60 protein-coding genes and 1 riboswitch (1 of these 61 running past the window's edge) are annotated in these 57,216 nt (G+C 38.3%); of the genes, 31 read left to right on the top strand and 29 right to left on the bottom strand.

Translation table 11 applies throughout. The features are described from left to right. The 8 genes from B4Z47_RS01050 to B4Z47_RS01015 all read left to right on the top strand — a co-directional run. Nucleotides 1-876 carry the 3' portion of a dihydroorotase gene (locus B4Z47_RS01050; protein WP_115050705.1) on the top strand. Its footprint begins 393 nt before the window's first position, so 876 of the gene's 1,269 nt are visible here — the last part of the coding sequence; the start codon falls outside the window, past its left edge; it ends in the stop codon at nt 874-876. A gap of 4 nt (nt 877-880) precedes the next feature. Continuing rightward, complete coding sequence (locus B4Z47_RS01045) at nt 881-1,555, top strand: hypothetical protein (protein ID WP_070567700.1); 675 nt, start codon at nt 881-883, stop codon at nt 1,553-1,555. 5 nt (nt 1,556-1,560) lie between these two features. Next, on the top strand, nt 1,561-2,163 hold the full coding sequence (locus tag B4Z47_RS01040; RefSeq protein WP_070567698.1) for a DUF4199 domain-containing protein: 603 nt from the start codon (nt 1,561-1,563) through the stop codon (nt 2,161-2,163). Between the two features lie 98 nt (nt 2,164-2,261). Next, entirely contained in the window at nt 2,262-3,212 is a 951-nt protein-coding gene (locus tag B4Z47_RS01035) for a glycosyltransferase family 2 protein (RefSeq protein ID WP_046674669.1), read from the top strand. 6 nt (nt 3,213-3,218) lie between these two features. Next, nucleotides 3,219-4,346, top strand: a complete 1,128-nt coding sequence (locus tag B4Z47_RS01030) for a glycosyltransferase (RefSeq protein WP_070567696.1) — start codon at nt 3,219-3,221, stop codon at nt 4,344-4,346. Between the two features lie 86 nt (nt 4,347-4,432). After that, on the top strand, nt 4,433-4,705 hold the full coding sequence (locus B4Z47_RS01025) for a hypothetical protein (RefSeq protein ID WP_070567695.1): 273 nt from the start codon (nt 4,433-4,435) through the stop codon (nt 4,703-4,705). Beyond that, nucleotides 4,702-5,469, top strand: coding sequence for an MBL fold metallo-hydrolase (locus tag B4Z47_RS01020; protein WP_070567693.1), 768 nt, complete (start codon nt 4,702-4,704; stop codon nt 5,467-5,469). Before B4Z47_RS01025 ends, B4Z47_RS01020 begins: the two co-directional genes overlap by 4 nt. Before the next feature lie 77 nt (nt 5,470-5,546). Then, nucleotides 5,547-5,702: a lmo0937 family membrane protein gene (locus B4Z47_RS01015; protein ID WP_104382583.1), complete on the top strand. Its 156-nt coding sequence runs from the start codon at nt 5,547-5,549 to the stop codon at nt 5,700-5,702. A 4-nt stretch (nt 5,703-5,706) separates the two neighbouring features. On the opposite strand, the gene B4Z47_RS01010 is transcribed toward B4Z47_RS01015, so the two are convergent. Continuing rightward, nucleotides 5,707-6,390, bottom strand: a complete 684-nt coding sequence (locus B4Z47_RS01010) for a 2-C-methyl-D-erythritol 4-phosphate cytidylyltransferase (protein WP_115050707.1) — start codon at nt 6,388-6,390, stop codon at nt 5,707-5,709. 84 nt (nt 6,391-6,474) lie between these two features. After that, complete coding sequence (gene queA / locus B4Z47_RS01005) at nt 6,475-7,524, bottom strand: tRNA preQ1(34) S-adenosylmethionine ribosyltransferase-isomerase QueA (protein WP_070567689.1); 1,050 nt, start codon at nt 7,522-7,524, stop codon at nt 6,475-6,477. Between the two features lie 185 nt (nt 7,525-7,709). Here queA and B4Z47_RS01000 point away from each other — a divergent pair, with 185 nt between their 5' ends. The 3 genes from B4Z47_RS01000 to B4Z47_RS00990 all read left to right on the top strand — a co-directional run bounded on the left by B4Z47_RS01000 (nt 7,710) and on the right by B4Z47_RS00990 (nt 10,514). Continuing rightward, a complete protein-coding gene (locus tag B4Z47_RS01000; RefSeq protein WP_175442026.1) occupies nt 7,710-8,954 on the top strand; it encodes an ABC transporter permease in 1,245 nt (414 codons plus the stop codon). A 79-nt stretch (nt 8,955-9,033) separates the two neighbouring features. After that, nucleotides 9,034-9,603 carry a DUF2306 domain-containing protein gene (locus tag B4Z47_RS00995; protein WP_236560230.1) on the top strand — a complete coding sequence of 190 codons (570 nt, stop codon included), beginning with the start codon at nt 9,034-9,036 and terminating at the stop codon, nt 9,601-9,603. Further along, complete coding sequence (locus B4Z47_RS00990) at nt 9,600-10,514, top strand: YARHG domain-containing protein (RefSeq protein ID WP_070567683.1); 915 nt, start codon at nt 9,600-9,602, stop codon at nt 10,512-10,514. The genes B4Z47_RS00995 and B4Z47_RS00990 overlap by 4 nt, the downstream gene beginning before the upstream one ends. 93 nt (nt 10,515-10,607) lie before the next feature. Here the strand turns inward: B4Z47_RS00990 and hisD are convergent, their stop codons facing one another. After that, the gene (gene hisD / locus B4Z47_RS00985) at nt 10,608-11,897 is read right to left on the bottom strand and encodes a histidinol dehydrogenase (protein WP_115050709.1); all 1,290 of its coding nucleotides are present in this window, start codon (nt 11,895-11,897) and stop codon (nt 10,608-10,610) included. A 22-nt stretch (nt 11,898-11,919) separates the two neighbouring features. Next, nucleotides 11,920-12,771: an ATP phosphoribosyltransferase gene (gene hisG, locus B4Z47_RS00980; RefSeq protein ID WP_046674456.1), complete on the bottom strand. Its 852-nt coding sequence runs from the start codon at nt 12,769-12,771 to the stop codon at nt 11,920-11,922. Between the two features lie 579 nt (nt 12,772-13,350). On the opposite strand from hisG, the gene B4Z47_RS00975 reads away from it, so the two are divergent. The 3 genes from B4Z47_RS00975 (at nt 13,351) to B4Z47_RS00965 (ending at nt 16,419) form a co-directional block, all read left to right on the top strand. Then, nucleotides 13,351-13,941, top strand: a complete 591-nt coding sequence (locus B4Z47_RS00975) for a phosphatase PAP2 family protein (protein WP_070567677.1) — start codon at nt 13,351-13,353, stop codon at nt 13,939-13,941. Between the two features lie 18 nt (nt 13,942-13,959). Beyond that, nucleotides 13,960-15,036, top strand: a complete 1,077-nt coding sequence (locus B4Z47_RS00970; protein WP_115050711.1) for a Gfo/Idh/MocA family protein — start codon at nt 13,960-13,962, stop codon at nt 15,034-15,036. 135 nt (nt 15,037-15,171) lie between these two features. Next, nucleotides 15,172-16,419, top strand: coding sequence for a hypothetical protein (locus tag B4Z47_RS00965; RefSeq protein WP_115050713.1), 1,248 nt, complete (start codon nt 15,172-15,174; stop codon nt 16,417-16,419). Nucleotides 16,420-16,511: 92 nt separating this feature from the next. Here the strand turns inward: B4Z47_RS00965 and B4Z47_RS00960 are convergent, their stop codons facing one another. After that, complete coding sequence (locus B4Z47_RS00960) at nt 16,512-17,135, bottom strand: 7-carboxy-7-deazaguanine synthase QueE (protein WP_046674459.1); 624 nt, start codon at nt 17,133-17,135, stop codon at nt 16,512-16,514. 662 nt (nt 17,136-17,797) lie between these two features. Between B4Z47_RS00960 and thrS the strand changes: the two genes are divergently transcribed. The 5 genes from thrS to B4Z47_RS00935 all read left to right on the top strand — a co-directional run bounded on the left by thrS (nt 17,798) and on the right by B4Z47_RS00935 (nt 21,678). Continuing rightward, nucleotides 17,798-19,723, top strand: a complete 1,926-nt coding sequence (thrS, locus tag B4Z47_RS00955; RefSeq protein ID WP_115050715.1) for a threonine--tRNA ligase — start codon at nt 17,798-17,800, stop codon at nt 19,721-19,723. An 11-nt stretch (nt 19,724-19,734) separates the two neighbouring features. Then, nucleotides 19,735-20,295, top strand: a complete 561-nt coding sequence (gene infC / locus B4Z47_RS00950; protein ID WP_083295912.1) for a translation initiation factor IF-3 — start codon at nt 19,735-19,737, stop codon at nt 20,293-20,295. Nucleotides 20,296-20,334: 39 nt separating this feature from the next. Continuing rightward, nucleotides 20,335-20,535, top strand: coding sequence for a 50S ribosomal protein L35 (rpmI, locus tag B4Z47_RS00945; RefSeq protein ID WP_002993964.1), 201 nt, complete (start codon nt 20,335-20,337; stop codon nt 20,533-20,535). Between the two features lie 98 nt (nt 20,536-20,633). Further along, nucleotides 20,634-20,978: a 50S ribosomal protein L20 gene (gene rplT / locus B4Z47_RS00940; RefSeq protein ID WP_046674462.1), complete on the top strand. Its 345-nt coding sequence runs from the start codon at nt 20,634-20,636 to the stop codon at nt 20,976-20,978. A 250-nt stretch (nt 20,979-21,228) separates the two neighbouring features. Next, nucleotides 21,229-21,678 (top strand): DUF3060 domain-containing protein, encoded by a 450-nt coding sequence (locus B4Z47_RS00935; protein WP_115050717.1) that lies wholly within the window; start codon nt 21,229-21,231, stop codon nt 21,676-21,678. A gap of 70 nt (nt 21,679-21,748) precedes the next feature. Here B4Z47_RS00935 and B4Z47_RS00930 read toward each other — a convergent pair whose 3' ends face one another. From B4Z47_RS00930 to B4Z47_RS00910, 5 genes are all read right to left on the bottom strand, one after another. Then, entirely contained in the window at nt 21,749-24,490 is a 2,742-nt protein-coding gene (locus B4Z47_RS00930) for a DUF3857 domain-containing protein (RefSeq protein ID WP_115050719.1), read from the bottom strand. A gap of 159 nt (nt 24,491-24,649) precedes the next feature. Then, nucleotides 24,650-25,585 carry a 30S ribosomal protein S6--L-glutamate ligase gene (gene rimK, locus B4Z47_RS00925; RefSeq protein WP_070565651.1) on the bottom strand — a complete coding sequence of 312 codons (936 nt, stop codon included), beginning with the start codon at nt 25,583-25,585 and terminating at the stop codon, nt 24,650-24,652. 57 nt (nt 25,586-25,642) lie between these two features. Next, on the bottom strand, nt 25,643-26,080 hold the full coding sequence (locus tag B4Z47_RS00920; RefSeq protein WP_070565649.1) for an ATP-dependent zinc protease: 438 nt from the start codon (nt 26,078-26,080) through the stop codon (nt 25,643-25,645). Nucleotides 26,081-26,143: 63 nt separating this feature from the next. Further along, entirely contained in the window at nt 26,144-27,322 is a 1,179-nt protein-coding gene (locus tag B4Z47_RS00915) for an AIR synthase related protein (protein ID WP_115050721.1), read from the bottom strand. Between the two features lie 53 nt (nt 27,323-27,375). Beyond that, nucleotides 27,376-27,858: a DNA-deoxyinosine glycosylase gene (locus B4Z47_RS00910; RefSeq protein WP_070565645.1), complete on the bottom strand. Its 483-nt coding sequence runs from the start codon at nt 27,856-27,858 to the stop codon at nt 27,376-27,378. 96 nt (nt 27,859-27,954) lie between these two features. Between B4Z47_RS00910 and B4Z47_RS00905 the strand changes: the two genes are divergently transcribed. The 4 genes from B4Z47_RS00905 (at nt 27,955) to mgtE (ending at nt 31,291) form a co-directional block, all read left to right on the top strand. Then, complete coding sequence (locus tag B4Z47_RS00905) at nt 27,955-28,818, top strand: SPFH domain-containing protein (protein WP_046674469.1); 864 nt, start codon at nt 27,955-27,957, stop codon at nt 28,816-28,818. Between the two features lie 10 nt (nt 28,819-28,828). Further along, nucleotides 28,829-29,005: a ribbon-helix-helix domain-containing protein gene (locus B4Z47_RS00900; RefSeq protein ID WP_070565641.1), complete on the top strand. Its 177-nt coding sequence runs from the start codon at nt 28,829-28,831 to the stop codon at nt 29,003-29,005. An 87-nt stretch (nt 29,006-29,092) separates the two neighbouring features. After that, nucleotides 29,093-29,803, top strand: coding sequence for a dipeptidase PepE (gene pepE, locus B4Z47_RS00895; RefSeq protein ID WP_070565639.1), 711 nt, complete (start codon nt 29,093-29,095; stop codon nt 29,801-29,803). A gap of 171 nt (nt 29,804-29,974) precedes the next feature. Continuing rightward, nucleotides 29,975-31,291 carry a magnesium transporter gene (mgtE, locus tag B4Z47_RS00890; protein ID WP_070565637.1) on the top strand — a complete coding sequence of 439 codons (1,317 nt, stop codon included), beginning with the start codon at nt 29,975-29,977 and terminating at the stop codon, nt 31,289-31,291. Between the two features lie 138 nt (nt 31,292-31,429). Here the strand turns inward: mgtE and B4Z47_RS00885 are convergent, their stop codons facing one another. From B4Z47_RS00885 to ubiE, 6 genes are all read right to left on the bottom strand, one after another. Next, nucleotides 31,430-32,668, bottom strand: coding sequence for a voltage-gated chloride channel family protein (locus B4Z47_RS00885; RefSeq protein WP_115050723.1), 1,239 nt, complete (start codon nt 32,666-32,668; stop codon nt 31,430-31,432). A 36-nt stretch (nt 32,669-32,704) separates the two neighbouring features. Continuing rightward, a riboswitch (Fluoride riboswitch) is annotated at nt 32,705-32,767 on the bottom strand. A 6-nt stretch (nt 32,768-32,773) separates the two neighbouring features. Then, complete coding sequence (locus B4Z47_RS00880; RefSeq protein ID WP_115050725.1) at nt 32,774-33,148, bottom strand: DUF423 domain-containing protein; 375 nt, start codon at nt 33,146-33,148, stop codon at nt 32,774-32,776. Between the two features lie 11 nt (nt 33,149-33,159). Next, nucleotides 33,160-33,663, bottom strand: coding sequence for a GNAT family N-acetyltransferase (locus B4Z47_RS00875; protein WP_236560229.1), 504 nt, complete (start codon nt 33,661-33,663; stop codon nt 33,160-33,162). 36 nt (nt 33,664-33,699) lie between these two features. Beyond that, nucleotides 33,700-34,149 (bottom strand): GatB/YqeY domain-containing protein, encoded by a 450-nt coding sequence (locus B4Z47_RS00870; protein ID WP_070565629.1) that lies wholly within the window; start codon nt 34,147-34,149, stop codon nt 33,700-33,702. Between the two features lie 10 nt (nt 34,150-34,159). Further along, nucleotides 34,160-34,921: an SDR family oxidoreductase gene (locus tag B4Z47_RS00865; RefSeq protein WP_115050727.1), complete on the bottom strand. Its 762-nt coding sequence runs from the start codon at nt 34,919-34,921 to the stop codon at nt 34,160-34,162. Between the two features lie 66 nt (nt 34,922-34,987). Then, nucleotides 34,988-35,728, bottom strand: coding sequence for a bifunctional demethylmenaquinone methyltransferase/2-methoxy-6-polyprenyl-1,4-benzoquinol methylase UbiE (gene ubiE, locus B4Z47_RS00860; RefSeq protein ID WP_112376154.1), 741 nt, complete (start codon nt 35,726-35,728; stop codon nt 34,988-34,990). A 384-nt stretch (nt 35,729-36,112) separates the two neighbouring features. Here ubiE and dnaB point away from each other — a divergent pair, with 384 nt between their 5' ends. The 3 genes from dnaB (at nt 36,113) to B4Z47_RS00845 (ending at nt 38,783) form a co-directional block, all read left to right on the top strand. Then, a complete protein-coding gene (gene dnaB / locus B4Z47_RS00855; RefSeq protein WP_370445164.1) occupies nt 36,113-37,723 on the top strand; it encodes a replicative DNA helicase in 1,611 nt (536 codons plus the stop codon). A gap of 413 nt (nt 37,724-38,136) precedes the next feature. Further along, the gene (gene rlmH / locus B4Z47_RS00850; protein ID WP_070565601.1) at nt 38,137-38,610 is read left to right on the top strand and encodes a 23S rRNA (pseudouridine(1915)-N(3))-methyltransferase RlmH; all 474 of its coding nucleotides are present in this window, start codon (nt 38,137-38,139) and stop codon (nt 38,608-38,610) included. Between the two features lie 26 nt (nt 38,611-38,636). Further along, on the top strand, nt 38,637-38,783 hold the full coding sequence (locus tag B4Z47_RS00845) for a hypothetical protein (protein ID WP_172462499.1): 147 nt from the start codon (nt 38,637-38,639) through the stop codon (nt 38,781-38,783). 432 nt (nt 38,784-39,215) lie between these two features. Here B4Z47_RS00845 and B4Z47_RS00840 read toward each other — a convergent pair whose 3' ends face one another. From B4Z47_RS00840 to B4Z47_RS00825, 4 genes are all read right to left on the bottom strand, one after another. Next, nucleotides 39,216-40,469: a PQQ-dependent sugar dehydrogenase gene (locus tag B4Z47_RS00840; RefSeq protein WP_115050729.1), complete on the bottom strand. Its 1,254-nt coding sequence runs from the start codon at nt 40,467-40,469 to the stop codon at nt 39,216-39,218. A 154-nt stretch (nt 40,470-40,623) separates the two neighbouring features. Then, nucleotides 40,624-40,869 carry a hypothetical protein gene (locus tag B4Z47_RS00835; protein ID WP_115050731.1) on the bottom strand — a complete coding sequence of 82 codons (246 nt, stop codon included), beginning with the start codon at nt 40,867-40,869 and terminating at the stop codon, nt 40,624-40,626. A gap of 71 nt (nt 40,870-40,940) precedes the next feature. Beyond that, on the bottom strand, nt 40,941-41,765 hold the full coding sequence (murI, locus tag B4Z47_RS00830; RefSeq protein ID WP_070565597.1) for a glutamate racemase: 825 nt from the start codon (nt 41,763-41,765) through the stop codon (nt 40,941-40,943). A 53-nt stretch (nt 41,766-41,818) separates the two neighbouring features. Beyond that, nucleotides 41,819-43,234: a glycoside hydrolase family 125 protein gene (locus B4Z47_RS00825; protein WP_070565595.1), complete on the bottom strand. Its 1,416-nt coding sequence runs from the start codon at nt 43,232-43,234 to the stop codon at nt 41,819-41,821. A 195-nt stretch (nt 43,235-43,429) separates the two neighbouring features. On the opposite strand from B4Z47_RS00825, the gene B4Z47_RS00820 reads away from it, so the two are divergent. Beyond that, entirely contained in the window at nt 43,430-45,103 is a 1,674-nt protein-coding gene (locus B4Z47_RS00820) for a gliding motility protein RemB (protein WP_236560228.1), read from the top strand. Between the two features lie 266 nt (nt 45,104-45,369). Then, the gene (gene aroQ / locus B4Z47_RS00815; RefSeq protein ID WP_070565703.1) at nt 45,370-45,789 is read left to right on the top strand and encodes a type II 3-dehydroquinate dehydratase; all 420 of its coding nucleotides are present in this window, start codon (nt 45,370-45,372) and stop codon (nt 45,787-45,789) included. Between the two features lie 89 nt (nt 45,790-45,878). On the opposite strand, the gene B4Z47_RS00810 is transcribed toward aroQ, so the two are convergent. From B4Z47_RS00810 to B4Z47_RS00790, 5 genes are read right to left on the bottom strand one after another with little or no spacing between them, the layout of a single operon-like run. Continuing rightward, entirely contained in the window at nt 45,879-46,853 is a 975-nt protein-coding gene (locus B4Z47_RS00810; RefSeq protein ID WP_070565590.1) for a bifunctional riboflavin kinase/FAD synthetase, read from the bottom strand. Between the two features lie 55 nt (nt 46,854-46,908). Next, entirely contained in the window at nt 46,909-47,631 is a 723-nt protein-coding gene (gene truB / locus B4Z47_RS00805) for a tRNA pseudouridine(55) synthase TruB (protein ID WP_286726573.1), read from the bottom strand. 9 nt (nt 47,632-47,640) lie between these two features. Beyond that, nucleotides 47,641-48,435 (bottom strand): undecaprenyl-diphosphate phosphatase, encoded by a 795-nt coding sequence (locus B4Z47_RS00800; protein ID WP_070565586.1) that lies wholly within the window; start codon nt 48,433-48,435, stop codon nt 47,641-47,643. Between the two features lie 22 nt (nt 48,436-48,457). Beyond that, nucleotides 48,458-48,697: a DUF3098 domain-containing protein gene (locus B4Z47_RS00795; RefSeq protein WP_046674488.1), complete on the bottom strand. Its 240-nt coding sequence runs from the start codon at nt 48,695-48,697 to the stop codon at nt 48,458-48,460. Nucleotides 48,698-48,699: 2 nt separating this feature from the next. Then, a complete protein-coding gene (locus B4Z47_RS00790; RefSeq protein WP_115050733.1) occupies nt 48,700-49,578 on the bottom strand; it encodes a cell division protein FtsX in 879 nt (292 codons plus the stop codon). A 217-nt stretch (nt 49,579-49,795) separates the two neighbouring features. Here B4Z47_RS00790 and leuS point away from each other — a divergent pair, with 217 nt between their 5' ends. Continuing rightward, nucleotides 49,796-52,579, top strand: a complete 2,784-nt coding sequence (gene leuS, locus B4Z47_RS00785; protein WP_286726571.1) for a leucine--tRNA ligase — start codon at nt 49,796-49,798, stop codon at nt 52,577-52,579. Between the two features lie 53 nt (nt 52,580-52,632). Here leuS and B4Z47_RS00780 read toward each other — a convergent pair whose 3' ends face one another. Continuing rightward, entirely contained in the window at nt 52,633-52,914 is a 282-nt protein-coding gene (locus B4Z47_RS00780) for a GNAT family N-acetyltransferase (RefSeq protein WP_070565582.1), read from the bottom strand. Nucleotides 52,915-53,318: 404 nt separating this feature from the next. On the opposite strand from B4Z47_RS00780, the gene B4Z47_RS00775 reads away from it, so the two are divergent. Beyond that, nucleotides 53,319-53,744 (top strand): cold-shock protein, encoded by a 426-nt coding sequence (locus B4Z47_RS00775; protein WP_070565580.1) that lies wholly within the window; start codon nt 53,319-53,321, stop codon nt 53,742-53,744. A 305-nt stretch (nt 53,745-54,049) separates the two neighbouring features. On the opposite strand, the gene B4Z47_RS00770 is transcribed toward B4Z47_RS00775, so the two are convergent. After that, nucleotides 54,050-54,913 carry a metallophosphoesterase gene (locus B4Z47_RS00770; protein ID WP_070565579.1) on the bottom strand — a complete coding sequence of 288 codons (864 nt, stop codon included), beginning with the start codon at nt 54,911-54,913 and terminating at the stop codon, nt 54,050-54,052. Next, nucleotides 54,910-55,422, bottom strand: a complete 513-nt coding sequence (locus tag B4Z47_RS00765; protein WP_070565577.1) for a GNAT family N-acetyltransferase — start codon at nt 55,420-55,422, stop codon at nt 54,910-54,912. Before B4Z47_RS00765 ends, B4Z47_RS00770 begins: the two co-directional genes overlap by 4 nt. A 119-nt stretch (nt 55,423-55,541) precedes the next feature. Between B4Z47_RS00765 and B4Z47_RS00760 the strand changes: the two genes are divergently transcribed. Beyond that, nucleotides 55,542-56,021: an SRPBCC family protein gene (locus tag B4Z47_RS00760; RefSeq protein WP_070565575.1), complete on the top strand. Its 480-nt coding sequence runs from the start codon at nt 55,542-55,544 to the stop codon at nt 56,019-56,021. Nucleotides 56,022-56,237: 216 nt separating this feature from the next. Here the strand turns inward: B4Z47_RS00760 and B4Z47_RS00755 are convergent, their stop codons facing one another. Beyond that, nucleotides 56,238-56,855 carry a hypothetical protein gene (locus B4Z47_RS00755; RefSeq protein WP_115050734.1) on the bottom strand — a complete coding sequence of 206 codons (618 nt, stop codon included), beginning with the start codon at nt 56,853-56,855 and terminating at the stop codon, nt 56,238-56,240. Nucleotides 56,856-57,216 lie beyond the last annotated feature (361 nt).

The following is a 57,216-nucleotide window of genomic DNA, read 5'->3' as shown; positions in this document are numbered from 1 at the left end:
AAGAGAGAAGGGAAAGAACTGGCCGAGCTATTTGATATGAAGCAAACGGGTGCTGTCGCTTTTAGTGATGGAAACAGGAGTGTACAGCAGGCGGGATTAATGAGCAGAGCGTTGTTATACGCTAAAGGATTCGATGGATTGATTTTTTCACATGCTGAAGATGAGTCTATGGCAGGTGGAAACAAAATGAATGAAGGTGAGATGAGTACTTATTTGGGAATGAAAGGTATTCCTAACCTGGCCGAATCGTTAATGGTTTCTCGTGATCTGTATTTAGCGGAATATACTGGAGCTCCAATTCATTTTGCATCCATCAGCACTCCAGAAGCTGTCGATCTGATAAAAAAAGCGAAAGCAAAAGGTCTTCCAGTAACATGTGATGTTGCTGCACATCAATTGGTGTTTACTGACGATGATATTGTCGGTTTTGATAGTAATTATAAGGTAAGCCCCCCATTACGCACAAAGGCAGATCTGAAGGTATTACTTAAAGGCGTTAAGGACGGTACTATCGATGCTGTCGTTTCGCAACACACACCGCATGAAATAGAATTTAAGAATGTTGAATTCCATATTGCAAAAAATGGAATTATTGGACTGCAGACCGTATTACCACTCTTGGTTCGTGCTGGATTAAATGAAGAACAAATTGTCAATAGTCTTTCAGTTAGACCCCGGCAGATTCTAGGACTTGAAGTTCCTCTTATTGAGGAGGGAGCAATAGCCAATCTTGTCGTATTTGACCCTGTGAAGACTTGGAACTTCGATGAAACAACAAATAGATCTAAATCTAAAAATTCTCCATTATTTGGACAGACTTTAAAAGGTGCTGTCGAATTGATCATCAATAATAATCAAATCATAAAAAACGATTAAAACCATGGAAGCAAATATTAAAGCAGCCGTTGAGGCAGGTATATTAAATTATGGCAAGGTTGATGGGATCTCGACTGCCCCGGAATTTCTTGAAAAGATTATTGCCGTATTCAATACGGAAGCAAGTTATTTAGAGAAATTAGAACTGTTGGATCAATCTTTTGATGATTATCCACTTTTTGATGAGTTGCGTGAGGTTTATGTAGACCTTTTACTCATGAACTTTTTCTCCAATGATGTTTTAAAGCTTGAAGATGACTATTTGGATTCCGAGGAATGGGAGGCTATAGAAGATGAAACTATAGATAGGGGAACAGAATTGTTGAATATTTTTCTTTATTTAGGGGAATGCAAGGACGATGAGATTGAACCTGAATTGGATGATTTCTTAAAGGAATTTTTATTAGTTGATGAAGATGAATTTCAGGATGAGCATGAAATTTATGAAGATATCATTGCCAATCAAATTGTAGTAGATAGCCCGTATGCTGAAATTGCAAAAGTAGGAAAAGGATTAAATCCGAGAAGTGAAGTCTACGAACTTTTTTATCCTATCATGAGCTTCTTTAGTGAGTTGAAACCATCTGAAAAACAATTTGAAGAGTATGCAGAAGCGTCTTCCAATAAGGCATTTGATATTGCACTTTACCAAATAATTAGTACTTACTATAACAAATAATTTTTATGGCAGATTCAATCAACCAAAGTAATGTAGGATTTGATGCGGTAATTGACAAAAAGAAAAGTATTATTTACGGTGTTATCCTGGGAATAATTTCTTTCATTCTCGGATTAGTCGTCTTGTTTGTTGTCAAAGACTTAAATTCCTTTTGGGGGGTAATGTCGATGTCATTTATTGTTAATACTGGTCTTTTTGTTATTATTTCTGCGCTTTTCGCTTTCTCTCTTAGGAAAGCAAATGGCGGATACTGGAATTTTTCTATAGCATTAAAATCCATATTTATGATGCTTGCTATTTCCACTATTATTTCAACAATTGGGACACAGGCGTATGTTAATTTCATTAATCCAACTTTACAAGAAAAGGTGGAGACACATACAATTAATGTTACAATTGAGTATATGGAAAAGAACAATGTGCCGGATGAGGTTATCGATTCAAAAATCGCGGAACTTGAAAAGCAAGTTGATGCTATTGGAAAGATAACGTTAGGGCAGGTGCTCAAAGGGTTGGCTATCACGCTGATGTTTCAATTTGTTTTTGCATTACTATTATCAGCCTTGACAAAACGAGAAAAATTGGTGATCAAACAAGAGACCAATTAGTGTTTAATAAAATAAAATTGACCCTATAAGGTATTACTGAAAAAGTAATACCTTTGTTGGTATTATAATACTACATTTTTAGCATGATTAACATTCACATGGATATTTCTGTTGTTGTTCCTTTATTTAATGAAGAAGAATCCTTACCCGAATTGACAGCTTGGATCGACCGCGTTATGGCGGCCAATCATTTTTCCTATGAAATTATTTTAGTTGATGATGGGAGTAAAGATAATTCTTGGAAAGTTATCGAAGAGTTGAAGTTAAAGAACACGAATATTTCTGCGATAAAGTTCCGACGCAATTACGGAAAATCTGCGGCTTTAAATGTAGGCTTTGCTGCTGCACAGGGCGATGTGGTTATTACAATGGATGCAGATCTACAGGATAGTCCAGATGAGATTCCTGAACTGTATGATCGGATCGTGAATAAGGGAGCGGATTTAGTATCGGGTTGGAAGCAAAAACGCTATGACCCATTGACCAAAACAATCCCAACCAAATTATTCAATGGGGTGACAAGATCGATGTCTGGAATTTATAACCTGCATGATTTTAATTGTGGTCTTAAAGCTTATAAGAAAGATGTTGTCAAAAACATCGAAGTTTATGGCGAGATGCATCGTTACATCCCTGTTATTGCAAAATGGGCAGGATTTACCAATATACAGGAACAGGTAGTACAGCATTACCCACGTAAATATGGTACCACCAAATTTGGCCCGGGTCGTTTTGTGAAAGGTTTCTTAGATTTATTATCCATATTTTTTGTCGGGAAATTTTCGAAAAGACCGATGCACTTTTTTGGTGTTATGGGCGTGATTAGTTTTCTTGCAGGTTTATTTATCTCCATTTATTTAATTTGCCACAAATTGATGAGTATCGCCAGCGGCACACCATTTAGAGATATAACAGATCAACCTTTATTTTTCTTTGCGCTGACAGCGATTATTTTGGGAACACAATTATTTCTGACTGGTTTTTTGGCTGAATTAGTGTCTAGAAGCAGCTCCGATCGGAATGATTATCAAATTGAGAAAGTCATTTAATTAATTATGCGAATTGTGATTTTAGGGTCCGCTTATCCGTTAAGGGGCGGTGGGATAGCATCTTTTAATGAACGATTGGCATTTCACTTTCAGGAAGCAGGGCATGAAGTGGACATCTATTCTTTCAGCTTACAGTATCCTAATTTCCTTTTTCCCGGAAAGTCTCAATATTCGGATGAGCCAGCACCAACTGGCCTTCATATTAAGACCACGGTCAATTCCATTAATCCATTTAATTGGATTAAGGTAGGTAAAGAACTAAAAAAGGCAAATTATGATTTGCTTATTGTACGATTTTGGATGCCGTTTTTTGGACCTTGTTTGGGAACAATTCAACGACAAGTTCGAAAAAATAAACATACTAAGATTGTATGCATCGCTGATAATATCATTCCTCATGAACAACGGATAGGGGATAGCTTATTGATTCGTTATTTTTTAAAGTCTGTTGATGCTTGTCTCACCATGAGTAAAAGTGTGCTGGCAGATCTGAAAATGTTAAGCCCGAAAATGCCAGCGGTATATACGCCGCATCCACTCTATGATAACTATGGTGTACATCAGAGTAAAAAGGAAGCACGTCGATTACTTAAGATTGCCGAGGGGGATAAAGTCGTATTGTTTTTTGGTTTTATTCGTCAATACAAGGGTTTGGATATCCTCCTGGAGGCATTGGCTGATCCCAGAATACGTACCCTTGGGGTGAAATTGCTGCTCGCAGGCGAATTTTATGGTGACCCTGCTCCTTATTTGAACCTTATAAAAAAGTATAAACTGGAAGAGTTTATTTTTATGCATACTGATTTTATTCCTAATCAGGAGGTCGGAAGGTATTTTTCAGCGGCAGATTGTGTGGTCTTGCCCTATCGGAGTGCTACACAGAGTGGAATTACGCAGGTTGCTTATCATTTTGATTTACCGATGATTGTCAGTAACGTTGGGGGATTGCCTGAATTAGTTCAGCATGAGTATGTTGGTTATGTCGTGGAACCTGATGCCCGTCAAATGGCCGACGGTATTTTTTCATTTTACCACTACAATAAAGAAGAGCAATTTAGAACAAATATTATTGACGAGAAAAAGAAATATAGCTGGGATACTTTTGGCAATGAACTCCTTAAGTTGGTCGATTGATTGACATTCGTGATTTTATTTGTATATAAAATCAAATTTATCTAAGTTTGGGAGACTGAGGTAGAAATTTAAAAGGAGGAGAGATTTTGTTACCGTTTACACAAAGCAGTTTAACGAAAATAGAGGAGTTTTTCAAAGAGCAGGGGTATAAAGTGAGGTACGAGAAAGGTTCCTTTCGTACCGGTGCCTGTATGTTGCAGACGACAAAAGTGGTCGTAGTCAATAAGTTTTCGAATCTTGAAATAAAAATCCAGTCACTGTGGAATATATTACTGGATATTGATATTGATTCGGAGGTTATTTCTGAAAAATTTCTTCCACTATATGAAGATGTGTTGAAATCAAAAATTGTAGCTTGAGAATAACATTTTTAGGAACCGGAACATCACAAGGGGTGCCAGTAATAGCATGCCAATGTCAGGTCTGTCAATCTGAAGACAAACGTGATAAGAGATTACGTTCTTCTATTCTTATTGAATACAATCAGCATACATTGGTTGTCGATACCGGTCCTGATTTTAGATACCAGATGCTGCGCGAGAAAGTTATGCATTTGGACGCCGTATTAATGACGCACTCACATAAAGATCATATTGCGGGACTGGACGATGTTAGAGCGTTTAATTATCAGCAGCATAGTTCTATTTCAATTTACGGCACCGAAGCACTTCATGAAGCACTAAAGCGTGAATTTTATTATGCATTTACGGAAATTAAATACCCAGGAGCGCCTAGACTGGATTTGGAAGAGATAAAGGCTGGTGTGCCATTGTCTTTATTCGGAAAGGAAATTATGCCTATCGAAGTCCTGCATTATAAAATGCCTGTGTTGGGCTTTAGAATTGGAGATTTCGCCTATATTACTGATGCGAAGTTCATTTCTGACGAATCAAGAAAATTATTGGAAGGAGTAAAGATTCTTGTCGTAAATGCTTTACAGAAGGAATCTCATATTTCACATTTAACGTTGGAAGAGGCGATTGAATTTGCCGATGATATTCATGCCGACAAAACCTATTTTACACATATTGGGCATCGAATGGGATTGCATGAAGTTGTTTCAGGAGAATTGCCCGAAAATATGTTTCTAGCCTATGACAGATTACAGTTGGATATAACCTAATCTATTTAATATAAAACTATAGTCCTTTTTCGTTGTTATACCTATAAAAAATAAATTAGGTATTAAATTATAAGGAAATGGGAAATTTACTGTACATCATCGCCGTTATTTTAGTTATCATTTGGGCGATAAGCTTTTTTGGAGGTTATGCGGCTGGAAATAATATCATCCACATTCTTTTGGTGATTGCAATTATCGTTGTATTACTACGTGTTATTCGTGGCAATGCTTAACCATTTAAATTAGTTTTAAATAAAGTTGGGCAATTTGTAAGTCTTGGGGATAGGTGATTTTTATATTCTTAGAATCACCTTCAACAATATAAATACTTTTGCCCGTTTTTTCGACCACTGAAGCATCATCTGTAAAAAGTGGATCTTCATCTTGTTGGTAGGATTTTAACAACAATGCTCCGAGGAAGACTTGTGGAGTTTGTATCAGCCAAATCTGATTTCTATCTGTGGCGGTATTTGTGGATATATTTCCTAAACGCACCGATTCAACACTCTTTTGTGCCAATACAATTGCTTGGTGTTCGTAAGCTCCCTGAAAAGCCTTTCTAATTAAATCGTCCGAAATAATCGGACGAGCTCCATCGTGTACGGCGATGTAATCTTTAGGACCAATGTCGAAGTTTTGTTTAATGTAGTCTATACCGTTCTTTACGCTTTCGAAACGAGTTTTTCCGCCAAATGCAATATGTATTGGTCTGTCAAACTGATACTTTACACATAACTGGTTCCAATAGCTTTCCATTGCTTCACTGATTACCAAGATAACTTCTGAAATGGTGTTGGATTGATAGAAGCGATCAATAGTATGCATCACGATCGGCAGCCCATCCAAGTTAAGAAACTGCTTTGGAAGATCGCTTTTCATCCTGTTTCCGATTCCTGCAGCAACGATTATGGCAAAATTCATGGTATTATTGAAGGGTTTTTATTTAAAAAAAACGTGGATAGTTAGGAAGCCATCCACGTTTTCTGTTTTTGTTATATCAAATCATTAGATAATTAACATGGCATCACCATAGCTATAGAATCTGTATTTTTCTTTTACTGCAACTTCGTATGCATTCATGACGTTTTCGTAACCAGCGAAAGCAGCAATCATCACCAAAAGTGTAGATTCTGGCGTGTGGAAGTTTGTAATCATCGAGTTTGCAATACTGAAATCGTAAGGAGGGTAGATGAACTTACTGGTCCAGTCAGAAGCCGCTTTTAAGTGATGGTCTGCAGAAACAGAAGATTCTATTGCACGCATAGAAGTCGTTCCTACAGCACACACACGACGTTTGTTATCGATAGCTTTATTAACAACGCGCGCAGCCTCATCAGTGATGATAAACTGTTCGGAATCCATCTTATGTTTGGTTAAATCTTCGACTTCAACGGTACGGAAAGTTCCAAGCCCAACGTGAAGAGTAACTTCTGCAAAATCAACGCCTTTTAGTTCCAAGCGTTTCATTAACTCTCTGGAGAAGTGAAGTCCCGCTGTAGGTGCAGCGACAGCCCCTTCATTTTTTGCATAGATTGTTTGATAACGGAATTTATCTTCCGGTGTAGCTTTACGCTTGATATATTTAGGAAGCGGAGTTTCACCTAAGATTTCGATATTACGGCGGAACTCTTCATCGGTACCGTCAAATAAAAATCTAATTGTACGACCACGAGAAGTTGTATTGTCAACCACTTCGGCAACCAATAAATCATCATCACCGAAATATAATTTGTTGCCTACACGGATTTTACGCGCAGGGTCTACCAATACATCCCAAAGACGAAGTTCATTGTTCAATTCACGCAACAAGAAAACTTCAATCGTCGCTCCAGTTTTTTCTTTATTACCGTAAAGGCGCGCTGGAAAAACTTTAGTATTGTTTAAGATCATGACATCCTTGTCATCGAAATAATCCAATACATCTTTGAAAATTTTGTGTTCAATTTTACCAGTATCTCTATGTAGGACCATCAAGCGTGATTCGTCACGATTTTCAGAAGGTTCAGAAGCAAGTAATGATTCTGGTAAGTTGAATTTAAATTGAGATAACTTCATCTTTAATAATAGTATATATTAATATCTGCCTTTCAGTGCATTACAGTGCACCAAATACCAGGCTGCCAAAAGCATACAAAGTTATAACTTTTTCGGGTATGGAAGAGCCATATTTCTAATTAATGTATATATTTTTGGGGATTTTGACATTAAATCAAAACTATATTGTATTTTAGAATACAATTATGCTATTTTTTAGATTGATATTGGAGAGTTGTCAGTTTGCTTTTTCGGCATTGAAAGACAATCGTACTCGCACCTTACTTTCGCTGCTGGGTGTGACCATCGGTATTTTTACGATTATTGGTGTATTTTCTGCAGTAGATACCCTACGGAATAATATAGAGGAATCAGTCAAGAAGATTGGCAGCAAAACACTGTATATCGAAAAATGGCCCTGGGATGGCGGCCCAAATTTCCCTTGGTGGAAATACTTGAATAGACCCGAACCCACATACAATAATTACCTGGATTTAAAAAGCCGGATGACGACGGCTGAGTATATGGCGTATATGATCAATATCGGCAATACGACTATTAAATATAAAAATAATTCGGCCCAAGGCTCATCGGTTAATGCTGCGACTTACGAAAATCTTTACATTCAAAATTTGAATATTATAGATGGTCGTTACTTTGCTGAAAGTGAGTCGAGGGGTGGAGCTCTTGTAACTGTGTTGGGCGCAAATATTGCAGAGGGGCTTTTTCCTAATGAGGAACCAGTTGGCAAATATATCAATATGTTAGGCCGAAAAATTCAGGTTATTGGTGTATTAAAGAAAGAAGGAAATGGTGTATTGATTAATACCTCTCCGGATGATACAGCCTTTATTCCGTTTGAGCTGGCTAGAAATTTGGTCAACTATGATAATTTCTCACCGAGTATAGCGATGGTTATTAAATCGAACTACACGCTTGGCGAGGCTGAGAGCGAAGCGAAAACACTTATGCGGTCGATTCGTCGTATATCACCACAACGGGAGGAGAATTTTTCCATTAACCAGACAACAATGATCACAGGTGCATTGGATCAGCTTTTTGGTATCATTAATCTGGCGGGTTTTTCAATTGGTATTTTTTCAATTTTAGTCGGCGGTTTTGGCATTGCCAATATTATGTTTGTAAGTGTCAAAGAACGTACACATATCATCGGAATTCAGAAAGCGCTAGGAGCTAAAAATTTCTTTATTCTTTCACAATTTTTAGTAGAGTCTATTGTACTTTGTTTGTTGGGTGGAGGGATTGGTCTCGTTGTCGTCTATTTTTTGGCTTTTGTGGTACAAGCTGCGACTGGCGTTGCTATTGTGGTCAGTTTGAAAATGGTAATGCTTACTGTTTCACTTTCTACTTTTATTGGGTTAATATCGGGCATTGTTCCAGCTTTAATGGCTTCTCGACTGGATCCGGTAGAAGCGATTCGGAGTAAATAAAAAAGGTATGTTTAAAAGGGCTCAATTTTCGATATTACATGGATTTTGGCTTTTAATCTTTGCTTACAGCTGCCTGTTGATGGCTGAAATTACTTTTCGCTATCGCGGCTTCTCTCTCGATGCTAATTTCTTGATGATTAAGCAGACCGAAATAGAATCACTTTGGTGGTATCGCTACGTGTTTTATATCCATGTTTGCACGGCTATCTTTGCCTTGCCTGCCGGCTTTACGCAGTTTAATACTTATCTATTGAATAAATATCCGCGAGTCCATCGAAGTATCGGGTATTTATATGTATTCGCCATTTTGGTTTTTGCCGCTCCTTCAGGTTTGCTTATTGGATCCGTGGCGAATGGCGGGTTAACCGCTATTATTGCCTTTGAATTATTGGGGCTTGGATGGTGCTATTTTACATGGCGGGCAGTTCGTTTGGCGAGTCAGCGAAAATTTGATAAACACCGTGATTTTATGATCCGTAGTTTTGCATTAACCTGCTCGGCATTGACCCTACGTTTTTGGAAGGTTGCTTTAGTATACTTCTTTCAGCCCAATCCCATGGATGTTTATCAAATTATTACATGGCTGGGATGGATACCTAATTTGTTGCTGGCGGAATTTATTATTTATCAAAAAAATCATAAATTATGAAGAAAAACCTTTGTTTACTGTTATTGCTTGGAGCAGTCCTTGGTTGTAAGGATGGGAAAAGTAAAAAGAATGAAACTGCCGAAATAAAAGATACTGTTGCCGTCGAGCGTGAGGCCCATCAGGAACTTTACGGTAATTGGGTTGGCGACTTTGTCGTTGATGAAAGAACACTTGGAGAAGATGAGGGTTTGCCAACAACGGATTACGCTCCGAAGATAAATCTGACGATAAAGAAAATTACCGATAAAGGAGGTGTTTATGGACAGAATGTTGTAAAGGGGAATCTGCGCTCTTTTGTGGGGAAGTTGGAAGAAAACGGTGCTGATATTCGCTTATTATTGGATGAACCTGGAGACAGAAAATCCGACGGGCGTTTTGAAATTAAGCTTAATCATGACACGCTAATTGGTAACTGGTCTGCGTATGACCAGGGTGTAAAGATCAAAAAGCGAAACTTTAAATTGTTGAAAAAACAATTTGCCTATAATCCAAATCTGATGCTTAAAAATCAGGATGGAGAGGAGGGGACGTTGGTTGACTGGATTAATGAAAAAAGAAAAGAGGAAACTGACGTGGATGGTGACTCAACGTATACATACATTATACAATATTATAGATCTGCATCTCCCGCAGTCTTTACTGTAAATGCGTCTAAGCAAAAGTTGACAGAGAAAGATCTGAAAAACCTCAAGAAATTAGATTTGGAAATTATTCGGAATACCATTTTCGCCCGACATGGCTATGCGTTTACTAAACCCAGCATTCGCCAATTTTTTGAGCCTGTAGATTGGTATGTACCTATTTCAAAAGATGTGAGTGCAGACTTAAGTCAACTGGAAAAAGATAATATAGCCTTGCTGACTAGGTTTGAAAGATATGCAACAGATAATTATGACACCTTTGGAAGATAATTCAGTTGGCATTACGAGACAATATTTATGCGATCAATCACACAAAAAAGGCTTTACATTGTAAAGCCTTTTTTGTGTTTTCAATAGGGATTTTTATCCATTCTTCCGAATGGAAATCGCATTTTTATGCGCCTGTAGTCCCTCGAGTTCAGCGAGTATTTCAACCACTGATCCGATTTGTTGAAGCCCGGTTTCGTTTATATGTTGAAAGGTAACTTTTTTAACAAAAGAATCTACCGATACGCCTGAATAGGAGCGTGCATAACCTGATGTCGGTAGTGTGTGATTTGTACCTGAGGCATAATCTCCTGCGCTTTCAGGTGTTAAGTGTCCTAAAAAAACAGAACCAGCATTGCTGATATAGCGTGTTAAGGATTCCCATTGGTCCGTCTCCAAAATAAGGTGTTCTGGTGCATAATCGTTTGAAAACTGTATGGCCTCCTGAAGCGTCTCAACAGTTACTGCATAGGAATTTTCAATCGCTTTTGAAGCGAGTTCCTTGCGTGGCAAAACCGCTAACTGGGCTACAAGGGCTGTGTTGACTGCATCAACTAGCGCATTGGATGTTGCAACCAGGACTGCTTGACTGTCGGCTCCATGTTCAGCCTGTGCCAAAAGATCTGCTGCCACAAATGCTGGGCTTGCCGATTCATCCGCGACGATCAGCACTTCGGATGGTCCTGCAGGCATATCAATACTGACATTTGCTAGCCCCTGTATGATGGATTTTGCTTTTGTGACAAACTGATTGCCCGGGCCAAAGATCTTATCCACTTTTGGTATGGTCTCCGTTCCAAAACCCATCGCTGCAACAGCCTGAGCACCTCCAACTAAGTATATTCTGTTTATCTTAAGTAATTTTAAACAAAAAGCGATAAAGCCATTGATTTTTCCATTGGATTGAGGTGGAGAACAAACGACGATCTCTTTGCATCCAGCTATCCTTGCCGGGACACCAAGCATTAAAAGCGTGCTTGGTAAAACTGCTGACCCGCCAGGGATGTAAAGTCCAACTTTTTCAATAGGACGGACTTCTCGCCAGCATTTTACACCGGGCATCGTTTCAACCGTACGCTCTCTTTTTAGCTGTGTACTATGGAATTTATGGATATTTTGAAAAGCGATTTCAAGTGCTCTCTGTTGATCACGGCCTATGGTAGACGCCAAAGCGTCGATATCTTCCTCGTCTAAATATAATCTGTCAAGTTCAACTTTATCAAATTTGGCGGCATATTCGCGCAGAACCACATCACCTTGTTGACGTACTTGTTGAATAATCTCCTGAACAACATCCTGAATTGCATTGTTGGGGTCCATATTTCGGGCAACCAATTGTTGTATTTCCTCTTTCCCTAGGGTCTTGTAATCATATTTTTTTAACATAGTCGTACCTCGCGTGTCAAGTTTAAAGGATGATTTTTTCAATTGGCATTACAACGATACCTTGGGCACCTTCAGCTTTTAACTTATTGATCTTATCCCAAAAGTCATCTTCCGTGATAACAGTGTGTACAGCAACCCAACCTTCTTCTGCCAGTGGAACAACCGTAGGACTCTTAACACCGTGTAATAAAGAAGTAATAGCCGGCAAATTTTTCTTTTCGACATTCAATACCACATATTTAGTTTCTTTTGCTAAAAGAACAGATTCGATACGTTGCACTAATTCCGCCAAAACTTCATTGCCTTCCAATCCCTTTCTTCCGACCAATATGGCTTCTGAATTTTTAACATCAGCAAAAGGCTTCAAACCATTACTTTTTAGTGTTCCACCGGTCGATACGATATCACAGATCGCATCACTAAGACCCAAACCGGGGGAAATTTCAACTGAGCCAGATATTAAACGGATATCTGCATTGATCTTATACTCGTCTAGAAAATTCTTTAGGATATTTGGATAAGAGGTTGCGATTGCTTTGCCGTTAAGGTCTTTAATGTCTTGGATGGTGCTATCTTTGGGAATAGCAAGTTTCAATGTACATTTTCCAAAACCAAGCCTCTTGATGTATTCTACTTTAGATTCGGTCTCATCAATAATGTTCTCACCGACGATGCCCAGGTCGGCTATACCTTGTTCCACATATCCCGGAATATCATCATCTCTCAGAAATAATATTTCGAGTGGGAAATTCCCAACCGTGGTGATTAAAGAGCTTTTGTAGTTCTCGAAGTCTAAACCACAATTTTTCAGTAATTGAACAGATTTTTCGTTTAACCTACCCGATTTTTGGATAGCAATTTTAAGATTTTTCAACGCTTTATAAATGTTAGCAGTAAATTATTAATAATAAGAAATCAAACAAGAGGGAAGGTATTCTACGTAAGAACACATTAAATTAACATATCGCCACAATGGCGATGATGAAAATGAAAATGATGTACGCAAGTATAGACCATGTTTGTATTAATAACTGCAGGCAAATGTATAGTAAATTAATGGGAAATGCAAGACTATCATTTTAAAATTCTTATCCTAATGGACTTGTTGTTGAAATGAATTCAATTTTCTTGAAAAAATTGTAAAAACTAGGTCATTGATTGGGGAATACACTATAATTTAGACAAAAGACAATGCTGATTTCCTATCCTATAGTAGGCTGTTTGAATTACTCCAATAGTGAGCTGTGAAATTTTGTTCAACCGAAATGTTTCTTGGTAGGGTGACAACTCTCATAAATTTCCTTATTTTTAAGGATTGGGGGATGACTTATTAAGTTAATAGCGGATAAGAGTGACAATAGTGGGGGGAGAAGTTGTTGTTTAATAAATTGGAGTAGTGTGTTTAGTGGTACCTAATTCAAGGGAATGGTAAATTAGATCAATTATTTGTTAGATGAAAAGATTAGCTTTTATTTTTATTTGTTGGGTTAACTGTCTTTATGGCCCTGTTCTAGGACAAGAAAGTCCAGCGTCTACGTTAGATATCCGGATATTGGAGTCCATAGCTGAGACTCGGACAGCGCCACAAACACAAACATTTAAAGTGCTTTCTGATATCAATAACTATGTTCAGATAGCCGTTCCTGTTGGTTTACTGGTTGCCGGTGCGGTCAACGATGATAAGGCAATGCGTCAGAATGCCCTGTATGTTGCCAGTAGTACGGCTGTAACAGCGCTAGTGAATGTTGGTTTAAAACATATCTTTAAGCGAAGTAGGCCATTTAAAAAATATCCTAATTTCATATCGGTTCGTACAGCCGGTGGGTATTCCTTTCCCTCTGGTCATACGTCATCTGCTTTTGCTACGGCTTCTGCTTTGTCTCGAGCCTACTCGAAGTGGTACGTCGTTGCGCCATCCCTTTTATGGGCGAGTAGCGTGGGATATTCAAGGATGTATTTGGGCGTACATTTTCCCTCCGATGTATTAGCAGGAGCTGTACTAGGAACGGGAGCGGCCTTTGCTTTGGATGGATTAAAGAAATAATATAGCAATAGAAAAAAAATGATACAAGAGGTTATTAAAATATTGGTTGTTGGATGTGGAAATATGGGCGCATCTCATGCGAAGGCATATCACGATTTAGATGGCTTTCAAATTGTGGGACTAGTAGCTCGCGGGGAGAGCAAAAGTAAACTGAATGAGCAATTGGGAGGTAACTATAAACTGTTTGAATCTTATGAGGATGCACTTCAGGAAACGAAACCGGATGCCGTTTGTATTGCGACCTATCCAGATACACATAAAGAGTATGCTATAAAAGCCTTTCAGGCTGGCGCTCATGTTTTTATTGAAAAGCCTTTAGCTGAAGACGTGATTTCGGCGCAGGAAGTCGTCGATGCAGCGCTGCAATACGATAAAAAATTGGTTGTTGGATATATTTTGAGGTATCATCCCTCCTGGATCAAATTTATTGAAATATCCAAAACAATGGGAAAGCCACTTGTTATGCGTATGAACCTGAATCAGCAGAGCCATGGGTATATGTGGGATGTGCATAAAAATCTGATGTCTAGTTTAAGTCCCATTGTTGACTGCGGAGTTCATTATATTGATGTCATGTGTCAAATGGTGGGGGCGAAGCCATTGTATGTATCTGCAATAGGTGCACGGTTAACCGATGAGATTCCTGCCTGGAACTACAACTACGGACAATTGCAGCTGCATTTTGAAGATGGGTCCGTAGGATGGTATGAAGCCGGATGGGGACCAATGGTCAGTCAAAACGCTTTTTTTGTAAAGGACGTTTTTGGACCTAAGGGCGCCGTTTCCATTATCGCAAACAAAGCAAGCGATGAAGGTAAATCGGATTCGGTAGCATCCCATACACAAACAGAAAGCCTTCGCGTACATTACGCCGATTTAGATTCGGCAAACGAATTTACGAAGGTCGATGAGTGGGTCAACTTATCTGATGAGCCTGATCATCAAGAATTATGTAATCGGGAGCAATTATTCTTTCTGCAGGCGATTGTAGATAATTTGGACCTTTCTGATTCGATGGAAGATGCTGTTAATAGTCTACGGATTGCTTTGGCATGTGACGAAGCGGTGAAAACAAAACAGATGATAAAATTGTAGTTCATTTTGCTTAGCGATCACGTTTTTACATTTTATGGAAATATGAAGAGAAAAAAGTAAATAAATAAAAAAATAGCGTAAAAGATAGGCTTTTTGGTCTGTCTTTTGTTATTTAGCTACATATTTATCATTCTTATGAATAATTTACTCAACGTTGCACTATTATTTGGATTATCAATTTCGACAACCTATGCACAAGATAAGCAATGGCAGATGGAGTTGGTGTTTAAAGGTGAAGTTTCCCCTGAAAAATTTGAAAATGAAGTTCCGGAATTTGCAAAAGAGTTTTATGAGCCATTTTTGAAAGGAAAAATGGCTTATCGGAATGTGGAGATTTTGGCTGATGCCGATTATTCTTCCACTGTAGTGAATCAAAAAGCACATGCTATTTTAAATCGAAAATTAGCAAAAACATATTCGTATTCGGTTGGAGATGATGTTGTTACTGCCGAAGCATACAGTCCATCCTATAAGATTGTCAGTACGAAGTTAGGGGAGTCGGAAGGGCCTTATGTGCAGCTGCAAGATATGGGCGAGATCGAATCGATAGCGGGAATTACCTGTAAGAAAGCAAAGTTATTTATAAAAAACCATGCCGATTCCGCGGTAGCAACGGTATGGTATTCGGAAGCAGTGCCCACTTATTATCTGACAGCATTTTCATTTATCAATGATTTGCCTGGAGGTGTGCTCAAATTGTCTTTGGGTGAAAACAATGACCTTGGTTTTGAAACAACAAAAGTGATCAATGTATCGTCTGTGACAGATTTTGCACTTCCTAAAAATGCAAAGGTGATTGATATCTCAGGGGGAGGGAATACGAGTGAAGGGGAAGATGTGAGTTTATTTGAAGATACTTTTCCATTGGAAAAATCACTTAAATGGACGATGGTCAAGGACAAAGATACCAATGATGAATATTATGGTATAAAAAGCATAGCGGGAGAGGACGTGTTGCCTTGCTCTCTTTTCTCTTTAGCCTATTTTAATGAGCAGACTGCTATTGTTTCAGATAAAGATAATTATTTCTGGTTGTTGGATAAGAAAGGAGGAAAGGTGAATAAAGAAGGGTTTGACTGGCTTACGCCTGCAAATCAAAAACTGGCTATTTTTCAGAAAGATGGTAATTTTGGATTGATCACACAGGAAGGGAAAGTTCTGCTTGACAAAAAGGAAAATATCAGTAAATTTTTAGACAATTATTTGATGTTCTCTGAAAATGGAAAAGTTGGATTGTTGGATGAAAATGGGAAGATTTTATTAAAGGCGAACTTATTATTTTTAGATGCTGATAATGCTGGAAATGTGCTGGTCCGGGAGAAGGAGGGTGAAGAAACGAAGACGCTAGACCTGGACACTTTTTTAAAAACTTATGTGAAGTGATTTAAATGACATGCATTAATATAGATTGATAAAAAAGGCTTTCGATACTGTCGAAAGCCTTTTTTGTGTCTATTTAATTGTGCATTTCACTATTAAGGAATGTTTAAAAACTTATGTGTTTGTAGTGAAATATCCCATTTAGGGTTTTCTTTTACGTAATCAATAATAGAAGGCGTCATTTCTTTAGATTTCGACCATTCAGGTTGAAGGTATAATCTACAGTTTGGCCCTACAAGTTGTGCATATTCTTCCCCCCATGCAAAATCGCTTTTATTGAAAACGATAACTTTAAGTTCACCAGCAGCTTCTAACACATCTTTGCGTGGTGCTTTGAATTTTTTTGGAGATAAACATATCCAGTCCCATTCACCACTCAGAGGATATGCACCAGAGGTTTCAATAAACGTTTTAATCCCTGCCTCATGAAGCCCTTTTGTTAGGTAATCCAAATTATAAATAAGCGGTTCGCCACCCGTAATGACAACTGTTTTTGCCGGATATTTCTTTGCATTTTCGATAATCGAATCTGCGGCTGTAAGGGGGTGGATAGATGCATCCCAGCTTTCCTTTACATCGCACCAATGGCAGCCAACATCGCAACCACCCAATCGTATGAAATAAGCAGCAGTCCCGGTATGGTAGCCTTCTCCCTGAATCGTGTAAAATTCTTCCATTAGGGGTAATAGTGTTCCGTCTTCTGGTACTTGATTTGACATAGTTAAAATTTCAGTCTGCAAAGGTAGCAAATATTAATGAGATGCTCAATTTGTCCTGTTGCTTTTAAGTAGCTGCCCTGTCATTTTTTTATATATAGTAGCTGGTAATAATCTGCTTTTATCCCTTTGTTTTTAGGTTCATGTTTAAACAAAGCACATAGTTTCCGCTACCATGCTATCAGGCCTATACTATGTTTTCTATTAACAGTGAAACAACACTCTTTTTGTAGGGGTATAACAGGGGGTTAGCAGGGGTAATATGGATTTACCCCTGCTAACCCCCTGTTATACCCCTGTTAACCCCCTGTAATTACCCTGTTAATATATAACCTGATTTTCATTAATTGTTGGGATGTACCTCGGTACCATAGAGCGACATTGCTGGTCAATAAGATCAGATTATCAATCCGTTTTAAACTGCAATGATGAGGGGGTAAAGTGTGTAATGCCAATGAAATCGGCGTGTTTGAACAGTGGAGAGGTGGGGAGCCTGTAAATGCCCTGTAAAATGCGTTGAATAGCGCAAAAAACCTGTTATTTTATCAGAATTTTTACTAAATTTGTGTCACAATTTATTTATTGAAAACGTAAGTGTAATAACATAATTGTACATGTTGTTTTATGTTTTCTATTTTTTAACAATTTAAAGATCATAGTTGTAAATGATTAAAATTACACTACCGGATGGTTCCGTAAGAGAGTATCAAAAAGGAATCACTGCTGCAGAGATTGCGTTATCCATCTCAGAGGGGCTTGCAAGAAACGTTCTTGCTGCCGAAGTAAATGGCGAAGTGTGGGATTCTGCCCGTGCTATTGAAAATGATGCTACTGTTAAGTTATTAACCTGGAATGATACCAAAGGTAAATCCACTTTTTGGCATTCTTCAGCCCACTTACTGGCTGAGGCTTTGGAGGCATTGTATCCAGGGATTAAATTTGGTATTGGTCCCGCGATTGAAACCGGATTTTACTACGATGTTGATTTTGGTGATCGTGAATTCTCGTCTGATGACTTTAAAGCCATCGAAGACAAGATGCTGGAGCTGGCTAAACGGAAAGAAACATTTGAACGTAAAGCTGTTTCGAAATCGGATGCATTGGCTTACTTTACTGAAAAAGGAGATGAGTATAAGCTAGATTTAATCAAAGACTTGGAAGATGGAAAGATTACTTTCTACACGCAAGGGGAATTTACAGATTTATGTCGTGGCCCTCATATTCCAAATACTGGGTTTATCAAAGCGATTAAATTGACTAATGTTGCCGGTGCTTATTGGAGAGGTGATGAGTCTCGCAAACAGTTGACACGTATTTATGGTGTTACGTTCCCTAAGGCATCGGAGCTTACAGAGTATTTGAAATTTATAGAAGAGGCGAAAAAACGCGATCACCGTAAACTTGGGAAAGAGTTGGAACTTTTTGCTTTTTCTGAAAAAGTTGGTGCAGGTTTGCCACTTTGGTTGCCTAAAGGAGCTGCATTACGTCAAAAGCTGATAGACTTTTTGCAGAAAGCACAGTTAAACTCTGGGTATGAGCCTGTTGTTACGCCGCATATCGGGCATAAGCAGTTATATGTGACTTCTGGACACTATGAGAAATATGGCGCGGATTCATTTCAACCAATAAAGACTCCGATCGAAGGAGAAGAGTTTTTGTTAAAACCAATGAACTGTCCGCATCATTGTGAAATTTATAAAGTAAAACCACGCTCGTATAAGGACTTACCGGTTCGCTTTGCTGAGTTTGGTACTGTATATCGTTACGAGCAATCTGGTGAGCTTCACGGTTTGACAAGGGTTCGTGGGTTTACGCAAGATGATGCACATTTGTTTTGCCGTCCTGATCAGGTTAAAGAAGAATTCAAAAAGGTAATAGACTTGGTTCTTTATGTATTTGGAGCGTTAGGCTTTAATGATTATACAGCACAAGTGTCATTACGTGATCCTGAAAACCGTACAAAATATATTGGTACTGACGAAAATTGGGCTTTGGCTGAGTCTGCGATTATTGAGGCTGCTGAAGAGAAAGGTTTACCGACAGTCGTGGAATATGGAGAGGCGGCTTTCTATGGTCCTAAGTTAGACTTTATGGTGAAGGATGCTTTAGGACGGAAGTGGCAATTGGGTACAATACAGGTCGATTATAATTTACCTGAGCGTTTTGAATTGGAATATACTGGAAGTGATAATATGAAACATCGTCCAGTAATGATTCACCGTGCACCTTTTGGATCTTTGGAGCGTTTTGTAGCTGTACTGATCGAACATTGTGCGGGACAATTCCCGTTATGGCTTGCACCTGAGCAATTTATCGTCTTGCCAGTGTCAGAAAAATACGAAGAATATGCGCAAAATGTTTTGAATTCGCTAAATAATTCCGATATTCGCGGACTGATAGACTTACGTGACGAGAAAGTGGGCAGAAAAATCAGAGACGCCGAAGTGAAAAAGCTTCCTTATATGTTGATTGTAGGGGAAAAAGAGGTGGAAAATGGCACAGTTTCTGTACGTAAACATGGCTCAGTGGAATTGGGAACAATGACTGCTGAGGCATTTAGAGATATATTAATTAAGGAAATAACCGTTTAATTTTTAAACATTTGGCATTAAAAAGACCCGGTGGTCCAAGACCACCAATGAGAAAGAAAGAACCAGATCACCGCATTAATGAGTTAATCAAGGTACCGGAGGTGCGCTTGGTAGGAGATAATGTGGAACAAGGAGTTTACCCTACGCGCAAAGCGTTAGAGTTGGCTGATGAGTTGGAACTTGATTTAGTGGAGATTTCGCCAAATGCTGTACCGCCGGTTTGTAAGATTATCGACTACAGTAAGTTTGTTTACGAACAGAAGAAGAAACAAAAGGAAATCAAAGCTAATGCAAAACAGACTGTTATTAAAGAAATCCGTTTCGGACCTAACTCTGGTGAGCATGATTTTGAGTTCAAATTGAAACATGCTATTAAGTTTCTAGAAAGTGGAGAGAAAGTTCGTGCTTATGTACACTTCAAAGGTCGTGCTATTGTACACAAGGATCAAGGTGAGATCTTGTTGTTACGCTTTGCTCAGGCTTTAGAGGATTACGGTAAGGTAGAGCTTTTACCGAAATTAGAAGGTAAACGCATGTTTTTAACAGTAGCTCCAAAGGCTCCTAAAAAATAATAAGAATTCTAACAGATTGATATAAAATTTATAAGTATTATGCCAAAAGTTAAAACCAATTCCAGCGCAAAGAAACGTTTCAAATTGACTGGAACAGGTAAAATTGCAAGAAAAAACGCTTTCAAAAGCCACATCTTGACAAAAAAGAGCACAAAACGTAAACGTAACTTAACACAAACAAGTTATGTATCTGATGGCGATATGGGCAACGTAAAACGTATGCTTGCTATCGGTAAATAAGTTTTATTCGATTTTATTAATAATAATTTTTTAACCGGGTACAAGGTTGTAAGTTCATTGAAATACATGACACCTTCTACCAAACTAATTTTAAAAATATGCCACGTTCGGTTAACGCAGTAGCTTCTAGAAGAAGACGCAAAAAAATCCTAGGCCTTGCAAAAGGTTACTTTGGATCACGTAGCAAAGTTTATACTATTGCTAAAAATACAGTAGAAAAAGGTTTACAATACGCTTACCGCGATCGTAAAACCAAAAAACGCGAGTTTAGAGCTTTATGGATTCAACGTATCAACGCTGGAGCTCGTCAACACGGAATTTCTTATTCCCAATTGATCGGTAAATTAAACGCTAAGAATATTGGTTTGAACCGTAAGGTTTTAGCTGACTTAGCTTTAAATAACCCAGAAGCTTTCAAAGCAGTTGTAGACGCAGTAAAATAGAGTTTTTAATCCGCTGTCAATTTGTTAGAGATATTAAAGGAGCCTGTTAGGCTCCTTTTTTTGTTGTAACGGATGCTGTATCTTTTTTGGGACGTTATGTTCCAAGTAAAACCAATACATGCTGTATTTCATTTTATTTCTTATTCCACAATTATACTTTTGAGGCATTGACGTAGTATATTACAGCTCATATCCCTTTTAAATCTGAAATTAGGTTTGATTTTTGTTGAACTGTAGAAAATAGAGCATTATGAAACTAAGAACAATTACATTTGGATTTTCGCTTCTTTTAATCGGAAGCTTGGTTATAGCGGCCAAAGAGCCATTTTCCAAGGCTCTAACGAACGATGTGGTTAATCAACAGGGAAAAGTTATCTCGATTGAAGGGGTAAACAATAACCGTACAATAGAGGCCAAAGGAGGAGAGATCGTACAAATAGAAGGAGCTGACAATAAAGTTGTGATTCGTGGCAATGTGAGCAAATTGATTATTGAGGGGAAGGGGAATACAGTAACAGGCAATGACATCGCAACGGTAACGATAGAGGGAGCAGACAATATGGTCAATATTGGCTCAGTAGAGACCGTTCAGATTGAGGGAGTCAAAAACCATGTCCATTATAAGTCTACGAAGAACAAATCTGGTCAGGTAAAAGTGTCTACTGAAGGCGCGGATAATATGGTGATGAAGATGAAATAATGTAAATCATATTTTCATAAAAAATGGTTTCGTATATTATTTACGAAACCATTTTTACGCGAGGTGGCAACTATGGTTTATCTGGATGATCCTCGGGATGACTGCTATTGGCTCTATCACCCTGGGATTGAAATTCCGCCTCAGCTTCGTTTTCTCTTTGTTTTGTAATTGAATAAGGCTTTAGAAAATCTTGATCAAAAGGATGAACTGTCGCAGCCTTCTGAATAATCTCATCGTTCTGATACGTCCGAATACAGGTGCCTTTTACACGTTCCGATTTATAGACGTAAGTTCCCCAAATACAGAAGAAAAAAATTGATTTTATAGTATCTTTATAATGTGTGAACAAGTCTTCTGTTTTATCAAAATAACTTTTGAACATAAGATGGGATACAATTCCATCAATAGTACAGAATACGGCCATAAATAGTGCAACCATAAAGAAGGTCTGAGCGAAAATATCGCGTTTCTTGACCAGCAAGATGCAGCTATAAATCAAACCCGCTAGTACCAATATATTACCGATTATTTCTAATAATAGTAAAGTTCTGTATAAAAAGGGGGAAACACCTTCCAGCTGATCTGCCGCCTGCCAAGTATTTAAATTAAAGAAGGACTGCTGGAAGAAAAATATACCGGATAGGGTCACTATATTTATAAATAGTACAATAAGCAGCACGATCATCCATCCGCCGATCTGATCGTGATAGATCTCGTCATAGGGTTTGATGATAAAAGCTCTGGTTTTATTATACTTTTTAACAATATACCAGATGATGGCTGGCACCAGAAGAACGAATAGGATTAGAATAAACCAATTAATTTCATTGACTGAAGAAGGGGTTCCTAAGCGAGGTATCCCATCTGTTACATATCCGTCATTGTCAAGATAAAAGCCATTATAAAAGATATCATCACGATCTGCAAAATCTGTATAATACTGTTTCAGGTCTTTTTGTTCGACAAAGGGTTCGTGGAAACTTAACGTGTATGCGAGCTTAATACTATCTTGATTTACTTCCAGTGTTTTACCGAAGACATACGCAGTCCTGTCAAAATAACTATTGTCCCTGTAATTACCAAATTCCTTTTTGCCTTTGTTGACAATATACATTTCGTAGGTTAGATCTGTTGGAAAAGAAAGGCTTAGGGGAGCTATACGATCCTCCATAATCTCTGGAAGCTTTTCATTGATATTTGTTCCCAACAAAGGAATATATTTTTTTGTAGATCCGCTTTCCTTCTTTCCAATGTTCTTTATTTTATACTTTTCGATGACCTCCACAATATTATTTTCCATATCATCTTTGTATTGTATATGACCAATTTTATTGATCTTGGGGTAGATCTTTGTATAATACTCTAAGTATTGCTTCTGTATGTCATTTTTGGCGCTACTTTGAAAATAACTGCGCATATCGTCCGCCTCATTTCCAACATAAGTTGTGTGGACATCCAGGGTAGCCTCAAATTTGCCTTCCAGTGTCAAGGTTTCCTTGACTTTAATATTGCCGGTAACATGCTGCGGTACGTCTGTAAGCTTTCCACTACCCATGGTGGAGAGTACTTTTCCATAAGCTGGGAAATACCTGTTTTTGATATCTCCACCCTGCTGAGTTATGGTGGGGTCAATATATTGGGAACGTCCACCAATATTAACTTCAATAACCATATGGTTGAAAGCATAGGGCGAGGGGAGCTCTTCCTGCAGGCCTCTATTCTTATAGGTATTGGCTAATACGAGTCCTACATCAATATTCTTGTTTTTGAGCATTGTAGCCAGCAGCATTGATTTATCCTTGCAATCGCCGTAGCGCTGGGAAAATACTTTTTCTGGAACATTTGCCCGGTGCGAATATTCTCCCATCTCAATACCCATATAACGTATCTCATTTTGTACAAAGTCGCAGGCTTTTTTCAGGTATGCATAGGGCTGTCCATTGGACTCTTTCCAAAGTTGGTTGACGAAGGTTTGCAGTGTACTTGTCGTTGCTATTTGCGGAATGGGATTAATTTTACGGTTCCATTGATCAACTTCCTGCCAGGTATTAAATTCCGTGCATTGGATATATTTTAAAGGGCTGTACCATGACGGGCTATAATCTTCGTATTGAACCGTTTTGTCCGCCGTCAGCTCCCAGAAGAAATTTGTTGTATTTCCTGTTGACTGTTGCTGCACTTCAGGAGCGCCATTGAAACTCTTAAACTGAAGTTTGCGGCCATTGGGTACAATATAGTTGAGATGGACAAGACCTGTAGGTTCATATCCCTGTAAGTAATAGCTGTCGAAAAATTTCTGTTCAAATACTGGATTTACACCTATTATTGAATAAGCAAATACAATCTTGTCGTCTTTACGTAAATCCTCCAAAACATAATGGGCCATTTGACTTCCGTTGTAGATAGATCTCGAAAGCTCCGTTTCGGAGGCAAGGAGTTTAAATTTTGCTTGCGGTAGTAGATTAATATCCTTGCCGTTGCGAATAACCTTTAACTCATGTAGTTGAAGTTTTTGAAAATGCGGGTCAAAGGTTACCTGAATTTGTCCCAGATTTTCGATTCCAGTCTGATCAAATAGAACTTTTATGTCCTTATAATATTTTGTTTGGGTAGCCAAGTTTATTTGATGTTCGATTAGCTCGTAGTAATATCCATCACTAATATCATCCAAATTTGGCTTTATGGCCTTTTTTGTAATGGGCCGGAGCCAAGTTGGCGATGCCGTCTTTTGAATAGTTGTTTGGCTAAAAGACCAGGAAAATGCAGCTAGTACGAGTACAAAGGCAAATAGAAGATGGCTAAATCTTTTCATTAATTTATAATTTAGCGTAAGATAAGTAAAAATTGGAAGCAACGGTAGGCGAATTTAAGAAGTATTGAAAATTCGACTTTAGTTGAGTTTAGGTTATTTAGCAATTAAAAGGGGGAGCAGTATATACCGCTCCCCCTTTTAATTGCTCATTCAGTAACCTTATAATTTACTTTCTCTTTTTTTCTTTTTCTTAACGACTTTAGGCATTTGAGCTTGCTTTGCTTCATATTGTCTCTCAATATATTGTATAATTTCTGAGGCAATATCTTTTTTTGTCGCTTTCTCAATTCCTTCCAAACCTGGAGATGAATTAACTTCGAGTACTAAAGGGCCTCTGTCAGAAGGAATCATATCTACACCACAAACCGTGAGTCCTAGCTGTGCCGCAGCCGCAATTGCTGTTTCTCTTTCAGCTTTACTTAACCGGATAATCTGAGCGGTGCCACCCCGATGGATATTTGATCTAAACTCACCCTCTTTCGCCGTGCGTTTCATCGCTCCAACAACTTTGCCGTCAACCACGAATGCGCGAATATCAGAGCCTTTAGACTCTTTGATGAACTCTTGGATCAGGATGTTATTACCCAGGCCGTAGAACGCTTCTATAACAGAAGAGGCCGCTTTTTTGGTTTCGGCAAGTACCACACCAATACCTTGGGTTCCTTCTAATAATTTGATCACTAATGGAGCTCCACCGACCATACTAATCAGGTCGTCCACATCGGAGGCTGTTCGTGCAAATCCTGTAATCGGGAGTCCGATACCTGCACCGGATAAAATTTGTAGACATCTTAATTTATCCCGAGATCGCGTAATAGCTTGACTGGGATTTGCGGAAATCACATCCATCACCTCAAATTGTCTAACGATAGCAGATCCATAGAATGTTACCGACGCTCCTATCCGGGGAATAATGGCATCAATATCACTTAGATCCTGTCCTTTGTAATGAATACTGGGTTTACCTTGTTGAATGCCTACATAACATTTGCTGTGATCGATGACAACACATTCGTGTCCTCTTTGTTGTGCGGCTTCTACGAGACGACGAGTTGAGTATAAACTCTTTACTGTCGATAATACGGCAATTTTCACGATTTGTATATTGAATATATTTTGTGCTAAGATAACAAAATAGCTTGGCTAATTGTTTTATTTTACCAGGGTCTTCGTCGACAGATTTTCTTTGGAAACATCGACCAAAAATCTTTTGTTTAAGAAATTTTTACCCAACAGCATAGGATAGGTCATTTGTGATCTATTTCTAAAGGAGATCTTAATGCTAAATACTTGGTTATATAATGTTGCTGTTGTGCGGATATAGTAACGCTTTTCTTCTTGGCCAAAAGAACTTTTCACGAGTTTTGTCCTATAGAGTTTTAACTTCAGTGTTTTTGTTTCTTTTGTCCCAAAATTTGTTATAAGTTCACAGATAATCCAATCCTGACCATCTTCCTTAACGATCTCGTACGAATTGCAATGTAGTACCGATGAAGCAGCACCGGTATCGACTTTTGCTTCTATACCATATATTCCCAATTCAGGTAAATCAAGGGTCTCTTTCCAGCCCACAAGAAGTTTCTCTTTCATTTATACCAAATTGAAAAAATAGCCCTGTCGCCTGTATAAGCAGGGGACAGGGATGAAAATCTTTTATTCGTAGATAAATTCTCCGTAAGGAGAGGTTATAGTAACTTTTTTAGCAGTAGATTCTTCCACGCGACCTATGATTTGAGCCGGAATGCCAAACGACTCTGAAATAGCAATGATATCCGATGCAATTGATTCCGGTACATATAATTCCATACGATGTCCCATATTAAATACTTTGTACATTTCTTTCCAGTCTGTATTGGATTCTTTCTGTATTAATTCAAAAAGAGGTGGGATCGGGAAAAGATTATCTTTGATGACATGCACATTATCAACGAAGTGTAAAACCTTTGTTTGCGCTCCACCTGAGCAATGCACCATTCCGTCGATTTGTGAACGATACTTGTCCAGTATTTGTTTGATAACAGGCGCATAAGTACGCGTCGCCGAAAGAACAAGCTTACCCGCAGTTATTTTTTCTCCTGTTTCAACTTCGATTTCATTGGTGAGGTCCTGGCTTCCAGCGAAAACTAGTTCGTAAGGAACAGCTGGATCATACGCTTCAGGATATTTTTCAGCTACTTTTTTGTTAAATACATCATGACGTGCAGAAGTTAGTCCATTGGAACCCATTCCGCCATTGTACGTCTGTTCATAGGTTGCTTTTCCATTCGATGCCAATCCAACAATTACATTGCCACCTTTGATGCGATGATTTGAAATGACGTCTTCACGTTTCATACGACAGGTCACCGTACTATCAACAATGATGGTGCGAACAAGGTCGCCAACGTCGGCCGTTTCACCTCCTGTAGAATAGATGCCAATTCCCAAATCCCGAAGTTCAGATAGAATCTCTTCTGTGCCATTGATGATTTCTGCGATCACCTCTCCAGGAATAAGATTTTTATTTCTGCCAATCGTTGAGGATAAAAGAATGTTATCGATGGCTCCCACGCAAAGCAAGTCGTCAATATTCATGATAATTGCATCCTGTGCTATACCTTTCCACACTGAAATATCACCGGTTTCCTTCCAGTATACATAAGCCAATGAAGATTTGGTACCAGCACCATCCGCATGCATAATATTACACCAGTCTGGATCTCCACCCAAAATATCTGGAATTATTTTGCAAAATGCTTTGGGAAACAGACCCTTATCTATATTTTTTATCGCATTGTGCACATCCTCTTTCCCTGCGGATACGCCTCGTTGATTGTATTTTAAATCTGACATCTTAGGGCAAAAATAAGCAATAGGACTGAATTAACGAACCTAATTCGTGTAATTTAATCACTTATTATTATGCGCCAATGTTGAATTAGATTTTCGAGATTACTTTTCGCATTGGCCGGACTTGTGCTGGGTAAGCATCTGTACATAATGTCTTCTCGTTTGTTGAAATGCTTTAAATACAAACTGTACGCTTTTTGTCCGTTAAAAATAATTTGTGTGATTGTGGGAAAGGTTTGCAGCAGCTCGTCAATCGGATTCGGAACTTCATTTTGTATGGCTAAATCCATACTGCCGGGACGAGAGGCTTCCGCACAAACATCCCAAAGACCAATGTTGTTTTTGAGTAATAAATCTATCTTCTCCGTATAATTTGTTTGTTCCGGTGCATTGAACAAATTGGTGATTACTTTCCAAAAGCGATTTTGTGGATGTGCATAATATTCATTTTCTGCCAGAGATTTATCTCCGGGCAACGAGCCAAGGATGAGTATTTCTGTCGTCGAATTGACTAAGGGTAGAAAGGATTTTTTGCGCATGATCAAAAATAGCAATTTTAAATTTTCCTTTGAAATATGAAAATTATTGTAGTATATTTATGATATTAAAATGATATCAAATATATATTAACAATTATGGAAAAACTAATTAAACCAATGTCAGGCTATTTAGCTTTATTGATAGCTGTTGTCTCGTTTGTGGCAGCTATATTTTCATTTGCGAGCGTAGAAGAAAGTTCGCTGTATGTTGTATTGGGAGTGGTATTAATGATTGCTACTTTTTTTATTTTAAAGGGATTGATGATTATTAATCCAAATCATTCACGTGTGCTGAATTTCTTCGGAAAATATGTAGGTACCGTTAAGGAAAATGGTTTGTTTTTTGTCAATCCGTTGTATTCGACGATTAAAATAAGTCTTCGTTCGGATAATCTGCAAGGACAGACGCTGAAAGTAAATGACAAGATGGGAAACCCAATTGAGATTGGGGCAGTGATCGTGTGGCAAGTGGGGGACACGTATAAAGCTGCTTATGATGTCAGTAATTATACATCTTATGTACGCACGCAGAGTGAAGCAGCAGTAAGACATTTGGCTGGAAGCTTTCCGTATGATAACTTGGAAGATGAAGGTGCTGAAATAACCTTACGGGAGGGAGGAGATACCGTAAACCATATTCTTGAGCAGGAGTTGTCGGATCGTTTGGCGCCAGCTGGCGTTATTATTAAGGAAGCAAGAATCAGCCATTTGGCCTACGCGTCAGAAATCGCTGGTGCGATGCTTCAAAGACAACAGGCGGCAGCAATTGTGGCCGCAAGGGCAAAGATCGTAGATGGTGCAGTTGGGATGGTGGAAATGGCCTTGCATAAATTGTCTGAGAAAGATATTGTAGAGTTGGATAACGAGAAAAAAGCAGCAATGGTCAGCAATTTAATGGTTGTACTCTGTGGAGAGAAAGCAGCGACACCAATTGTAAATACAGGTACTTTGTACCAATAAACGAAATGAAATGGCGGATAAGAAAAACTTTATGCTACGCTTAGACGACCAAATGTACAAAGCATTGGAAAAATGGGCTGCAGATGAGTTTAGAAGTGTTAATGGGCAGATAGAATATCTTTTACATAAGGCACTGCAAGAAAATAAAAGATTGGGTGCAGAAAAAAAGCCTGCTGATAAGAAATAGCCTATAGTAAGGAACGAAAACTGTACCTTTGGCCTCGCAATTAATAAAGCCAAAGGTACTTTTTATTTAATGTTTTAACGATAGAAGATGAAGATTAATCCAGCGTACAAGTTATTGGTCGTAAGTACAAGCACGATCCATGGGAGTGAGTTTTTAGCTTATATTAAGCACGATTTTGTCGAATTTATTCAGTCAGACGAATTGCTGTTTGTCCCTTTTGCGAGACCTTCAGGAATTTCCTTTGATGCTTATACCGCTAAGGTACAAGATGCCCTGAAAGATGAGGGCGTGACGGTTAGGGGGCTCCATGAGTTTGACAATATGAAGAAGGCTATTCAGGATGCTAAAGCTATTTTTATTGGTGGAGGAAATACATTTTTACTCTTAAAAACGCTGTATGATCTGGATTTGGTTCCGCAACTGCGCGTACAAGTAGCAAAGGGGATTCCATATGTGGGCACATCCGCGGGGTCCAATTTGACCGGATTAACAATTGGAACCACGAATGATATGCCTATTGTTTATCCGCCTAGTTTTAACGCACTTGGTTTCTTACCTTTTAATATCAATCCACATTATTTGGATCCAGATCCAAATTCTACACATAAAGGAGAGACGAGGGAAACGCGAATTCAGGAATTTCATCAATTGAACAGCCAACCTGTTATAGGCTTGCGTGAAGGTAGCTGGCTACACGTAAATGACGGGACCATTGTACTGCAAGGTGGTTTAAAAGCACGGTTGTTTAAGGCGGGGCTTGAACCTGTAGAGCTAGCACCTGGATTAATTAATTTTTAAGCTATTGTAAAGTTAATGGGCAAGGAACGTCAAATGGACCGTTCAGCGCAGTGGTAGACGATTTTATGAAAAGCTGGCCCTAATTCCCATTGGAAAAAATAGTTTTTCAGATTGTTGAAAATAATACAAAATAAGCTACTTTTGCGCTAAATCCATTAAAATTTTCTTCCAATGGAACAAAATTCAGCATTACACCCGGCCGATATCGCGGAAGAAATATCGCGTTTAAGTAAAGGGGAGCAACATCAAGAGTTTATGGACTATCCTTTGGAGGATAGATTGGAGATCTTTTCTTTTTTTGAAATGGATGTTCAATATACGTTGATCAAATCCATGACGGAGCATGAGCTGTCCGAATTGCTGAATAATTTGAAGCCGGATACCCGGAATGAATTATTGTCGGAATTGCCGGATGATCTGATTAAATATCTGATCAATCTATTGAATGAGCGCGAGAAGCAAATGGCTTTGGAGCTGATCGGATATAAAGAGGATAGTATAGCCCGACTTATGACACCAATGTATGTGCAAGTTCGTCCTTATTATACTGTTGATGATGTCTTTCGGCATATTAAAGTTTTTGGAAGGAAAGCTGAAACGCTCAATTTTATTTATGTAGTTGATGAGAAAAACGTATTGATCGATGACTTGAAAATTGGTCAATTACTACTATCGGATTCTTCTACTAAGATTTCCGACTTAATTGACTACAATTTTGCCGCGATTAAAGCCTCTACACCCATGGAAGAGGCCTTCGAGATTTTTCAAAAATATGACCGCAGTGCTTTGCCTATCGTTACAGAAGCAGGGGTGTTGGTTGGAATTGTGACATTTGATGATGTGTTGGACCGAATTGAAGATCGCGATACAGAAGATATCCAGCGATTTGGAGGGATGGAAGAATTGGATCTGGCTTATACCAAAACCCCCTTGTTGCAATTGATTCAAAAAAGAGCTGGCTGGTTAATCATTTTGTTTTTTAGCGAAATGCTTACAGCCTCAGCAATGGGCTTTTTTGAGGGGGAATTGGAAAAAGCGGTTGTGCTTGCTTTGTTTGTTCCTTTAATTATATCCAGTGGAGGTAATTCGGGGTCGCAGGCGGCATCTTTAATTATTCGTGCCATGGCGCTCGGAGAGTTAAAGCTTAAAGATTGGTGGTATGTGATGAAGCGCGAAGTTTCTTCCGGTTTAATTTTAGGTGGGATATTAGGTTCGATCGGATTTCTACGGATATTGGCCTGGCATTTTCTTGGTCTATATGACTATGGTCCTTATTGGATTTCAATTGGCTTTACGGTTGCGGTTTCCTTATTGTTTATTGTTTTATGGGGAACTTTGTCGGGATCGTTTATTCCATTTATCCTACGTCGGTTCGGTTTGGATCCAGCGACAGCATCAGCGCCGTTTGTTGCAACGTTGGTGGATGTCTCCGGATTGATTATCTATTTTACTGTTGCAGCATTCTTTCTGCACGGAAAACTACTGTAGTTCAGATGTCATCTATCCATTCTTGTAATCTGCACTCTTCTTTTTAGCATGTTTTTTTGTCCGATCTTGTGTTTATTTGAAGTAGTCCATAATGGAACACAAGGAGATAGACAAAGAAGCTGAAAGCGTATTGCTTGTTTATAAATTGAGTCTGCGGTATAATTTTTCCTTTAAACCGCCTTTTTGTGCAATATAAATTCCTTTTTTTCCGGAAAATAAAAAAGCGACTATACACGCTATCGCTATAAATAAGATAGGTTGAATCCCAAATAATTCATAACCCATTACAATACAGGCGAGCGGGGTGTTTGTAGCGCCTGAAAATACGGCTACAAAGCCCATGGCAGCCAGCAGGCTGATGGGAAGTGGAATAACGGTGCTTAATGCACTCCCCAAGGTTGCCCCAATAAAAAATAGCGGGGTGACTTCTCCGCCTTTAAATCCGGCAGAAAGGGTAAAAGTCGTTAAAAGCAATTTAATGATAAAGTCATAATAATTCGACTGATCGACAAATGCATTCTGAATCATTGGTATGCCAAGTCCAATATAGCTGTTGCTGTGAAATAACGTAATGATAAGTACCAAAATAATACCGCCAATCGCCGGTCTAAGCAGAGGATATTTAATTCGTTTGAATTGAAGGCTAAAGAAATCGCTGGCAAATGTAAAAAGCCATGCTGTAACGCCAAATAGAATGCCTGCGGCAAGGCTAAATCCAATATTGGTTAAGGACAGCATTGGAATAACATCATGAAGTGGATAATGGGTGTGTGGAATATTCCATAATTGACAGCTGAAGTTTGCAAAAAAGGCGGTAAATAAACAGGGCAGGATACCGAAATATCTTTTTTTGCCAATCAATAGTACTTCCAGGCCGAATATCGTTCCGGCGAGCGGGGTGCCAAACACAGCGGCGAATCCTGCAGTGATGCCGATCGAAATTAAGATGCGACGTTCAGTTTTATCGAAGTCAAACCAGCGATTAAGCTGATCGGAAACTGCTCCACCGATCTGTACAGCAGTTCCTTCACGGCCTGCCGAACCCCCAAACAGATGTGTAAGTAAAGTTCCGAATAAGACAAGCGGCGCCATGATAAGCGGAATGCGGCGTTGGGGACGAAGGTATTCTTCAATCAGCAGGTTATTTCCTTTGCTTGATGGATCGCCCCAATACTTATAGGACAACGCTATGGCAAATCCCGCTAGGGGAAGTCCATAAATTATCCAAGGATGAGCCTCCCGGTACTGCGTTACCCAATTGAGGGAAAAGAGAAAAAACGCACAAATAGATCCGACAATGAAACCTATCGCACTACAGGAGATAAGCCATTTAAGAAAAAAATGAAGATTGCTTTGATTTGAATGTGTTATAGCCATAAGTCTACACTTTATATAAAATTGTTGTTTTATACTAAAATAGTAGACGTCATCAGCTTATCAGGGCGGTTCAGGGCAGACATCATTGCCATATTTATTTCAAATCTACAAAAAACGAACGATAACAGCAACCCAGCCTGCGATCATAAGCAATCCGCCGAGCGGGGTAATTGGGCCAAGAAACTTTAGATTCTTTTTCCAGTATTCAGCAAACGATAGAAAATATATACTTACAGAGAATAAAATAGTTCCTAGTGTGATCAGATAAAATGCCACTCGTTCAGACTGAAGCTCAAACCGAAAATTGAATCCTAGAATCAATAGGGTTAGTGCAGCATACATTTGATATCGCACGCCGACCTCAAAGGATTCCAGTTTTTCAGCGGATAGGATTTTTTTGAACGCATGGGCTCCAAATGCACCTAGGATAATAGCGAAGCCGCCAAATAGAGCGGCCGTGATGATGACAACGTTTTGCATGCCTGAATTTACTAAATTGTGGGTTTAATCATATCAATATGAAGGATTCCGTAATCAGGGTAGGGCTCGGAGATTTGTTTAAACCCTAATTTTTCATAAAAGGATTTTAAATGAAATTGTGCGCCTATTTGTATCTCGCCTTCACCAAATTCTTTATAGAGAGATTCGATGGAATGAATCATTAATTGTTGACTCAAACCGGTTCCGCGAGCTTGCTCAGCGACAATGACCCGACCGATGGAAGCCTGCGGATAGGAGAGACCAGGGGGAACTAATCTCGTGTATGCAATGATATCATCATTGTGTTCCGCCCAAAGATGGAGACAAGCAAAGTCCTTATCGTCCAATTCAGGATATAAGCATTCTTGTTCCAAAACAAAAACTTCCATTCGAAGCTTTAAGATACGATACAGTTCTTTATTGTTGAGTTCATCAAACTTCTTGAGGTTCCACTGAAAATCCATCATTAAAATAAAAAAAAGAGTCAAATTAAATCGATATATCAGGGAAGACATACCCGATTTAATTTGACTCGAGTGATTTGAAAACTTTTATGCGAGAAGACTTTTAACGACTTCAGAGATTGTTTTGCCATCAGCTTGTCCTGCAAGCTTTTGATTTGTTGCACCCATTACTTTACCCATATCTTTAATGGAAGAAGCTCCTGTTTCTACGATAATTGCTTTGACAATGGTTTCAACTTCTTCTTTGCTTAACTGTTTGGGTAGGTAAGCCTCGATTACTTTTTCTTCCTCAACTTCAATTTCATACAGATCTTCACGGTTTTGCGTCTTATAAATTTCAGCAGATTCGCGACGTTGTTTGACAAGTTTTTGTAACACTTTAATCTCCGCCTCCTGGCTAAGATCTTCTGCATGACCTTTTTCTGTTTTCGCTAAGAGGATAGCTGCTTTAATCGCACGTAAACCACGTAATTTTGCCGTGTCTTTTGCGATCATTGCCGCTTTAATGTCTTGATTTATTTGTATTTCTAATGACATGATATTTAAATTATTTTCGATTGACAAGTGTGCCTGTAGCCTGCGCTGTAGGCATGATTAAGAGATCGTTTATATTGACGTGTGCAGGTCTGGTAATGACGAAAAGAATCGTTTCGGCAATATCTTTACCTGTTAGAGGTTGTACACCATTGTAAACATTTTTAGCTCTTTCTCGATCTCCATGAAAACGAACTTCCGAAAACTCAGTCTCTACCATTCCGGGGTCAATAGAGGTTACCTTAACGCCTTGCGTTAGCAAATCAATACGCATCGCTTTAGTCAACGCGTCGACAGCATGTTTGGTGGCACAGTACACATTTCCATTCGGATACACCTCTTTCCCTGCAATAGATCCTAAATTAACAATATGAGCGCCGTTGTCGGTATCCATAAGGGGTATCACAGCTTTACTTACATACAATAAGCCTTTGATATTGGTATCAATCATTCTGTCCCAATCGCCGATATCACCATCTTGAATAGGATCTAATCCCTGGCTCAACCCAGCATTGTTGATGAGAACATTTATTTTTTTCCATTCGGGGGGCAAACCTTCAATTTGGTTTGCAACTTGCTCAGCATCTCGGACATCGAGCTCAAATATATGGATCTGAATAGTCGGGTAGGCCGCAAGTAGTGTATCTCTTAATGTTTCTAAACGGTTTAACCTGCGCGCGCAAAGTAAAAGATTATACCCCTCTTTCGCTAAAACTTCGGCACAAGCCTGACCGATGCCGGAACTTGCTCCTGTAATAAAAACTGTTTTAGTCATATATTGTAACTAGTTGGTATTTAAAATTTAATCAGATTTTCCCTAAAAAACAGTGCCTCGGTCACCCTATTTTGTAGCAATATAGATGGTACAGATGCCAAACGTCTGTGGTCTAACAATAGTTTCATTAAAACCAGCTTTTTTGTTTATGGCCACGAACTTTTGGCCGTCCGGAAATTGAGCAACGGATTCCGGTAAATATTCATATGCACTGGAATCTTTTGAAAAGAATTTTCCAATGGTTGGTGTGATAAACTTGAAATAAAAATTATACAATTGTTTAATGGGGAACTTTTTCGGATTAGAAAATTCTAAAATAACAGCTTTCCCACCAGGCTTTAATACGCGGTATATATCCGATAAGCCCTTTTCCAGATTTTCAAAATTGCGGACACCAAATGCTACAGTAACTGCGTCGAAGGTATTATCTTCGAATTGAAGCCGCTCAGAATCTCCTAACTGAACTTCAAATTGATTCGCTAATCCCTTGCTTGCAATCTTTTTCTTGGCGACTTCAAGCATGCCTTGGGAGATATCGACACCAATAATCTTTTTTGGATTCAAGATTTTAATTGATTCCAGTGCAAAATCACCAGTTCCTGTCGCTACATCCAACATCAGTTGCGGTTTTATGGACTTTAAGGAATTGATGGCTTTTTTACGCCATATAATGTCAATACCCAAAGACATGAAATGGTTCAAAAAATCATAGGAATGCGAGATATTGTCAAACATATCTGCTACCTGTTTCTTCTTCCCATCGTTGGTGTCTTTGTAGGGCTTTAGTGTTGAGGAATCGTGCGTCATTTTACAAAGATACAATATATGAATATTTTTCGGTGCTAAAAAAGGGATTTGTTTTCATATCAAAGTCAGTTTATTTTGATGGTAGTGGAGGATATTGATTTGTTTTTGACCATTTTGCTTATTCACAATAGTTTAAGTTATTAACATTTTTTAAAGTATTGATTTTGAGTGGTAAATTTTTATTTTCAACATCTTTTCAACAGTAGGTGTTGAAAACTAATCCTGTAAATCTGTGTCCATCAAAGCTTTTTGGGGGTTCGGATCTGATCGTCGAATTTCCCTGTTTGTAAATCCTCATGGTGGTGAATTTTATTTTTTATACATTTGTTATCCTATCTAAAATTTATAAGGATAGCAAAGCTATATTTCTGATATAATATCATGATGAACGACAGTAATTTTGAAGCGAATAACACGGATAATAACAAACGGGGTAATTATGGCGAACGTCGTACCAAATTAAATAATTTGGTGAGCGGTTTGGGTAAACTTCCGCCGCAGGCAGTGGACCTTGAAGAAGCTGTCCTGGGTGCTTTGATGCTGGAGAAAAATGCACTGAGTGAAATTATTGATATTCTAAAACCAGAATCGTTTTACAAAGAATCGCATCAAAAGATCTTTGAAGCAATTTTTGGCCTTTTTCAAAAGACTTCTCCAATTGATATATTGACAGTTACCTCGGAACTTCGACGGATGGGGGCTCTTGAAATGGTCGGCGGTGCCTACTATATTACGCAATTGACAGACCGCGTGGTTTCTGCAGCTAATATTGAGTATCATGCCCGTATTATTTCTCAAAAATATATTCAGCGTGAGCTTATTAAGGTTTCTACCGAAATTATCAATAGTTCATATGATGAAACATCAGATATCTTCGATCTTTTGGATCATGCCGAAAAAAGCTTGTTTGATATCGCGCAAAATAACTTGCGACGAGATTCAAGAAAGATGGATGATATCATGCGTGAGGCGATTTCTAATCTTGAAATGCTGCGGGATCGCACAGATGGTCTGACAGGTGTGCCTTCGGGTTTAACAGCCTTGGATCGTATGACTTCAGGTTGGCAGCCTTCTGATCTTGTTATTATTGCAGCACGTCCAGCGATGGGAAAAACTGCATTTGTACTTTCTGTCGCGCGTAATGCCGCTGTGGAACACGGTAAAGCAGTCGCCGTATTCTCGCTGGAGATGTCATCTGTTCAGCTCGTCAATCGTCTAATCGCTGGTGAAACCGAAATTGAGCAAGAGAAATTGAAAAAAGGAAATCTTGCTGATCATGAATGGCAACAATTACATTCGAGAATTGGTCGATTAACTGATGCACCTATTATTATTGATGATACGCCGGCGTTGAACGTGTTCGAATTTAGAGCAAAATGTAGGCGTCTAAAAGCACAATACGATATCCAAATGGTGATCGTCGATTACTTGCAGTTAATGCACGGTAAAGCAGACGGTAAAGGCGGGGGTAACCGGGAACAAGAGATTGGTAGTATTTCGCGCGCGTTGAAGTCTGTAGCTAAGGAATTAAATATCCCCGTGCTTGCATTGTCGCAATTGAGCCGTGCAGTAGAGTCAAGACCGGGCAATAGTAAGCGTCCTATGTTGTCCGATTTACGGGAGTCTGGTTCTATTGAACAGGATGCTGATATGGTTCTTTTCTTATATCGACCTGAATATTATGGTTTGACAGAAGATGAAGAGGGACGTCCTACTGCCGGTGTCGGTGAAGTTATTATTGCAAAACACCGTAATGGTGAGACCGGAATTGTTCCACTTCGCTTTGTGGGTAAATTTGTGAAGTTTGTGGATTTAGAAGATGAGTTTTCGGGTATGGGTGGTGGAGATGGATTCGGTGATGCGCCGGCTACATTTTCTGCTTCGGCCTTGAATCCGTCGCCAAACTTTGCAGATGATTTTAGTGCTGGAGGTTTTAGTGGAGGTATTACTATGCCCTCCCGAATGAACGATATGCCTGATGATGCGCCATTTTAGTGGTTAATTTTACATAAGTATTCCTAAATAACAGAAAAAAACCGAATGATTTAAATTCGGTTTTTTCGTTTACCGCGTCCGGCTTGTTTTCGCTAGTAAAACAAGGTTATTATCCATTTTCAACGTGATGTATTAAGGGTGTACGCAAAAATAAATGTTTTAAAACTAAATGAACAAATGGGGTTAATGTTTTTTTGTCGTTTTGATTGTTTTTATTTTAAATAAAATCGGAACTTTGTGCGCCTTTGGGTTTATTAGAATGGTAGCTTTTAGACTTAGTATAACAGGTCTTAGACAAAAGTTGGTGAACAGTTTTTCGACAATGACAGGAAGCTAATGGATATTCATTATTTTGGATCGAGCAAGTTTGCTTTTATTTGGCTATTGATGGCAAAAACAAATAATATATTTCGATGAAAATAACATTACTTTGTATAGGTAAGACGGATGACAAATACCTAATTGAAGGTATTGAAAAGTACATTAAGCGATTAAAGTTTTATGTGAACTTCAGTATTGTCGTTATTCCCGATATCAAGAATGTCAAGAATCTTTCTGCTGAACAGCAAAAAGATAAAGAGGCTTTGCTGATTTTGAAACAGCTACAACCACAAGATCTAGTAGTTCTGCTAGACGAACATGGAAAAGAATTTCGATCCTTGGAGTTTTCAGCTTATTTGGAAAAAATGATGGTACAAAGTGTTCAGCATTTGGTATTTATTATAGGAGGCCCCTATGGGTTTGACCAAAAGATTTACGATCGGGCAAAATCAAAAATCGCTTTATCGAAGATGACGTTTTCGCACCAAATGATTCGTTTGTTTTTTACAGAGCAGCTTTATCGTGCTTTTTCCATCATGAAGGGGGAGCCTTATCATCACGAATAATATGGAAAAAAGTCCGTAACTTCATCATGAATAAAAACAAGCTTATGAATTTGCCCAACAAACGAGATTATCACTATAAAAGTGACGAAGGAGAGAAAAATAGCCAATTGAATAAATACATTATGATTGCTTGTATTATTATCGTGATCTTATTGGCCTATTTTTTCGCATAGCTTAATGTCTTTCCATACGGATTTAGTAAAAGAAATAAATCTCTTACTTAATATCCGTATGGAGGATATCAGCAGATGATTTTAATAAATTTTAATTGAATTGTTTAAGCAAGAACGCTTAATTTTTGGGAGAAGATTGGCAGGTTTTGCGCGTTCTTTTTGGGGCGGTGTTGTTTACGAATCCCCAGTTGGTCATATAGAATGACAAGGGATTAATTTCTAATAATTTTTTCATTTTTTCTTTTTTTACCATATAATAATTTATTGATTCGCTAATAGATGATCAATAATCGAGCCAAACTATGATATTTGTCATGTTCGAAAAGAAATATAGAAAATAAGGTCAATAAAAGTAGTTGAAAGTGTGTTTTTGAGGGCCAAGTCAAAATAAAACGCAGCCCATTTGAGAGGGGCTGCGTCGAATCAAGGAATTTATTTTTTATCAATTTTATATAATTTTCCGATATCTGTGATAGCGTACAGCGCGCCATCTTTTCCCTGCGTGATATCTCTAAATCGTTGTCCTTCACTACCTAGTAGACGCTCTTCTCCAACCACCTTGTTATCCTTCAGTATAATTCTGGCAATGTGCATGCTGCTCAAACCGCAAATAAAGAGATTATTCTTCCATTCTGGAATATTCTGTCCGGTATAGAATGTAATTCCACTAGGAGAGAGGACCGGATCCCAATAATAGACAGGTTGTTCCAGACCGTCTTTTTGTTGTATACCCGCACCAACTTTATCGCCTTTATATTCTATACCATATGTAATCGTTGGCCATCCATAATTCTTACCAGCTTCAATTCTGTTCAGCTCGTCGCCGCCCCGTGGACCAAATTCGGTTTCCCAAAGATCGCCGGTTTCCGGATTTAAGGCAAGCCCTTGAGGATTGCGGTGTCCATAACTGTAAATTTCCGGACGGACATTTGGCTTGCCTATAGATGGATTTCCTGGAGCAGGCTGTCCCTCAGTGGTGATGCGTAAGATCTTGCCCAATGCTGCATTCAGATCTTGTGCCAATGGTCTTGTAACCAAATCAGATCTTTCACCCGTACTCAAAATAATATTTCCTTCTTTATCAAAGATAATACGACCACCATAATGCAGATTCCCTTTATGAGCCGGAGTAGCTTGATAGATCACCTTAGCACTTTCTATCGATTTCTCGTCTGCAGACAGTTTTCCTTTTGCAACAGCCGTCAACGTCCCAGCAGCGGTATTATCAGAGAAAACCCAATAAATCATACGGTTTGATTCGAATTTTGGATCAAGACGTAACCCCAGAAGTCCACCTTGCCCACTGCTATTGACTTGAGGTAAACCTTTTATTGGGTCACTTAATTTACCGTCCGCCGTTGCAATGCGAAAATTCCCCTCTTTTTCTGAGATTAATAATCGGCCATCAGGCAGCGCAGTTATGCCCCACGGAGATTTTAATCCCTCAGCAATTACTTTACCTTCGAACGGCGTGCTTGTCTTTGCACCCTGAATTCTCGTTTGTCCGGCAAATGCTGGTTTATAACTTGTGTTTGCCTTCTGTGTTTCTACCGGAGGGTAACTTGTTGTATCAGTTGCAGTATTTGAACTGCTATCCGAACTCGAATTTGAATTCGCATGGTTGGAATTACATGCGGTTAATCCTAAAGATACTGTTAAGAGGCTTATTGTCAGTTTGGTTTTCATTATCTGTGACTTGTTTTTTGGTCTGATTATCTGCTTGAAGATATTAAAAATTAATGAAATATTATTTTACAGAATGTAATAATATAAATATATAACTCTATTAATGAGAAAGGGAGGATGCTAGCCAGCCAATAGATTTTAAATATTAAAAGAGTTATTTTTCCGCCAGGCAGTGTTTTACGATTCGGTGGAGTTCAGTTTCCTTGTTTACATAATAATCACTTATATCTAGAATCGTATTTGTGTTTAAATTGTAGATACACACCGGTACATAGTTAGGCTGGGCAGATGTCTCGAAAGTTTTAAAATAATCTGCACTTTCCTGAATACTTGAAAATCCTTTGGATTCACAATGTTGTGTATCCTGATTGTAAGCAATGGTTATAAAGTTCTTTTTCATTGTACTAGCCTTTTTATCAACATAACGAAGACCAGGAAGTAAAAGTTTTAAAAATCATTGCCTTTTATTTGTTAAACACTAATGTGGCTTGCGGCTATTGGCTTTCCAAAAAATATTTTTGCTTTACTTTCAAAGTCTCTTGGATCATCTGTCGTATAGAAGGCCAATTGTCCATTTTGGGAACAAATAGTTTCAATCTCCTGATGACGATGGAGATAGTCCCTTAAGCTGTTTGCAACAATTGGACCCTGAGAAATGATATTGATATTGCTTGGTGTATATTTTTTGATTACGGGCAGCAATAATGGATAGTGGGTACAGGCAAGCACAATAGCGTCGATCTGATCGGACTGTTGTAAAAGTTCCCGTATATCTTTTTCTACAAAGTAATGAGCGCCTTCTGTATTGATTTCGTTATTTTCTACTAAAGGGACCCAAAAAGGACAGTCATGTTGAAAAACTTCTATTTCTGGATTAAATTTATGTATTTCTATTTTATAGGATTCAGATTTTACCGTTCCCGTAGTAGCTAAAATCCCGATCTTATTAGTTTTCGTAAAATTGTGTACAATTTCGGTAGTGGGTCTGATGACGCCGAGGACTCTCTTTCCCGGCGGTAGATCATGTTGTTGTATGGTTCTTAATGCTTTTGCTGAAGCTGTATTACATGCCAGAATAACAAGGTTACAGCCTAGATCAAAAAGTTTAAAAACACATTGTTTGGTATAGTTATAAACGGTTTCAAAAGACCGTGTACCATAAGGGACCCGAGCATTGTCCCCTAAATAGATATAATCGTACTGAGGTAAAAGATGTTGAATTTCCTTAAATACGGAGAGTCCTCCGTAACCGGAATCAAAAATGCCAATCGGACCTGGTTTTGATAAATTATCCATAACACAATGTTATAAGTTCTTCCACTTATAACATTGTGTTACAAGTTTCAGCTTTATTGAAGCAAAGATGGTTTCTCTTTGTATATTTTCCAAATTAATTCGCCAAATAATGTATTTGTCCAAGCAAACCAATGTCTTGTGAATTTTTTAGGATCGTTTTTATGAAAAGACTCATGCATAAATCCAGTTCCGCCATGCGTATTGACCAGCGTTTTGATGCAATTGCGAATCTCGTCATCATTTGTCGAAGTTTGCGCTCGCATAATAATGGACATCGGCCAGATCATATCTCTTCCTATGTGAGGTCCGCCAATGCCTTCTGCTGCTGTTCCCTTAAAAAAGAATGGATTTTTATCAGACAAAACAAAGTTACGTGTACGTTGATAAACTTCGTTATTTAGATCGACAGCCCCTAAATAAGGTAGAGCCAATAAACTCGGAATATTTGCATCATCCATCATAAGATGGCTCGAAAAACCGTCTACTTCAAAGGCATATATCCGGCCTAGCGTCGGATGGTCGATGATACCATATGTATTGACTGCTGTTTCGACCTCATTCGCAAGAGCTTCCATTTTGACAGCTAGTTCATGTTCATTTTTAACCTTTTTCAAAATTTCGGCAGATTGTCTAAGGCTAACGATCGCAAATAAATTGGATGGAATAAGAAAGGAGAAAATGGTAGAATCGTCTGACGGTCGAAAACTGGAGCAGATCAAACCAACTGGATTTACAGGATATCCGTAGCCATCTACTTGTAATGTATCGGAGCCTCTGGAGGTTGTACGTTCAAATTTGTATGGGCCTAGACTATCTTTACGCTGTTGCTCAACAAAAGTCTGATATATTTTATGTTGCGCTTCTAACCATTCTTCATTAAACGGGCTATTGTCATTCGTTTCTTTCCAATAATGATAAGCTAATCGAATTGGATAACACAATGAATCGATTTCCCATTTTCGTTCATGGATTCCAGGTTTCATATTTGTGTGATCACTGAACCATTCGCCTTTTTTGGTCGGATCGTTATAAAATGCATTGGCATAGGGATCAATGTTGATGCATTTACTCTGCTTTTGGATTAAGCCAACAATAAGATCCTGTAGTTTTTTGTCCTTTTTCATAAAAGGAAGGTATGGCCATACCTGTGCACTGCTGTCACGCAACCACATGGCATCAATATCCCCTGTAATTACATAGGTATAATTTCTTCCGTTTTGAACATAGGGAAATACGGTAGTATCTAAGGTATTAGGAAAGCAGTTGTTAAATAACCAAGCCAGTTCCTTATTTTTAACATTTTTCTGAAATTCTACAATTGCATCTTCGATGACCTTGCTCGAGAAAAGTCTTTTCTCTTTACTTGTTCGTACAGTGGGAAAAGAATGTTCTTGAGCAAATGAAAATTTGCTTGTAAGTGCACCCGCGGTTAACAGGCTTGCGTTTTGGATAAATGTTCTGCGTTTCATGCTTGCTAGGACTGATTTTTATGTTATAAGGTTATTTACTAAAATGCAAGATATAAATATTTTTGAATAAAAGGAATAGCAAATACGATTTAGCATTATAAAATTGACTGAACATAGGAATAAAGTCATTTTTATTCGGTTAATTTGCGTTTAGGAATGCATTTTGCTAGAAAAAATAATCTTTGAAATAATTTTATGAGGCTTAATATAACAAAAAATAATAATTTACTCCGAATTGTGCTGGCAAGCATGGGGGTAGGTATTTCCTTCGGCGGTTTTGCCCAGATCAAGAGTCAGCCTTATTCGTATCATTTTTATCAAAAAATGAACGATGCGGTTTATTCTACTGAGACGAGAATGCACACTGCTGCTAAACCATTCGTCATCAAAGACTCTTTATTGTTAGCCAAGTTTGATTCAATCCAATCCAATAAGCCTGTTTCTTCGTCCAATTGGTTTATGCGTAAGATTTTTAATGAACATCTGGTGCAGGTTGAGAAAGAAGATTATACATTCTATGCTGATTTTTTACCGGATCTTTATATTGGAAAGGATATGTTAGGCGACAAGCGTCGGACATGGATGAATATCAGAGGATTTCAGGTGGGATTGAACGTGGGTAATAAATTTACATTCAATACTTCCGCATTTGAAAGTCAGGCGGTATTTCCCAAATATTTGGATGACTATATCGTAGCCAATAAAGTTGTGCCGGGGCAGGCGAACTCAAAATTTAAGTCCAACAATAAAATGGATTGGATGTATGCGACAGCAAGTATGACCTATGACGCGCATAAGTATATTCAGGCAACTTTGGCTTACGACAAAAACTTCATTGGGGATGGATATAGATCCATGCTTCTCTCTGATTTTTCATCGAATTATGCGCATCTGAAATTAACAGGGACGATAGGGAATGTTCAATATACTTCGATTTGGGCCTATATGAATGATCCGACGCATCCGAGACAGGATTTAACAGGTACATATCCGATGGAGGGTGAACCGAACAAGCGTTTGGGCGATGGTAAAAAATGGGGGGCTTTCCAATATCTGGACTGGAATGTGACCAATAAATTATCAATTGGCTTTTTCCAATCTGTTGTTTGGGCTGCGCAAGACGATGCAGGTAAAAGAGGTTTTGATTTCAGTTATATTAGTCCTATTATCTTTATCCGACCTGTTGAAAATAATAATCGTACTTCGCCAGACAAAATGTTTTTGGGGTTAACTTCCAAATATAAACTACCCTATAATTTGACGGCATATGGTCAGTTCTTATTGGGGGAGTTTACCGCGAAAGAGTTTTTTGCCGGGAATGGATATGCGCATAACAAATGGGGAGCACAACTTGGTGTTAGGGGATATGATATGTTTGGTGTGAAAAACCTGAACTTTTTAGCCGAGTATAATACAGCCAGACCATATACTTACGCACACTTTAAGTCGTATTCAAACTATAGTAACAATGCCGAGCCATTGGCTCATCCGAAAGGGGCAAACTTTAGAGAGCTTGTTGGCCTTGTGAATTATGCATGGGATAGATGGGACTTTTCGTTACAGGGTATGTTTACCCAAAATGGACTTGATCTGCCTGATGGAAGTAATATGGGCGGTAACATCTTCCAATCCTATAATACAATACCAAATCTATATGGAAATCATATTGCCCAAGGAATAAAGAATAATATCTATTATGCGGATGCTAAGGCTGCCTATGTGCTTAATCCCAAGTATAACCTCCGTTTAGAACTTGGTTATACCCAACGTTACGCAAAAGCACAATATGAAACACCTGTAGTCAATAAATCTGGCGTAGTGTCATTTGGACTTCGTTCAAGTTTCCGGGCAATTTATAATGATTTATAGAAATTTTTATAAACCGATCTATAATTAAAATAAACTATATTGATTTGGCGAAAAATGCTGTAAAACCAATATAGTTTATTTTTAAATTTAGTTTTAGCACAAATTGACAATTTGGGGAGACGCTTGGATACAATTAGAATAAATATCCGATCGTGGACGATCCCTTCTTATGATGTGTTAGGGCTTAAAAACGATTTGCTTAAACAGAAAATGGCATGGGTTCGCTTAGTTAGCTAATGGACCAGCACAAAACTAATGTTATTCCAATGAAAAAAATCCTCGTACTGAATGGCCCAAATTTAAATTTGTTGGGTGTAAGGGAGAAATCAATTTATGGTAGCCAGGACTTCCTGAGCTATTTTGAAGAACTAAAACAACAATTTGAAACAGTGGAATTAGCCTATTTTCAAAGCAATTCTGAAGGAGGATTAATCGATAAGATACACGAAGTCGGTTTTGAATTTGATGGAATTGTGTTGAATGCCGGAGCGTATACTCACACTTCAGTTGCGATTGGGGATGCAATCGCAGCAATCACAACACCTGTTATTGAAGTTCACATAAGCAATGTCCATCAAAGAGAGGAATTTCGTCATCATTCGTTCCTCGCAAAGAATTGTAGAGGGGTGATATGTGGTTTTGGCCTGGATAGCTACAGATTGGGTATAGAGGCGTTTATTAAATAATATCTTCTTTTGCAAGGAAGAGAAAAAATAGCTATAAAACAAAAAAGCGGGAATTCCCGCTTTTTTGTTTTATAGCTAACAGACTTGTTCTAACCAATAAGACTTCTGATTTCGACTTCGTCTGCTTTGATCTGAGCTTTCATTTCTTCAAGTGAGTCAAATCGTTCATCGTGTCGGATAAAATGAAGGAACTTTACGCGGAGTGTCTTGCCATAAATATCCTGATCGAAATCGAATAGGCTGATTTCAATAGCCCGATTCATGCCATCGACAGTGGGCCTGGTTCCTATATAGCCCATGCCTTTCGCGATGGATACTGGACTTTCCTCTTTATACTCTCCCGTAGTGATGTTTTGGATATGATTATAGATGTATACCTCAACAGCATAAATACCATAGGCTGGTATTAGTTTATGAGGTTCGTGAACCTGAAGGTTGGCTGTTGGAAATCCGATGGTACGACCAATTTGGTCGCCTCTAATCACCGTTCCCGTTAATTCAAAAGGATAACCTAAATAGAGATTAGCCGTTCTTATATCGCCTTTTATAAGCGCTTCACGTACGCGCGTGGAGGACACTGCAATATCATTGATGTCTTGCTCCGGAATTTCGTCAACGCTATAGTCAAATATAGATGCAAACTGCTCCAAATCGCCCATCGAACCCTTTCGATCTTTGCCAAAATGGTGATCATAGCCTATCACAATCTTTTTTGTGCCCAATTTGCCAACAAGAACATTGCTAATATATTCTTCCGGAGTCTGATTGGAAAAATCACGGGAAAAAGGAATGATAATTAAGTGGTCAATTCCCACTTTGCTTAATTGACTGACCTTTTCTTCGATATCGTTGATCAGGCGTAAACTATCATCGTCTGGATTGATAATCAATCGTGGATGTGGAAAAAAAGTAAGCAAAATTGTCTCACCATTAATTTTATGAGCTGCTTCCTTTAGGTGAGCCAATATTTTTTGATGGCCAATATGAACTCCATCGAAAGTACCGATGGTTACAACTGCATTTTCAACTGGTGAGAAATCATCTAAACTTCTGTAGATTTTCATTTATAGGAGTTTTTGCAAAAATAAGATAAAGAATCAATAAAATGGGACGGTAAAGTTATTTAATGATTTCTTTATGACGTTTTATTTCAGCGATAAGTTGTTCAAGGTTCCAAGCATTTTCTACGCGATAATCTCCACTTTTGGTGCGTCGCAAGGAACTCAGATGTGATCCACTCTGTAAGAATTTTCCAAAATCGTAGGCCAACGATCTGATGTAAGTTCCTTTTGAACAGGATATACGAAAATATACGTTGGGGAGCTCGATTCTTTCAATGATAAAGCTATTGATACGTACCTGGCGGGACTTTATTTCAACCTCCTCGCCACGACGGGCCTTTTCATAGACACGTTCGCCATTAATTTTTATGGCTGAATGGGCAGGGGGAAATTGCTGAATATCGCCTTCAAAGGATTTTGCTGCTTCGAAGATCATGTCCTCCGTGATGTGATCGATTGAAAAGGTTTGGTCAATTTCTGTTTCCAGATCGTAAGAAGGCGTCGTCGCTCCTAAGGTGATCGAACCCGTGTATTCTTTGTCCTCAGCTTGGTAGCTGTCTATTTTTTTTGTTAGTTTTCCAGTGCATACAATGAGTAGCCCCGTTGCCAGTGGATCTAAAGTCCCTGCATGACCGACTTTTAATTTTAATGGCTTGATTGAGTTTCTAACTTTACCAACAACGTCAAAACTTGTCCATGTTAAAGGTTTATCGATCAACAACATTTCTCCTTCAGCAAAGTTGAACTTTGCTGAGTTTTCACTAAACTCTATATTTTCCATCCAAAGATTTTAGATAATTTGTAAACTATGACCCGAAAGTAGGAGGGCAAGAATAATTACACCAACGATGATTCGGTACCAACCAAATGCTTTAAAACCATATTTGGTTAAAAAGCCGATAAAAGACTTAATGGCGACGATTGCAACAACGAAACCAATTAGATTTCCGATAATAAGCAAATTAAGTTCTTCTCCCGTGAAGGTGTTACCTTCTTTAAAGAACTTTAAAAGCTTTACGGCAGAAGCGCCAAACATCATAGGCAAAGCAAGGAAAAAGGAGAATTCCGCAGCAGCTTTACGTGTTAGTTTCTCGGCCATACCACCAATAATTGTGCTTGCAGATCTTGAGGTACCCGGAATTAATGCAAGACATTGGTATACCCCGATCATAAAAGCTTGTTTGTAGGAAACCTTGTCCGAATCTTCAACAGTTGGTTTGTTGAACCACTTGTCAACAAAAAGTAAAACGAGACCGCCGACGACCAACATCACGGCGACCATTAATGGACTCTCCAGTAATGCATCAATATAATCGTTGAATAACAAGCCCAACACAGAGGCGGGGATAGCTGCAATGATCAATTTGTAGTAAAATGATAGTGTTTTAAAGAAACGCTTGTAGTATAACACCAATACGGATAATATCGTTCCTAACTGGATGACAATTGTAAATAATTTGACAAAAGCCGATGGTTGAATACCCATTAGGGCAGTAGCAATGATCATATGACCTGTCGAAGACACAGGCAAAAACTCCGTTAATCCTTCAATGATAGCAAGGATGATAGCTTCAATAATAGACATCTGTTTGAGGTAAGATTACGCTTTAATTTGATTTGTTTTTGGGACGATATAGGATTGCCGCGAATCCGATCGCAAATCCAAGAACAACAACAATAGGGGCCAAGGTGATCTTGGTAAAGCTATAAATGTCAGTTTCACCAGACATCAATGTAAAGCCAATGACTACAATAGCTAAGCTCGCTATAAACAGTTGGTAATTTACTTTGGAGAATACAAATGAACCTTTATTGACTGATTCAGTAGATTTCTTTATTTGAGCCATTTTTATCTGTATAAATCGTTAGATTGTGCCTTTAAATATTTTGTTACTGCGAAATAGGTGCTAAGTCCCGAAATGAGAATTCCAATCAGGATTACGCCTAAAAAGATCACTGCAAATTCAAACCAGTTGCGTAAAAAAACCAGTTCCGGTATTTGCTGTTGTGCAAATTTCAGCGTTAGAATGAGCAGTAAAATCGCGATCAAAGATCCCAATAAACCATGAATGATGCCATATGTTATAAATGGTTTACGAATAAAGTTTTTAGTCGCCCCAATCAATTGCATACTTTTAATTAAGAAACGCTGCGAATAGATCGCAAGACGTATCGTATTATTGATTAAAGCTACGGCGATAATCAGTAAGATAACCGCAAAAGCAAGAACAATCATTCCGATGATGCGTACGTTTTTGTTGACCATGTCAATTAATGACTCTTGGTATACAACTTCTTTAATTTTATTGTTTTTGGAAATCTTTTCAATAAAAGTTTTAATGCTATCTGTATTGGCATAATTCTCTTTCATGTAAACATCTAAAGAAGGCAATAGTGGGTTATGCCCCAGATATTGTACGAAATCTTCACCAAGATCTTCTTTCAAGTTTTTTGCAGCCAATTCTTTACTGATATATTCGGTGCGAAGTACGTAAGGATCTTTTTCAAGGTCTTTTTGTAGTGAAAGGACATCACCTTCACTTGTGCCATCATTTACGATGACATTTAAGACGATATTTTCCTTAACGTATTTCGAAAGATTTTTAGCGTGCACCAAGAGTAACCCTAACATACCTGTTACCAGCAACACGAGAGCGATACTGATAACCGTAGATACATATACAGATTTTGTTTTTATTTTTTGGGTGCTTAATTCGTATTCTGACATAATAAGCAAAAATTTATTTGCGAAAGTAACTATTTGAGTGGAAGATTTCGAATTAATCTTGTAATTACTTTGATAAAATCTATTCGAACGCTGTTTTCTTCCTATGTTTAATTAACTTTTCAATACTATAATTTATTGTTCAAACTACAAAACTTTTATCACATTTTAGTATTAAAATCGTAATTTCGCAAGTCATAAAAATTCCTTACGAATAAAAATGGAGTATAATCACAAATCATTAGAGAAAAAGTGGCAAAAATTTTGGGCGGATCATCAAACGTATAAAACGTCCGATACGCATCAAAAGCCAAAATACTATGTATTGGATATGTTTCCTTATCCTTCCGGAGCGGGGCTGCACGTTGGTCACCCGCTGGGATATATTGCTTCGGACATCTTTTCAAGATATAAACGTTTGAAAGGTTTCAATGTATTGCATCCGATGGGATATGATTCTTTTGGACTTCCTGCAGAGCAATATGCCATTCAAACTGGTCAGCATCCTGCTGTTACGACTGAGGTAAATATCAATCGTTATCGTGAGCAAATGGATAACATTGGGTTCTCTTATGACTGGAGTAGAGAAGTACGTACTTCTGATCCGTCATACTACAAATGGACACAGTGGATTTTTATGAGATTGTTTGATTCTTGGTATAATAAAGAGTCAGATAAAGCTGAACCGATCGAAACATTAATCGCTAGGTTTGTTGCAAGTGGCTCTGCTGGCATTTTAGCAGTTTCCGATGAAGATGTCTTGGAATTCAGCGCTGATGAATGGAAATCTTTTGACGAAGAAAAACAACAACGGGAATTGTTGAAATATCGGATTGCTTATTTGCGTGAAAGTACAGTAAACTGGTGTGCCGCTTTAGGTACAGTGTTAGCGAACGACGAGGTAATCAACGGTGTCTCTGAACGTGGCGGTTATCCTGTGGAGCAAAAGAAGATGATGCAGTGGTCTATGCGTATTACGGCCTATGCGGATCGTTTGTTGAAAGGTTTAGATACAATTGATTGGCCAGAGCCTTTGGTTGAAATGCAACGGAACTGGATCGGGAAATCTGTAGGTGCCTCCGTGAAATTTCCCGTGCCACAATTAAATACAAACATAGAGGTATTCACTACACGTGTAGATACCCTATTTGGCGTTTCGTTTATCGTATTGGCTCCAGAGCATGAATTGGTGGCTGCATTGACTACTCCTGAGCAGCAAGCTGAAGTGGATGCCTATATCGAGAAAACGGCGAAAAAATCTGAATTGGATCGTATGGCCGATACGAAAACAGTTTCTGGTGCTTTTACAGGTTCTTATGCTAAACATCCTGTTTCAGGACAAGATGTACAAATTTGGATTGCAGATTATGTACTTGCCGGTTATGGTACAGGTGCTGTAATGGCTGTTCCGAGTGGCGATCAACGTGACTATGTGTTTGCTAAACATTTTGCTCTTCATATTATTCCTATTTCGGATACCCAACATATTGAAGAAGAAGCTGATCCTAATAAAGACGGGAAATATATCAATTCCGATTTTATCAATGGTATGACTTACCAAGAGGCGGTCCCTGCGTTGATTGCTAAATTGGAAGAATTAAAATTAGGTAAAGCAAAAATAAACTTCCGTATGCGTGACGCTATTTTTGGTCGTCAGCGCTATTGGGGAGAACCCGTTCCTGTCTACTTTAAAAATGGATTACCTTATTTAATTAAAGAAGAAGAATTACCGCTCTTATTGCCCGAGGTTGATAAATATTTACCGACAGAATCAGGAGAACCTCCTTTAGGAAGGGCAAAAGATTGGAAATATGAAGATCAATATGAGTATGAATTGAGTACGATGCCAGGATGGGCGGGCTCTTCATGGTATTGGTTTAGATATATGGATCCAAAAAATGAAGGTAATTTTGCGTCTAAAGAAGCAGTGGATTATTGGAAAGCCGTAGATTTATACATCGGTGGCTCTGAGCATGCTACTGGACACTTGTTATATTCGCGTTTTTGGAACAAGTTTTTGAAAGATTTGGGCTATCAAAATGAGGAAGAGCCATTCCGCAAATTGATTAATCAGGGCATGATTCAAGGGCGCTCTAATTTTGTGTATCGCGTGTTGGATGAAGAGGGTAGAGGTACAAATCGATTTGTATCCTATGGGTTGAGAAACGAATATAAAACAATTCCATTACATGTCGATGTAAATATAGTCTATAATGATCAGTTGGATTTGGAAAAATTCAAAGCTTTCAGACCTGACTTTGCCAACGCCGAATTTGTGTTGGAAAATGGTAAGTATATCTGCGGCAGCGAAGTGGAGAAAATGTCAAAATCCAAATTCAATGTGGTCAATCCGGACGATATTATCGAATCCTATGGAGCAGATACATTACGACTATATGAAATGTTTTTGGGGCCTTTGGAGCAAGCTAAGCCTTGGAATACAAATGGGATTGAAGGGGTTTATAAGTTTTTACGTAAAGTATGGCGACTGTTCCACGATGCTGAGGGTAGTTTCACTGTTTCCGATGAAGATCCATCCAAAGCAGAGTTTAAAGCCTTACATAAAATTATCAAAAAGGTGGAAGACGATATTGAGCGTTTTTCATTCAATACTTCAGTTTCAGCCTTTATGATCTGTGTCAATGAATTGACCGAGTTGAAATGCAATAAAAGACAAATATTGGAACAGCTTGTCATTATTCTTCAGCCTTATGCACCACATATTACGGAAGAGTTGTGGGCGCTGTTGGGTAATGAAGCTGGTACACTATCTTACGCTTCATATCCTGTATTTAAACCAGAATATTTAGTTGAATCGGAATTTGCTTATCCGGTGTCTTTCAATGGTAAGATGAAATTTAATCTGTCATTGGCACTTGATTTAGATCAAAAAGCAGTAGAAGATACGATTAAAGCCCATGCTGATGTACAACGGCATTTAGATGGGAAGGCGATCAAAAAGATTATTTTTGTCAAAGGAAAAATAATCAATATCGTCATTTAATCCACTCAATACAGTATAAAAAGCCGTTTTATCAATAGGATAAAACGGCTTTTTTATGCCAATACATCTTGAAAAGCTATTGTTTTATCGAAGATAGCTTTCGCATAGGGACAATTTGGGATAATTTTGGCGTCATTCTTTCGGGCGTAGTCAACAGCCTCCAGTACCAATTTTTTTCCCACGCTCATTCCCTGATACTCGTCGTAGACTTCTGTATGATCAATGGAAAACTCATGATCGTTTTGCCAGGTATACTCTAAAATTCCGGCTTCATTATTTTCAACTTCTGCAATAAAATTGCCTCTTTCGTCCCTTTCGATGTTTCTTATTTCCATAGTTTTTTTTAAAAGTAACGTCTAAATGATCTTTTTTGTTTTATGGAATTTCTCAATTTTAGGATTGCAATCGGGTTTATCTATTTGCGAAAGGATGCGAGAGTATAGGCTCTTATTCACAATTGAAGGTTAAACTCACCGCTAGTCAAACTATCGTTTGCTCTAGGGGCGTTCACAAAAACATACGCATAAAACTATTACCTATAGATCGAGCTTAAAATCAATAACGATGAACTCACGCTAAGTTGATATCAGCATGAATACAAACGCTTAATAGACATTTTCTGAGGAATTTTTCTTATCTTTGTAAATATCTCCTTAGTATACCTCGCATTTTTATCTTTTCAATGAAGCTCTAAAGGTCCGTAACCTCTTCGGGAACATTTTATTTTAATCCATATTGAATGAGCAAAAGCCAAATTACATTTAACAAAAAAGAACGAGAAAAAAAGAAGCTACTTAAAAAGCAACAAAAAAATGAGAAAAAAGAATTCAACAAAACAAACAATGACAAGGGAAAGTCATTAGAAGAATTGTTTGCCTATGTTGATGAATACGGAAATATCTCAGACAAACCGCCGGTAAAATTGAAAGAAGGTGAAACTCCGACATATAACGCTTCTCCTCAAGAAGACTATTCTTTTGGAAAGGTTGTTCATTATAATACCGAGTCCAATTACGGTTTTATTAGGGACAACGAAACGCAGCAATCAATATATTTCAATGATCGTCTCGTCGGTCAGAAATTAAACCTCAACCAAAAGGTGAAGTTTAAATTCAAAAGTGCAAAACAAGGTGCGCAAGTAACCGAGGTTTTGATTGAATATTAGCACGAAAGAAAACACTTGGCATGTCAGGTGTTGATCATAAGCTCCTTTGTTTGATATCATCGTGGTTGGCGTCAAACAAAGGTTTTTTTATGCTTTAAATTGACGGTTTTTGATTTATGTTCCGTCGAGATATTCCATTGTCGAATTTAAAAAGCTTTGTGCGTCAGCTTTTCATCGTTTCGGATTTTTGGAGTTCAAGCTATGCTGTTTTGGGTAGACAGCAAGGAATAGATCCTTTAGACGATTATAGGCAAACTATTTATACCGCATTTTATCCATACCTTCTTTAAAAGGTTGGATCGAACCTAATGGATTTCATTTTGTGATTCCTTTTTCAAGGTGAAAATTGTAACCTCGGGTCTGGCGTTGAATCTGATAGGAATACTGTGTCCCAGTCCTCGATTGATATATAATATTCTGTTTCCGCTTATTTTTTTTATTCCTTGATCATATTTTTTGTTTCGTACAGGTATGATCGGGGAGCCCCAAAATGGAATTCGTATCTGACCCGCGTGCGTATGTCCTGCCAGAATCCAGCCAGTGTAACCATTCCAGACATTGAGGTCTGCGGCATCTGGATTATGGCATAAGACCAAACTGGCTTGCGATTGGTTATACTCCTTCATAGCTTTGATAGGGTTAAAATTCGTTCCCCAAAGGTCATCTATGCCGAATATTCTTAACCCATGAATTGTTACACTTTCATTTCTCAATACGCTGATGTTATATCCTTTGAGTAGGCTCACGATTGAGTCTGCTGCAGCACTGTCCCTAAAATTCGTTCCATAATCATGATTTCCTAGGATCGCCAATGTCTGAAGTTTGCCTTTTGGTGCAACTTGCATGACTTTATCAAGCTCAGCTAAGGGTATTTTATGATTAACGAGCCGTACAAAATCGCCGGTGTACACAATGATATCCGGTTTTAATGCTGCGATTTCTCGGAAGGTTCTTTTTATAAAATCTTTATCCACATAGTTTCCGATGTGGATGTCAGAAATCTGGACCAATGATTTTCCGTTCAATACCTCGGGTAAATGTTTTATAGGTAGATCGATCTGTTCATATTTTACCCAATGCGGCTCGATTTTCCAGCTATAAAAACCGATCAATGTACCCATAATAAGTAAGTATAGGGTGATATGCTTTAATTTTCGCTTGTTTTTCATCGCGCTAAATTAGCTTTCCATGTTGATTTATTGATTTGCATATTGAGGCTTTTCCAGGTTTCATCTCCAATTGCTACTGTTGAAATAATATTTTCGTTGATCCGGAAGCCTACGGTTTCATAGCACCGAATTGCATTGTAGTTCCAGTCATAAACGTTTAGATCAGCTATATCATAGTTTCCTTCGATGAAAAGTAGTTTTAGCAGTGCATTTATGGTGCTTTTGCCATAGCCTTTATTTCGTTCGGAACTTTTTGCAATCAAAATGCGGCAGAGTCTTGGGATGTCTCGTTCGAAGTTTAATTCACAGTGACCAATAGTTTCTGTGGTTGTTGTATCTGTTATTTTAAAAGCGCGGCGCTTTGGGTTTTGTATATATTGTTCAAGTTGCTGATCGCTAAGAGGAAACGAAAAATAAGGTCCTGCAAATTGCAATAGTTCCTCTGCTGATCCAATCCAGGATTTAAAAAGGGGGAAATCTGATCTTTCGAATGGAAGGAGTGTTATCATGCTTATTGTCTATGTTGCTGTTTGGATAGAATACACTCAATTTATAAAATTCTAATGCTGAATCCTAAAGAAGTTACCGAATTTTACGAAATTCGTGTGAAAATTTTTAAGCGTATATTATGCCGCAGCTTATTTTAGATACAGTTATAGAGGCTCCTTTGCCTGTTGTTTTTGACCTGGCGCGTAGTATTGATTTGCATATGTATTCGACAAAGAAAACAAGGGAGAAAGCGATTGATGGAGTGACGACGGGTTTGATCGAAGCAGGACAAAAGGTTCGGTGGCTCGCAAGACATCTCGGCATTACGCAAACATTGACCGTGCAGATAACGGCGATGGAAAAGCCTCATTTTTTTGAAGATCAAATGACCCAGGGGGTATTTCATACCATGGATCACAAGCACATTTTCAAGCAACTTGAAAATGGAAAAGTAGTCATGCGTGATATATTTAATTTCAAGGCGCCGCTCGGAGTTTTGGGGAGATTTGCAGAATGGCTTTTTTTAACGCGCTATATGCGATGCTTTCTCGAGGAGCGCAATCAAGTGATCAAAGAAGTTGCGGAATCAGGAAAATATGGCTCGTATATTCAAGAGTAGCTTTGTTGGAAAAAGAATAAAGGATTGATCGGCTCAGCTTAGGCGTCCTTAACAACCGTATGAATGTTCTTCGCTAGAAGGTTATAGATTTGTTCGTATCGTGTGTTTAGTGAGAAGGTCATCGATTCGCTGTTGGCTGGATTAAAATCCGATATTGACTTTGAGGTAGCATTGCTTCTTTGTACTTTTTTCGACAGTATCCGTAAAACCTTTTTATTAATGATTTCTTGCTAAAATAACCAAATCCGGTTTTTTCTTCCAAAGCTCTTCCTGTAAAAACTCAAAAGCTCCTTTTTGATTCATGGTAACCTGATGAATTTTGTTGAATTCATTGTAGAAATAGATACGATAGCTGTTAGGTCCCCGGTAATTTCTGATAATTTTTGTTTCAATACGATGGATTTGATGAATAGCGATCCGTTTGTTTCCGATCAACGGAAAGAATAAAATCTCATTTTCACAAAAAAGATAAGGAGCGGCAACGGCAAAAAAGTGCATGAGTCGTCTATTGTACTCCTGGTAGACTGCTATATCATGATCGTTTAGTCGCTGTAGCGCATTGATGAATTTTTGATTTTTAATGTAAGCCATCCAGCACAATATACCGAACGCAAAACCTAAATAAATAAAAAGAACAGATAGGGTAGGGAGTGACTTATAGAAAAACGAGAGCTTATCTTCACTGGCTGACCATTTCGAAAAAAAGGCAAATAAGAAAAAACCGTAACAAAAAGCAAACATAACCAAGAAAATTCCAATAATGACATTACGGGCTTTCTTCATCTTTATCCGTTCTGCTTTTAAGAATGATCTCACTAAGGTGTCTTTATTCATGGTCTTTTTGAAAAATTTAAAGATAATAAAAGCGTTTGTTATGTTCTTTCCGAATTTGATTTTAACGGTCTAGGGTAGTTTTTTTATGATGTATAGCTTTATATAATCCATTTTACTTATTTATTTTAAAGGTTTTTATTCTCATTTTTTTTATGAATTTGCGACCCTTCAACTCCTGAAGTTTTTTACTGGGTCCATAAAGTTCTAGCGCAGATAAGATGTTGTTTGAGTCGTTTTAAGCCCCACTGTGCTCTTCTTTTTTTGTAGAGGTGAATGTGGTGTTTTGCAGAAAGTTGTTATCTTATATCGATTAAGAGGGGGGTAGAATTGGATAGCATGACTCAGAATGGTGATATAGAAA

This window comes from Sphingobacterium sp. UBA2610, from assembly GCF_002339225.1.
In the GTDB taxonomy this organism is placed as follows: domain Bacteria; phylum Bacteroidota; class Bacteroidia; order Sphingobacteriales; family Sphingobacteriaceae; genus Sphingobacterium; species Sphingobacterium multivorum.
The sequence above is the reverse complement of the archived record's forward strand: the minus strand, read 5'-3'. Positions and strand labels throughout refer to the sequence as shown.

Excerpts from the sequence above, each read along its gene's own strand:
- B4Z47_RS01045 (WP_070567700.1), top strand. The coding sequence starts at position 881 with ATGGAAGCAAATATTAAAGCAGCCGTTGAGGCAGGTATATTAAATTAT.
- B4Z47_RS01040 (WP_070567698.1), top strand. The coding sequence starts at position 1,561 with ATGGCAGATTCAATCAACCAAAGTAATGTAGGATTTGATGCGGTAATT.
- B4Z47_RS01035 (WP_046674669.1), top strand. The coding sequence starts at position 2,262 with ATGGATATTTCTGTTGTTGTTCCTTTATTTAATGAAGAAGAATCCTTA.
- B4Z47_RS01030 (WP_070567696.1), top strand. The coding sequence starts at position 3,219 with ATGCGAATTGTGATTTTAGGGTCCGCTTATCCGTTAAGGGGCGGTGGG.
- B4Z47_RS01015 (WP_104382583.1), top strand. The coding sequence starts at position 5,547 with ATGGGAAATTTACTGTACATCATCGCCGTTATTTTAGTTATCATTTGG.
- B4Z47_RS01010 (WP_115050707.1), bottom strand. The coding sequence starts at position 6,390 with ATGAATTTTGCCATAATCGTTGCTGCAGGAATCGGAAACAGGATGAAA.
- queA (WP_070567689.1), bottom strand. The coding sequence starts at position 7,524 with ATGAAGTTATCTCAATTTAAATTCAACTTACCAGAATCATTACTTGCT.
- B4Z47_RS01000 (WP_175442026.1), top strand. The coding sequence starts at position 7,710 with ATGCTATTTTTTAGATTGATATTGGAGAGTTGTCAGTTTGCTTTTTCG.
- B4Z47_RS00995 (WP_236560230.1), top strand. The coding sequence starts at position 9,034 with ATGGCTGAAATTACTTTTCGCTATCGCGGCTTCTCTCTCGATGCTAAT.
- B4Z47_RS00990 (WP_070567683.1), top strand. The coding sequence starts at position 9,600 with ATGAAGAAAAACCTTTGTTTACTGTTATTGCTTGGAGCAGTCCTTGGT.
- hisD (WP_115050709.1), bottom strand. The coding sequence starts at position 11,897 with ATGTTAAAAAAATATGATTACAAGACCCTAGGGAAAGAGGAAATACAA.
- B4Z47_RS00975 (WP_070567677.1), top strand. The coding sequence starts at position 13,351 with ATGAAAAGATTAGCTTTTATTTTTATTTGTTGGGTTAACTGTCTTTAT.
- B4Z47_RS00970 (WP_115050711.1), top strand. The coding sequence starts at position 13,960 with ATGATACAAGAGGTTATTAAAATATTGGTTGTTGGATGTGGAAATATG.
- B4Z47_RS00965 (WP_115050713.1), top strand. The coding sequence starts at position 15,172 with ATGAATAATTTACTCAACGTTGCACTATTATTTGGATTATCAATTTCG.
- B4Z47_RS00960 (WP_046674459.1), bottom strand. The coding sequence starts at position 17,135 with ATGTCAAATCAAGTACCAGAAGACGGAACACTATTACCCCTAATGGAA.
- thrS (WP_115050715.1), top strand. The coding sequence starts at position 17,798 with ATGATTAAAATTACACTACCGGATGGTTCCGTAAGAGAGTATCAAAAA.
- rpmI (WP_002993964.1), top strand. The coding sequence starts at position 20,335 with ATGCCAAAAGTTAAAACCAATTCCAGCGCAAAGAAACGTTTCAAATTG.
- rplT (WP_046674462.1), top strand. The coding sequence starts at position 20,634 with ATGCCACGTTCGGTTAACGCAGTAGCTTCTAGAAGAAGACGCAAAAAA.
- B4Z47_RS00935 (WP_115050717.1), top strand. The coding sequence starts at position 21,229 with ATGAAACTAAGAACAATTACATTTGGATTTTCGCTTCTTTTAATCGGA.
- B4Z47_RS00930 (WP_115050719.1), bottom strand. The coding sequence starts at position 24,490 with ATGAAAAGATTTAGCCATCTTCTATTTGCCTTTGTACTCGTACTAGCT.
- B4Z47_RS00920 (WP_070565649.1), bottom strand. The coding sequence starts at position 26,080 with ATGAAAGAGAAACTTCTTGTGGGCTGGAAAGAGACCCTTGATTTACCT.
- B4Z47_RS00915 (WP_115050721.1), bottom strand. The coding sequence starts at position 27,322 with ATGTCAGATTTAAAATACAATCAACGAGGCGTATCCGCAGGGAAAGAG.
- B4Z47_RS00910 (WP_070565645.1), bottom strand. The coding sequence starts at position 27,858 with ATGCGCAAAAAATCCTTTCTACCCTTAGTCAATTCGACGACAGAAATA.
- B4Z47_RS00905 (WP_046674469.1), top strand. The coding sequence starts at position 27,955 with ATGGAAAAACTAATTAAACCAATGTCAGGCTATTTAGCTTTATTGATA.
- B4Z47_RS00900 (WP_070565641.1), top strand. The coding sequence starts at position 28,829 with ATGGCGGATAAGAAAAACTTTATGCTACGCTTAGACGACCAAATGTAC.
- pepE (WP_070565639.1), top strand. The coding sequence starts at position 29,093 with ATGAAGATTAATCCAGCGTACAAGTTATTGGTCGTAAGTACAAGCACG.
- mgtE (WP_070565637.1), top strand. The coding sequence starts at position 29,975 with ATGGAACAAAATTCAGCATTACACCCGGCCGATATCGCGGAAGAAATA.
- B4Z47_RS00885 (WP_115050723.1), bottom strand. The coding sequence starts at position 32,668 with ATGGCTATAACACATTCAAATCAAAGCAATCTTCATTTTTTTCTTAAA.
- B4Z47_RS00880 (WP_115050725.1), bottom strand. The coding sequence starts at position 33,148 with ATGCAAAACGTTGTCATCATCACGGCCGCTCTATTTGGCGGCTTCGCT.
- B4Z47_RS00875 (WP_236560229.1), bottom strand. The coding sequence starts at position 33,663 with ATGTCTTCCCTGATATATCGATTTAATTTGACTCTTTTTTTTATTTTA.
- B4Z47_RS00870 (WP_070565629.1), bottom strand. The coding sequence starts at position 34,149 with ATGTCATTAGAAATACAAATAAATCAAGACATTAAAGCGGCAATGATC.
- B4Z47_RS00865 (WP_115050727.1), bottom strand. The coding sequence starts at position 34,921 with ATGACTAAAACAGTTTTTATTACAGGAGCAAGTTCCGGCATCGGTCAG.
- ubiE (WP_112376154.1), bottom strand. The coding sequence starts at position 35,728 with ATGACGCACGATTCCTCAACACTAAAGCCCTACAAAGACACCAACGAT.
- dnaB (WP_370445164.1), top strand. The coding sequence starts at position 36,113 with ATGAACGACAGTAATTTTGAAGCGAATAACACGGATAATAACAAACGG.
- rlmH (WP_070565601.1), top strand. The coding sequence starts at position 38,137 with ATGAAAATAACATTACTTTGTATAGGTAAGACGGATGACAAATACCTA.
- B4Z47_RS00845 (WP_172462499.1), top strand. The coding sequence starts at position 38,637 with ATGAATAAAAACAAGCTTATGAATTTGCCCAACAAACGAGATTATCAC.
- B4Z47_RS00840 (WP_115050729.1), bottom strand. The coding sequence starts at position 40,469 with ATGAAAACCAAACTGACAATAAGCCTCTTAACAGTATCTTTAGGATTA.
- B4Z47_RS00835 (WP_115050731.1), bottom strand. The coding sequence starts at position 40,869 with ATGAAAAAGAACTTTATAACCATTGCTTACAATCAGGATACACAACAT.
- murI (WP_070565597.1), bottom strand. The coding sequence starts at position 41,765 with ATGGATAATTTATCAAAACCAGGTCCGATTGGCATTTTTGATTCCGGT.
- B4Z47_RS00825 (WP_070565595.1), bottom strand. The coding sequence starts at position 43,234 with ATGAAACGCAGAACATTTATCCAAAACGCAAGCCTGTTAACCGCGGGT.
- B4Z47_RS00820 (WP_236560228.1), top strand. The coding sequence starts at position 43,430 with ATGAGGCTTAATATAACAAAAAATAATAATTTACTCCGAATTGTGCTG.
- aroQ (WP_070565703.1), top strand. The coding sequence starts at position 45,370 with ATGAAAAAAATCCTCGTACTGAATGGCCCAAATTTAAATTTGTTGGGT.
- B4Z47_RS00810 (WP_070565590.1), bottom strand. The coding sequence starts at position 46,853 with ATGAAAATCTACAGAAGTTTAGATGATTTCTCACCAGTTGAAAATGCA.
- truB (WP_286726573.1), bottom strand. The coding sequence starts at position 47,631 with ATGGAAAATATAGAGTTTAGTGAAAACTCAGCAAAGTTCAACTTTGCT.
- B4Z47_RS00800 (WP_070565586.1), bottom strand. The coding sequence starts at position 48,435 with ATGTCTATTATTGAAGCTATCATCCTTGCTATCATTGAAGGATTAACG.
- B4Z47_RS00795 (WP_046674488.1), bottom strand. The coding sequence starts at position 48,697 with ATGGCTCAAATAAAGAAATCTACTGAATCAGTCAATAAAGGTTCATTT.
- B4Z47_RS00790 (WP_115050733.1), bottom strand. The coding sequence starts at position 49,578 with ATGTCAGAATACGAATTAAGCACCCAAAAAATAAAAACAAAATCTGTA.
- leuS (WP_286726571.1), top strand. The coding sequence starts at position 49,796 with ATGGAGTATAATCACAAATCATTAGAGAAAAAGTGGCAAAAATTTTGG.
- B4Z47_RS00780 (WP_070565582.1), bottom strand. The coding sequence starts at position 52,914 with ATGGAAATAAGAAACATCGAAAGGGACGAAAGAGGCAATTTTATTGCA.
- B4Z47_RS00775 (WP_070565580.1), top strand. The coding sequence starts at position 53,319 with ATGAGCAAAAGCCAAATTACATTTAACAAAAAAGAACGAGAAAAAAAG.
- B4Z47_RS00770 (WP_070565579.1), bottom strand. The coding sequence starts at position 54,913 with ATGAAAAACAAGCGAAAATTAAAGCATATCACCCTATACTTACTTATT.
- B4Z47_RS00765 (WP_070565577.1), bottom strand. The coding sequence starts at position 55,422 with ATGATAACACTCCTTCCATTCGAAAGATCAGATTTCCCCCTTTTTAAA.
- B4Z47_RS00760 (WP_070565575.1), top strand. The coding sequence starts at position 55,542 with ATGCCGCAGCTTATTTTAGATACAGTTATAGAGGCTCCTTTGCCTGTT.
- B4Z47_RS00755 (WP_115050734.1), bottom strand. The coding sequence starts at position 56,855 with ATGAATAAAGACACCTTAGTGAGATCATTCTTAAAAGCAGAACGGATA.